A 41,668-nucleotide genomic window follows, 5' to 3' on the forward strand; every position below is an offset into this window, starting at 1 on the left:
GAGATCGTGGCGGGGACGATCATGAAGCGGTTCATTGAAGGTGAGGTCCGGACGCAAGTCACGCTGCTGCCGGAGTGCCTGGATGATTACATCACCGAAGAAAACCCAGTTCGGGTGGTCGACGTTTTCGTCGATGAACTCGACCTGGGAGCACTCGGCTTCGAGGGTGTCGATCCGGCTGCAACGGGGCGTCCGGCCTACCATCCAGCAGTCCTGCTGAAAATCTACATCTATGGCTACCTCAACCGGATTCAGTCCAGCCGCCGGCTTGAGCGCGAGACAGAGCGCAATGTCGAGCTGATGTGGCTAACGGGCCGGTTGGCTCCTGACTTCAAAACGATTGCCGACTTTCGCCGAGACAACGGTAAAGCCATTCGCAGCGTGTGCCGGCAATTCGTAGTGCTGTGCCGCAACCTCAATCTTTTCTCTCAGTCGATCATTGCCATCGACGGCAGCAAATTCAAAGCCGTAAATAACCGCGACCGCAACTTCACCCAGGGCAAGATCAAGGCGCGCATACAGCAGATCGAGCAGAGCATTGACCGCTATCTTGCGGCGATGGATTCGGCGGATCGGGCAGCGCCCGAGGTCGCCGAGGCCAAGGTTGAACGGCTGAGCGAAAAAATAGAGAAGCTGAAACAGCAAATGACGAAGCTCAAGGACATTGAAGCGCAGCTTCACGCCAGCCCAGATCAGCAAATCTCTCTTACCGATCCTGATGCACGCTCAATGGCCACGAGTGGCCGAGGTAGTGGCACGGTTGGCTATAACGTACAAACAGCAGTCGATGACAAACACCATCTGATCATTGCCCATGAAGTCACCAATGTTGGCAATGACCGAACGCAACTGAGCAATATGGCGAATCAGGCGCGCGAAGAGATCGGCGCTGAGTCGCTGACAGTCGTCGCCGACCGAGGCTATTACAAAGGTCCGGAGATCCTTGCTTGCGAGCAGGCCGGGATCACCACTTTTGTACCGAAGCCGCTGACATCAAGCAGCAAAGCGGAAGGCCGATTCGGCAAGCAGGACTTCATCTACATTGCTGCATCGGATGAATACCGATGCCCTGCGGATCAGCTACTGACTCGCCGGCATTCTTCGGTGGAAGACGGCATGTTGCTGCACTGCTACTGGTTCTCGGGCTGCCAAAGTTGCGCCATGCAGAAGCAGTGTACGACGGGTAAGGAACGCCGGTTAAAGCGCTGGGAGCATGAAACGGTAGTCGAAGCGGTGCAGATCCGATTGGAGCATGATCCAGGAAAGATGAAAGTTCGCCGGCAAACGGTGGAGCATCCCTTCGGAACGCTCAAATACTGGATGGGAAGCACTCACTTCCTGACCAAAACCCTACCGAGGGTAAGCACCGAAATGAGCCTTCACGTGCTGGCTTACAACCTCAAACGAATGATGAGCATCTTTGGCATCGCTGGGCTGATTGAAGCGATCAGGACATGAGGCCAAGCATTTTTTGCGTCCGTATACGGCTATTCGGGCCGCTGCGGCGGCCCAAATAGCACAGGCCGCGTCTGGTGCCCGACTTAGGTAGATCAGCACTTAGATCTGCTGAATTAACAGGCTGCCCCAGCTTCTTTCGCTACTCGACGTACTTACTTGCGTTTTCACACAGCCTGGGTCGAAAGCGGACAGGGCATCGCAAAGTCATCCAACTGCCTGAGTTATCCGAACGCCAACAAGGATTCCACCGAGCTTGTCGACAAGAAAACCCGCGACAACTCAGAGTGTTATCCGAGCAAACAGACTTTGGATACCCTATTCCCGCTAGAAACACTGCCGCTGAAACCCTCCTGGCATGTAGCTCCTTCGTCCTACGCTTCAGCCTCTATGACCCCCACCCAACCTTTCGCGCAGGTGCGGAACGAACCTAGGCGTAACGCGGGTATAAGCTTCGTAGGCAGCGCCAAACTGCTTGTGCATTTCCCGCTCTTCGGAAACCGCCAAACGCCCGTACATCACCAGCAACACCGGGAACATTGCCAGCGTCAGCAGCGTCGGCCACTGAAGGAGAAAGCCCAGAAGAATCAGCACAAATGCCACGTACTGCGGATGTCTGATCCAGCCATAGGGCCCGACCGTTGCAAGTGAACGGCGGCGTTGCGCGTGATATAGCACGTTCCAGGCGGCAGAAAGCAAATAGAAGCCGAAACCCAGGAATAGGTAACTGGCAATGTGCAAAACACTGAAGTGTGGGTTGCCCTGGTCACCGAGCAACGTCGACCACAGATGGCCGGATTCGTGGGAAAGCAGATCGAGGTTGGGGAACCTGGCCTGCAACCAGCCTGACAACAGATAGATCGTCAGGGGGAAGCCATACATTTCCACAAACAGGGCAACGATGAAGGCCGAGAATGCACCGAAGCTCCTCCAGTCTCTCGCCGTTGCCGGCTTGAAGAAACTGAAGGCAAACATGATGAAGATCGCGGAGTTGATGAAAACCAGCGACCAGAGGCCATACGCGCTTTCACCATGATTCATGATGGATCTCCCGGCTTATGGATATCAGCCTTATCGGAGGGGGCCGGTTTGCTCTGGCCCTGGTGATGGTGTCCCCCATGTCCTCGATGCATGAAGACATGCATCAGCGGACAGGCGAGCAACAACAGATAAGGCAGGGCTCCAACGACATGGGCAAGGTGCTCGGTGAGCAGGAAGTAGACGGCGATCCCACCGATTACCACCAGGCCGATTGCATAGCGTGAACGCCAGAAACTGTGTGGTGAGCCGTTTTCATCGAAGTGAGGGTTCATAGCGACTCCTGGGAAAGGAGATGGGTTACTTCGATGCAGCAGATGGCATGCGGTCCATCATCATCTGCATCATCGACTCCATCATGTCCATGCGCTTTTCCATCATCTGGTGGCGGGCGGCCATATCCCCGCCCATGCCGCCATGCATGCCCCCCATTTCAGGCATGCCACCCTCCATGGACTTCATCATGGCCATGCCATTTTTCATCAGCGCCATATGCTCGGCCATCAACGCCTGACGGGCTTCCGGCGTTTTGGCTGCAGCCATCTTTTCGTGCATGGCTTGCATGGCCTTCATTTGCTGGTCCATCGCCGCCATTTGCCCTTTGTCCATTGGCTGAGAAGGCGTCTTCTCGGTAGCCGCCGCGCTTGGCGCATCGGCCGGGTGATGTGTCGAGTGTTCATCGGTGTTTTGCGCCATGGCGCCCACGGACGCTGCGGCCAAACAAAGTCCGATCAGTAAATTTCGAACGTTGTTCATCATCATCTCCTTAGCACTGTTTTAAAGCCGGATGCCTTGGTCTGGGCGCTAGGCCTCACCTGGCACGACAAGCAAATTACTGCGCCGGCGTGAATGCTCATTTTTCGCGTCGTGCTCGGGTTGTACACCGACGGGCTATTATTGGGCACTCGGCGGCTCGAAGCTGATCCCGTTTGGCCCGGCGCCAACCTTATGGGTAGCAACGACCTTTCGGCTGCTCGTATCGATGACAGATACGGTGCCCGCTTCAATATTGCTGACAAACACATAAGCGCCGTCGCTGCTGATGGCCACACCATGGGCACCCTTGCCGGTGGTCACGGTGCCCAGGCTGCTACGCGTCTGGAGATCTACGATGGAGACTCGGTCGTCCGGATTCTGGCCACTGCCCTGATTCGCGACATAGACCTGGCGACCGTCAACGGTGGCCATCATCTGGATTGGCGTGCGGCCGACATCAACCTTGCTGATCACCTTGCGTCTGGCCGTGTCGATGATGCCAAGCTGATTTGTCGCACTGAGCGAGACGAATGCCAGGCGACCGTCAGGGGCAAAGCCGACCTGGACAGGGCCTTTGCCCACGGGAATCTGCGCGGTTTCTTTGAGTGTGACGACATCGATAAGCGATACGCTGTCGCTCTTCATGTTCGCGATATAGAGTGTCCGGCCATCAGGGCTCAAGCGCAGCCCATGGGGATAACGCCCAGTTGGAATACCGGGCAACTCGATTCGCTGCTCAAGGTCAAATACTCGCACCTGGTTGGCAGCGGAATCGGTCACAAAAGCTCGCAGCCCGGTGACGTCGGTGACCACATGAGCCGGGTGATCGCCTGCCGGGAAGCTGAACGGTGGCCTGTCCAGCGCGCTGGTACTGAACACCAGCAACTGCCCACCGGGCTTTTCACCGCTCGAATGCCCCGCATGTCCAGCCACTCCAACAACCAGAAGCAAGCTGCCGTCGGGCGAAACCTGTAGGTTGTGGGGTGCGATCGGCAAGGCGACCGTGCTCACATCACCTGTCGCAAGATTTACCTGGCTAATGGAAGCGGACCGTTCATTGGCCGTGTAGACGTTACCCGTAGGGTTTGCCATGACCAGCCCCAGAGGGATGAGCAGGAATATCCCCAAGGCCATAGAACTAAACCGCTTGGCAGTCATCATTGTGAATGAGCTCCAACGAGGGGCCGGGGTATGTGAGCCAGGCTGGCCTATACATTTACTCAAGATAAACACCAATCGCGAAGCATTTTCTTGATCAGCGTCAACGTCCACAGCTTGACTCGGCACTGGGTGATCGAAGGCCGTCCATTTCTTGGGGAGTATTGCTGGCTATCCCGACCCGGAGTCAGTCGACATCAGGCTGTATATGAAGAAACCGCGCCATGAAACATGGCACGGCGGCTTGCCATCTGAGCGGTAACGAGACTTAGCGACTGACTTTGGTTGGGTAACCAAGCGCCTGGACCAGTGCACCGACGCGTTCCGCCTCGATGTTGCTTTGGACACTCACTGTACCGGCAGCACGATCAACGATCACCTTCGCGTCGCCATCGGCAGCCTGGATGGCCTTGGTGATCTTGTTGACACAACTGCCACATCCCATACCGGAAACTTCCAAAACGAACATAGCGGGCCTCTCATGCTGGTACGGCTTTTCTCGCCGCATTTACAGCTTCAACCTTGACACGATGACAAGGTCAAGGCCCGGTCAAAGGATTTATCTTCGCCCTGAAATCTTGTCCAACTCCTCTGGCGGCGGCCCCTGCTGCATCACAATTGTCCCTTACGATCTTGGCAGAAGATGGCGGACGTCGCAGTTGCCCGATGTCCTCCATCAGGACCAGATTGGCGCCGAACTCGCGGACATACCCGCTAAGGCCAAAGCCCTAGACAGTCAGTCATATGGATCAGGCGTTGAAACGCTGATGGCGGAACTTCCTCTCATAGGTTGCGGTGTGCCCATTTCAGTCTGTGACTACGCGCTTCAGCCGCAGTGCGTTGAATACCACGGAAGCCGAACTTACGCTCATGGCCAATGCCGCAATCATCGGTGACAATAGATGGCCGGTAAGCGGGTAGAACAAACCTGCCGCCAGCGGTATGCCCATAGCGTTGTAGAAGAATGCGAAGCCCAAGTTTTGACGCATGTTCTTCACCGTGGCCACGGATAGTGTTCTGGCCCGCAGGATGCCCATCAGGTCGCCCTTGACCAGCGTCAACTGGGAGCTGTTCATGGCAACATCGGTGCCAGTTCCCATGGCGATCCCGACATCAGCCCGGGCCAGCGCAGGGGCATCGTTGATCCCATCTCCTGCCATGGCAACCCGGCGCTTATCGCCCTGCAGGAGCGCCACCAGTTGCTCCTTGTCCTCGGGTTTCACTTCTCCGTGGACTTCCTCGATGCCGAGTTGTTTCGCGACCGCACGTGCCGTAGTCAGGCCGTCGCCGGTGGCCATGATGACCTTCACATCTTCTGCCTGTAGCCGGGTTACCGCCTCCTTGGAGGTGGGTTTGACCGGATCGGACACCGCTAGCAGGCCAGCGAGCACGCCATCGACGGCCAAGTACATGATACTCATGCCTTCCAGACGCAGCTGCTCGGCGCGGTCTCGCAACGGACTGGTGTCGAGGCCAGCCTCTTCCATCAAGGTCGTGTTGCCAAGCTGCAGCCGTTTGCCGTTCACCTGGCCACGTACACCGATCCCAGAGCCCGACTCAAACGCCTCTGGCTTGGACAAGCTGTGTCCATGCGCTCGCGCATGATCGACAATCGCATGTGCCAGCGGATGCTCGCTGCCTTGGTCCAGGCTGGCGGCAAGGCGCAAGACTTCGGGTGGCATGAACTGCCCGGTACCGACCACGCTATGAAACACTGGCCGGCCCTCGGTGAGGGTCCCGGTCTTGTCGACGATCAGCGTGTCGATCTTGCAGAGGTTCTCGATAGCACTGGCGTCTCGGAAGAGCACGCCACTGCTGGCAGCCTTCCCGGTAGCGACCATGATCGACATGGGAGTGGCTAGGCCGAGCGCGCAGGGGCAGGCAATGATCAGGACCGCGACCGCATTGATCAGGCCGAAGACCCAGCCAGGCTCCGGTCCGAAAAGCCCCCAGCCGAAGAGCGTGACCAGCGCGACCAGAATCACCCCCATGACGAAATAGCCGGCCACGGTGTCCGCCATCCGCTGCATCGGGGCTTTCGAGCGCTGAGCCCGCGCGACCATCTGCACGATTTGCGAGAGCACTGTCTCGGCGCCGACCTTCTGCGCCGCCATCACAAGGCTGCCGTGGGTATTCAGCGTGGCACCGATGAGTGCATCCCCAGCTTTCTTCATCACTGGCACGGGCTCGCCTGTCAGCATGGATTCATCGATAGCACTTTCGCCTTCCAGGACCACCCCGTCGACCGGCACCTTCTCGCCAGGGCGAACGCGCAGGTGGTCGCCCGTATGCACGTGGGTGAGCGGAATATCTTCCTCCTGACCATCGGCCCCGATGCGACGGGCCGTCTTGGGGGCAAGACCCAGGAGCGACTTGATGGCGGCGGAGGTTTGTGAGCGCGCCTTGAGCTCGAGCATTTGGCCGAGCAACGTTAATGAGATGATGACTGCAGCCGCTTCGAAGTAGACACCGATGCGGCCATCCTGCATGAAAGTCGTCGGGAAAACCTGCGGGAACACTGTGGCCGCAACGCTGTATAGGTACGCCGCAGCCGTTCCCAAACCTATCAGGGTCCACATATTCGGGCTGCGATTACGAATCGATGCGACCCCACGCACGAAAAACGGCCAGCCAGCCCATAGTGTCACGGGAGTGGCCAGAATCAACTCCACCCAATTCTGTGTGGCACCATGCAGCAATTGGAGTTGGTGGGCAGTCATGGCCAACACGGTCACGATGACCGTCAGGGGCAAGGTCCACCAGAAGCGGCGGGAGAAGTCCTTGAGTTCCGGGTTCTCGTCTTCCTCAAGCTCCGGTATTACCGGCTCTAGGGCCATGCCACAGATTGGGCAACTGCCCGGCCCACGCTGGCGGATTTGGGGATGCATCGGGCAAGTGTATTCGGCGTCCGCCGCGTTGCTTGGCTGCGGGGCAGCCGAGTGGAGATGGCCCGCGTGTTCTTGGTCCTGGGGAGGGCTAAGATAATGCACAGGCGCTGCGCGGAATTTCGTCAGGCACTTTTCACTGCAGAAGCGGTATGTCCTTCCCTCGTATAGCTCGAAGTAGCGACTATCCGGTGGCACCGTCATACCGCATACCAAATCGCGCTGACTACCATCCGGTTGCTCATACGGGTGCGAGTGGTCATGGTCATGGTCATGGTCATGCTGGCACGATTCGGTGTGCATGAAGTAGTTCCCTTTGTTGTCCGGTTTGGACGAGTTTTCACCCTTCTGGTGAGAATACCCGCCATGGTTGTGCCCGAAGAGTTGCGTCAGCGGACAGAGCAACAAAATTAAATAACTGTAGTGCCTGTGACAGGTGGCCATAGTGCACGAGCCACATAAAACAGGCCAAATATGGCCAGCATGATCAGTGCAATACCGCCTTTAGTCCGCCAAAAAGGTATTGCCAGATCTGTACCACGGCGATGGGCTCCATCATGATCAACTCCCAAGCTGGGTGGGAAATATCGGCCGCTGCCGTATTGTCCAGCCTAGACAACATCTCCTTGAACAGCTGTGACGCCAATCAATGCTCCTGTAAGCGTGTCGATTATTGTTGTGGTGTAGCGTCATGGCATAGATCATTTCTGGAGGTTGCTGATCCTGCTGCTGCACCAGTGGTTGCCCTTCGACAATGCGCTGGCTGCCTTGTACCCCGGCGAGGGAGTGCCCAAGCCGCTGGAGGAGTACGACGCCGGCTCCCGGTGGGGAACGCCGTCCATGCTTTCCTGCCTGGACGGCCTATACTTGCTCGACCCCTTCTACCAGGCCTGTCAGGAAGGCCTGCCCAGTGGGCTGTAACGCCTGGAGGAGATCGCTTCTGACCAGTTCCGTCAAAGCGAGTACTTCCTCAGTTACTTCCACGCCAACGCATTGGAAGACGAGGTGCAGTTCGTTCTCCAGTTGCCGGCCAAGGTAGCCTTATGCGATCTAACAGCTCAAGCCCCAGACCTGATACATGCGGTGCGGTACAGCGCTGATCGGGTCACTCTTCGCTGTTCCCCTTCCAGCTTTGCCTTTGCCCACAGCAGACGTCGGAGATGAAACTGCTCGGCGGACTCACAAACCTGCTCCAGTGCTCTCGCACAAGGCTTTGATCTGGCCATCTTTGCTTGAATGGCTGACCCGTGGCAGGGCGTTGGCCGTGTTTTCTTCGTGCGTGTTGAGCCCAAGGCGAGCGCGATCCACCATCCACAGGCCGCTACTGCCGCGCGCCAATTCTATGCCGGCACTACTCGTCAAAAAATAGGTGAGTGCTTACCCGGCAGGCAATGGGCTACTATCGAGCCCTATATCTATCCGAAAGGGTTAGCTCCGTTGCCAGGGAATTGCATGCAGGCCATCGATATTGAAAACGCGATCGTTCTTCCTTGGGGGCTTGGCTCAAGATCGCCCCATGACCTGTTTTCTGTGTGCGCAGAAATCATTAACTGCCCTGGTGACATCGTTTTAGACGCTAGCAACCTCTCGTATATCGATCCGTTAGGGATGGCCACGCTGCGAGCGTTGTTTGAAAACCAGTTGGTCCAGAAGCGAGTTTCGATGCAGTTTTTGAGCAGAGACCTGACCTCCTACCTGGCCAGGATGGATTTTTTCAAGGACATTGATGTAGAGGGTGTAGATCTATCGGGGGTAGGACGTCGAAACGACCGAAGCACCTCGTTGGTGGAAATCACCAAAATCAGCGAACACCATCAAGCAGAGGCTGCAGCCTCTCGCCTCGCTAGAGCTATTACGGGAAGGTTGACTCAATCGGACCCGGATGCCCCAGTCGACGAGCACACGGGACGGAATGAGTTTGACTCCTACCGGGGCCCTCTGGAGTATTCGCTCAAGGAGCTATTGGAAAACTCGCTTACTCACGCCCGCAGAGAGGGACGTGGTGACGCCGCCGTTTGGCTGACCTGTCAGTTTTATCCAAAATTGAACCTTGTACGCATGGCCATCGTCGATAATGGGTGTGGGTTTCTCGCGACACTGAGGAATCACCCTGAGCTTCATGACCGCACGCATTTGCACGCGATCGAGGCGGCACTCAAACCGCGAGTGAGCTGCAACCGGGGTGCGATGGCCCAGATCCTGGGTAGCGAGAACCAAGGTATCGGGTTAACAACTACCGCAAAAATTGCAGACGCGGCGGGCGGTGGTTTGATCATCGTGAGCGGCAATGGCATACATGACACAAAGCGTCGGCAGTCTCAGGAGCTGCATGATGCGCTGTGGAATGGTGTATCGATCGCGTTTAGCTGTACCCGTGAGCTGCTGCCCACCATTTCGATCAGTGACTTGCTGCCGAAGGACGATGCAGGACAGGTTGACGACGATCTCGACCTAGATCTGAATTTCCGCTAGCTCTGGCTTTTTGATAGCTCGAGGGCTAGAGTCGATCATGCAAGGAGCGGTAAATGGGAGATTCAGCGTCAACTGAAACTCTCGGGCTGCAAAAAAGGATTATGCAATACAAGGGGTTACGACATGCAAACTCAAATTCGATTAAGTAGGGATAGTTCTATCCGAACGTACGGAATGCGAGCTTCAGCGATCCCCTACCGTACCGAAATCGAACGCTCGCTCAGCAGTGGTGAGAGCGTTGTCATAGATTTCGCTGGGAACGATGTCACTCAGTCCTTCGTCGACGAGTTGATCGGGGCGCTGATTCTGAAGGAGGGTCGCCAGGTGGTATCGCGCCTTGCCTTTGAAAACTGCACCAACGATGTCAAAGGAATCATTAAATTTGTGGTCCATGATCGAGTTCGACAGCTGCAAAAAATGCCCGCGTGACGGATCCGCATTGAATTTAAGGCCCTCAATATTGAGGGCCTTTTCATTGGTGCCAGGCAAAAGATAGCCGTCTTGAGTGGCCCCCATAGCTCGCCCTGAAAAGCGAATGTCAGGGGACACACCGCAGAAAAGCGTTCTGTAGCGGAGGAATACGTGGAAAACGGAGCTTAGGTTTCCTCATTGAGATGTGTAGAAATCCATCGCGACTCACCTATGCAAAGGCTGCGAAAAGCCTGAATCTACTGGGGTATCGTGGCGTGAGATATGTGCAAAAAAATGTGCACAGCATCTGCGGATTGGAGAGCTGGCTTGGCTCCTTAAGTAAAACCATCAAGCTGCAACGGACCTGCAACTCCTGCGGCTTGAAGCAAAGCGGGTAATACCACCCCTGAGCCCTACGAGGTGGTGTTCCGGTTTTTGACCAAACGAGAGCACGCCAGGCGCGCAAATGAGCTGCACGACCAGCTGAATGAAGTGCTCGGGGTGGCCAGAAATCTCAACGATGGGCTGTACTTCGGTGGAGCAGACGTCACGGTGCTACAAGACTTTACCATGCTCGATGCGGAAGACTTCGTGCGGTACAACCTTCACGACTGGCTCAGTGTTGGGGATACCGATGAAGATGAAGAAGGTGCCGATGATGCTGACTGAGCTGCTATCGGCCTCCCCTTTAGGATCTGGGTTTGACCTTAGCTGACCGGCTGCTCTACAAACCAATTGATTTTCTCCGGAGCCGGTGTCACTGTCGCTCCAAGAATAGCCCCCACGCCTCGGGCAGGTCCCAGACCTGTACTGCGCATCAGGGGGTTAGTTGTTTCTAGGGCCCGCCCAGGTCGATCAGGCATGCTTTGGGCTGGCCTCAAACCAGTGGGTGACCACCAAAAGGGTCAGTTAGGCCTACTGCTGCCTATCCTCGCTCGTTACCATCCAGAAACCCTCTATTGATACGGTTTCAGCAAAGATGGATGTCTATAAGCTCCGCATCGAAGACACAGAAAGCAAGATCATCGACAAGGAAGGTTTCGAGGCCGAGACCTTCCGCAGAGATCCGTGGTACCAGCCTGGAAGTGCGGGCAAGCTAGCTCAGTTTGCTGTATGCCCGGCATGCGACAACCCTGTCCAGCTGGTTGGGCTGTATGAGCTACCGCCTAACGTGAAGAACCCATTCGGGAAACATGCTACTAAGAGCATTCGCGGCATCGCTCCATTTGATAGTGAGGCCCGTAACGATTGCCCGTACTTCAAGCCTCGCCAGCATAAGAAAACAGAACGAAAAACCAGGTTTGACGGCGTCCCGCGGAAGATTCTCAAGCTATTGATCGAACAGTTCGATCGCGTGGTTTACATCCTGGAGAAAGAGACCCAACTGGTCCTTTCCGAGAACGCGTTGAGAGGCATGCTGCAGCGTTACAAGGGAGAGCGTGGCTACCTCTATACCGGCGCGACGCTTCGCAATGTGCCATGGATCTTTGCTTACATGTCGGACGCCACCCGCCTGTTTGGCCAGAAGGTCAGTGGAAATGCTGAGCTGGTGAAAGCTATTGCCGCTGAGGTGCCGGGGGCGGAAATCAGCAGCACTGGTCGGCTGGAATCGAAGAAGGTGCCTGGTTCGAAGGCGGCATATTTTGATCTCAAAATGAGTTTCATCCGCCATCGAATCGTCAAAGACAGTGAAGCGTCTGGCTTGGTTGAAAGCATGGAGTTTGTAGTGTCACAGCCTCGCGGAGGTGAGCTTGAGCACATTCACAAGGAAGTCATCAAATTCGATTCGGCTTGGTTCGAATCTCTTATCCGGATGCCGGTTGATCATCCTTATCGCAGAATGGATAGAGTGAAGATGGCCCGGGAGGAACTGGGCGATCTGCTGGAGCTGACTCAGGCCTGAGGAGGCCTGCTGTAAACCACTTTTTTTCACTGTAAACCACAGTGGTTTACAGTGAAAAAAGTGGTTTACAACGTAGCTATGACACGCGCCCTGGCCACTCCCCAGGCCAGCGCGCTCCTCATTGGTTCGTTCAGCCGGACGTCGAACACCTGTGCTGCTCGGGGCCTTGCCACGCCGCGGTGTCCTATAATTCATCTTCAGCTGAGTGGAGCAAAATGTTGTGAAGCGCACATTCATTGGAATGGTCGAGGCTGGTGAGCCACTGATGAGGCAAGCGCTTGAAGCTATCCGACAGGCCCACGAAGCGGAGGCTGCTGGATTGCCAGACCTTGAGGTACAGCGTCTTCACCTATTGGCAGATTCGCTCTATCAGGCGGTCATTGATTTTCAGCTCCTCAAAGCAGGTAAACCACCGTCGACTATCCAGTGAGGACCTGCCGCTACATGACGAAAAAGATACCAGCTCTTCTCCCCGACCACCCCATGTATACCGACGCAGTGGATGCGATGAAGCAATACCACGAGGCGCAGGCTTCTGGCTCATCTGCCGAAGAGGTTGAGCGCCTGCGTCAAATCGCAGAATCACAATTTCGGGCTGTCAGCGAGTATCAGCTCAACGCTCTGGGATATCAGTCTCGTCGTCCGCACTGAAGGGATAACCGATCCGGAGGTAGCTTCAGAATCCATCAAGCCAAGCGGAAGACTCACGACGCGGTCCGATTGATCAGCGAGACGGTCGGGAGGGTTTGCACACAGCCCCAAAAAAAAAGCAGCTCCCGAGAGCTGCTTTTTTCTTACTCCCCCTTTTTGTGCTTGTGGGGTTTCAGGTCCGGATGGTCCTTCTGCTTTTCAGGGGTGACTCGCTGCCTTTTGTCCGGAGTGCCATCTTCATTGGTGCGCTTTGGGCCTGGCTTGATGCTCATGCAAAACTTCCTTTTCCGCTTGGGTTGTTGAATGCAGCTATGTAATTAGTCCAGCTTCTCTCAGCTGTCAAAGCAGGCTGGTGCAGAACCGCCTGGCCGATGATCCGGTCCACATCGAACATTCAGAGGCCAGAATAAGAGCCTCCGACAAAGGGCTTACAAGGGGCAGTGAAATCCAGCGCTGAGCGATACGAAGACGTCTGGACGTTCATCATGCCGAGCACGGTGTGGAACAGGTTGTCGTGGCTCAGCGGTGACGTGGTTTGAGCTTTCAAACAACCCACGTTGACCTTTTCGCTCTTCGCGAGCGAGTCAGACATCCAAAGTACCAACGGCACCTTTGTTTGCTCGTCAGGAGCCATCGCGTAAGGCAGCCCGTGTAGATAGAGCCCACCCTCCCCCAGCGATTCGCCGTGGTCCGAAACGTACATCAGCGCAGTGTCGAACTTGGTGTTGGCCGCCAGGATATCGATGAGATTTGCAGTCACATAATCGGTGTAGAGGATTGAGTTGTCGTAGGCATTGACCACCTCCTCCTGCTTACATTTGTCGAGCTCGTTGGTCTCGCACACCGGTGCGAATTTCTTGAATTGCGAGGGGTAGCGCTTGTAGTAGGCCGGGCCGTGACTGCCTTTGTAGTGGAGCACCAGGACAGCATCGCCTTCCTGGCGCTTGATGAAGTCTTGCATCTCCGTGAGCAGCACCCCGTCCTTACACTCCTCGCTGGTGCACAGTTGGGAATCCGCGTGAGAGGCAGCCTTGTGGTTGGGAACCCTGTCGCAGACCCCTTTGCACCCCGAGTTGTTGTCAGTCCACATGACACTGATGCCAGCGCGTTGAAGCACGTCGAGCAGCCCTTCTCGGCTCTTGGCCAAGCCATCTTTGTACTGGGCCTTACCCACGTCCAGGAACATGCATGGCAGCGAGACCGCGGTAGCGGTACCGCAGGAGCTCACGTTCGTGAAGCTAATGACATTTCGCTTTTCTAGTTCCGGATTCGTTTCACGGGAGTAGCCGTTGAGGGAGAAGTTGGCGGAGCGAGCGGTCTCTCCTACTGCCAGTACCAGCAGCCTGGGTTTACGAGCCGCACCCTGTCGATTAACTACCGCATCAGTACCAATGGCCGTCAGCGTTTTAGGTGAGGCCAGCTGACGCTTCAGGTACCCATGGCCAGCCGCAAACAAGTTGGTAGGTACCAGAATCAGCCGGATCTCCCGATTGTTGCGCAGCAAGGAGGCATACGACTGGTACTGACTCAACGCGATGCCAGATAAGGTCAACAGAGCGAGCGACAGAGCAATGAACCTGCTGACCAAAGCTTTGGCCCAAGGCTTGCGCCGGAGGGGAACCCGGGCAATCAGGTAGACGGGCAACACCCCAACCATTGCGACCCAAAGACCGAGCTTCCAATTCAGCAGCTCGGTTGCCTCAGCGACGTCGGTCTCCACAACGTTGGTGAACATTGTGTAATCGATCACGATGCCGTAGGCATTCATGAAGTAACTCGCAAAAGACGCGCTGATCAGTACCAGGCACAGTATGGGTTTGGCCAGCCGCCCCCATGACAGCAAGCTCAGAACGGTAAACACCCATGCGAATACTATGACTGGGAGGCTAGCCGCTAGCTGCCAGTTCACTTCATCGGTTTTGAATACCAGCTTCCAGAGCACGTTCCAGAGCTCAGCGTTCGCGAATAGCAGTAACCAAAAAGTCACCAGGCCGATTAGCAAATTAGTACTGATGCCTTTCTGCCGCGCATTGCGAATAGCAAAGATCCATTTGCTTAACAGGGTGTGAACAATGGATTTGGAAGGTGTCATTATCAAACTCTGGAAGCTGCTTATCCATGGCGGTAGCTATGGAGTTAGCGGGAGCTACAAGGCAAACCGTCGACAGATGCTGAGCGATTGCGCAATGTGCGGAGCGTCAGAGGCCTTAGGCCCCTAGGCGTTGGGGACGCTTAGTATGTGTGAGGCATAGGGATAAAAAGAGAAATGAATCTCGCTGAGCGCATTATTTCCGGGACCTGATAACGACACGATGACCTCGGGATTACAATGCTGACAGAAATCCAATTACTGCTGTTTTGATTGTCATTGATCACGCTATGATCAAAATTAGGGGAATACTACCCACCAAAAGCAATGCTCCGCTCAGCTAGATAAATTTAATTTCACAAACAAAACGGTTTCGTTTTGTCGTAGGCTAATTTTGAACTTTCAATTCAACTTACAAGTCTTTCTCGCGAGCAGAACATAATTTTCAACTTTTGCTCGTTAATATGTCACCCATCAATGAGGGGCGAATACCATGAGCTTTTTCAAAAACATCCTGGGCGGGCACCATGGCCGTGGAAACCACGGTGGAGGCAAGCACCACAGCGGGGGACATGGGGCCGAGCAATATGATCGCCATGGCCGGCAGCAGGGCTGCGACGGCGGTAATCAGGTGTATGACGGCGGGCGCCCTCCCACTCCTGCCCCCATCAAAGATCTGCAGGGCTGCAGGCAGTGCCGGACGGCCAACGATCCGTCAGCACGCTTTTGTCTAAACTGCGGAACACCGCTATCGAGTGGTTGCACCGCCTGCGGCTCGCTGCTGAGTGCAGGAGCAAGATTTTGCAGTCAGTGTGGCCAAGCGACGCTCTAAGGCTAGGTAGACAGGAAGGCCAACGAGACCACAACCCTGCGCAAGGAGAAATACGTGGGTTCAAATCATGACCATGGCAGCGCTGCAGTACGCGAGGGGCATCAGAAGAAGCTAATCATGGCGCTCGGCTTGACTGGCAGCTTCATGATTGCAGAAGTGATCGGTGCGTGGATTACCGGCAGCCTGGCGCTGCTGTCGGACGCATCTCACATGTTCACAGATACTGCCGCCTTGGCGATCTCACTGATTGCACTTCAGATAGCCAAGCGGCCGGCGGATCAGAAAAGAACCTTCGGCTATGCGCGCCTGGAAATTCTGGCTTCGACGTTCAACGCCGTGCTGCTCTTCCTGGTGGCGATGTACATCTTGTATGAGGCCTACCAGCGCTTCTTCATGCCGGCGGAGATCGCTACCGGAGCGATGATGTGGATCGCAATCGCCGGCCTGATCATCAACCTAATTTCGATGCGCCTTCTGGCATCTGCGAGCAACGAAAGCCTCAACGTCAAAGGAGCCTACCTCGAAGTTTGGAGCGACATGCTCGGCTCGCTTGGCGTAATCATCGCGGCACTTATCATCCGCTTCACCGGCTGGACCTGGGTCGACACGATTGTCGCTGTGGCGATCGGCCTTTGGGTTCTGCCGCGGACGTGGCAGTTGCTTCGCGAAAGCCTGGGGATCCTCATGGAGGGTGTCCCGAGGGGGCTCGACGTTACGGCAATCGAGGCCACCATCCTCGGAGTAGATGGCGTGACGGACGTTCATGACTTGCACGTGTGGGCTGTCAGCAGTGGCAGTAACGTGATGACGTCGCACGTAGTGGTTCGGGATTCTGCAGATGGGGATGCTGTGTTGGCGGCCGTCGTGGATGCTGTCAGCGATGCATTCGAAATCCATCACTGCACCATCCAGATCGAGCGGGCAGCTTTCCACGAGAGCGTTCCCTCACCCTCGCACTGACCGATCGGTAAACACCATGCAAACACATCACCCTCCTGGCTGAGGGTGATGTTGCAAAAAAAATGCGGTGAGGGATGCCGTAAACGGCAGGAGCGCTTCAAGGGGGTTGGTGAATGGCTTCGCCTGCCCTCGTCAACAACCTCCAGAAGGCTCAGCGATGGCCTGGATCATCACGAAGTACCTACTCACTGCCGGTATAGTGATTCTCGTGTCAGAGCTGGCGAAACGCAGCGACAAGCTGGGCGGCTTGGTCGCCGCCCTACCCTTGGTCACGGTCGTGACGTTGGTCTGGCTCTATTTAGAGAACCAGAGCATGGAGAAGATCTCCAACCATGCTTGGTACACGTTCTGGTACGTGCTTCCGACCCTGCCGATGTTTATTGCTTTTCCATTGCTGCTACCTAAGCTCGGCTTTTGGCCGACACTGATCAGCAGCATCCTCATCACAATGGCCAGCTTCGGAGGCTTCGCCATACTGCTGCGCCGGTTCGGCATTGAGCTTCTATGATCCGGTGGCCGCAGGGATCATCTTGATGAGTCTTAACGGCTATTAACACACTCGCCCTTCACCAGGTAGCGAACCATGTGCAGTTCGCCTTTCGAGTCTTCGTAGGTCATCATGCTTCTTACATTACCGCAGTACCGCACATTGGGTGATACATACACCAACTTACCAACGTCCAGGTCCATGCCATAGGCGTAGTCTTCTAGTTGAGGCATGGGCTTTTTTACGCGTTGAGCATAATCCGCTGTAGCCTCTCTAGCAGTACGCTCGATGTGTTTATTGATCTCCATACCGCTTTGGGCATTGGCTGTTAGTGATGTAAAGAGCATAAACACGGCGATCGCTGATACAGTAGTGTTCATAAGAAGTCCCTTAATAAAAAAGCGCCCGTAGGGGGGCGCTAAAATTCACCTACCAAAGGAGCGTATGGTTTACAGGTGAATGCACTGGCGCGAACAACTGCTCGGTGCTCTTGCCAAGCTGCTTTGAAATGAGACAATTTCCAAAGCAGCGATGCCTCTTCCGCTGCCCTTAAACTAGCAAAGGAGGCTAACACCAAGATGATCGTGCAATTACAATTTGGACATGTAATAGATTGTAAGATAATTATTCGAGAGAATATCGAGCCGCCACGTGAACTAATTTGCAGAAAGGCGCTGCGGTTTGCGGCCGTGCATGGGGTCTGCCTGCGTGGCGCCCTCGATCCAAGGCCAGTACCAGTCCTTGCAAGCTAACGACCGAAATGCTGCCTGTCCTGGCCGATTCCACCTGCCAGGCGAATCTGTCATACACCGCCGCAGGCCCCAGAATCCGCTATGCTTAGGGGTGGAGCCTGCATGACTGTCAGAAATCTTGCGGCTACATTACAAATTTGTAGGATTTCGCCGCGGCCAGCTTCTTCGCGTTAAGATTCAAGCGTCCTCAGGTGACCCGGCGTATGGACAGAGGTAGCGACTACCACATGCCATACCCTCAGCCAAACTTTCGAACAGCCTGCAACCATAATCTTGGCGGATTAGGCCAACTCCTTCCTCACACCTTGAGATAAGTTATGCGCGTTCTAGTTGTGGAAGACGAAATTAAAACTGCCGAATATCTTCAGCAGGGCCTATCCGAAAGCGGGTATGTCGTAGATATCGTGCACAACGGTGTAGATGCTCTGCACTTGTTCAACACTAATGTCTATTCGTTGGTCCTCCTGGACGTGAACCTCCCGGGTATCGACGGCTGGGACCTGCTGGAAACCATCCGTAAGACCAGCCGGGTCCGCATCATCATGCTGACCGCCCGCGGACGCATCAATGACAAGCTCAAGGGCTTGGACGGCGGCGCGGATGACTACCTTGTGAAGCCATTCGAATTCCCTGAGCTGCTTGCTCGCATCCGTTCGCTGCAACGCCGTGGTGATGAGTTAGTCGAGAAGAGCTCGCTGAAAATTGCCGATCTGGAACTCGACTCCGTCCGCCATCGCGTCTTCCGCGGTGGCACACGCATCGATCTCACCACCAAGGAATTTGCGCTTCTGCACCTGCTCATGAGCCGAACGGGCGAAGCGCTGACTCGCTCTCAGATCATCTCGTTGGTCTGGGATATGAATTTCGATTGCGACACCAATGTCATCGATGTAGCCATCCGGCGCTTGCGCTCGAAGATCGATGACCCGTTTGAAACCAAGCTCATTCACACGCTTCGTGGCGTTGGGTACGTTTTTGAGGAACGCGCATGAGGCCATTCAGCCTGGCTGCAAAGCTGGGGTTAAAAGTTGGGTTGATGAGCGCAGCGTTGCTGCTTCTGTTCGCCACCTTTGGCTATCTGATGGTAGGCAAGGCTCTGGAAAGAAATGCCAGAGCAGACCTGGAAGTAAAGATGGCGGGGATGGCTCACAACCTGTCCACCATCCCGGACATCTCCGGCGTCAACGCGGATGCGCATCAGCTTGTCGATTTGGTCATGGGCCACAACAACCTGTATGTGAGCATATTCGATACCTCACAGAATCAGACTCCCCTGCTCTCGATTGGCTCGAAACAGGTCAATCTGGAGGTGCACAAGTTTCAGCCGGCGGCCCAGCCCAAAGAGCACGAATGGCGTGATACGCAGGACCGTCCTCTGCTGAGTGCTTCTCGAATCATGCGTTTGGGCGATGGAACAGAGGTCAGCGTCTATATGACCATGGACCAGTCATCCAGTGAGGCGCTGCTCGATGCGTTGCTGACCTGGGCCTTGATGATGTCCCCCGTCATCCTCGCACTGATCTTGGCCATTGGCTGGTGGACTGTGCGCAGAGGCCTGCTACCACTGACCAAGTTCCTCAAGATCGCCTCGAAAATCTCAACCGAGAGCCTCGACCATCGCCTTCCAACTGATGGGATGCCGGCAGAACTCAAAATGCTCGCCGACGGCATCAACATCATGCTGGCTCGCCTGGATGATGGGGTTCAGCAGCTCTCGCAGTTTTCTGACGACCTTGCTCACGAACTTCGAGCACCGCTTTCCAACCTGATGGGCAAGGCCCAGGTTGCCTTGACCAGAGAACGATCGCTTTCCGAGTACCGGGAGGTTCTGGAGTCGTGCACAGAAGAGCTGGACCGCATGAGCCGCATGGTTTCCGACATGCTGTTCTTGGCCCAGGTCAGTCATCCAGCATCAATGGTGGAGTTCGAATCCGTCTCCTTGGTCGACGAGGTTCAGCGAGTGTGCGATCTCTTCAGCATTTCAGCAGAAGAAGGCGAGATTCAGCTGCAGATCTCCGGCAGTGATGACGTGGTGCGCGGGAATCGCCTGATGGTTCAACGTGCCGTCTCGAATCTGGTCTCGAACGCGATCCGTTACTGCCCTCGCGGCCGCACGGTCTACGTTAAGGTGCAGCATAGTGCGAGCGGTACGACGTTGAGTGTCGGCAACCCCGGCCGTGGTATTGCCAAGGAACACCACGCGCACTTGTTTGAGCGGTTCTACCGTGTGGACAAGAGCCGAGCACGGAGCGAAGGCGGTACCGGTCTTGGCTTGGCCATTGTGCAGTCGATCATGAGTCTGCACCAGGGATCGGCGAGCGTGGAGGTGACCGAAGAAAACTTCACCTGGTTCCACCTTCACTTTCCGGAAGCCCAGCAAATGCAGCCGGCAATGACCGCCGCTTAAATTGCGCAGACACGATTAGGCCCGTCAATCGACGGGCCTTTTGTTTGCCTCAATGCATCAGTGCCGAAGGACCACAGGGTCCATGGGCGACCGCAGAATCACCGACTTAATAATCTTCTGTTCGTCAGGATTGGCGTTTTTCCACAGGTGTGAGAAGTACTGAGCATTCACTTTCTCTTGAGCACTTACGCTGCCGGCGGCATCGATCAGGCGCATGGTCGAGTAGACACAGATCAGCGCCAGAATGAAGAACGCCGTGGCGACCACCATCACATAACGCTTGGCCAGCACCGGTGCCCGCTTGAGCTCCTGGATAGAGGCGTCCGCCGCCTTTGTCGCTGCTGTAAGCTCCGAGATCAGTGGCTGGATGGCGGTGTCGACTCCGCGGCATGCAGCTGAATACGCTGATGCAGCGGCGCGCAAGGCAACCTCCTCCGCGTTCGACCAAGCCTTCTCCGCCTTTCGCACCTCCTCCTGAATCTGCCGGCCGACAGCGTCCACCTGCTCCACCAGTTCGTTCGACCTCTCCAAAACAGCGCTGGAGGTGCGCGTCTGCGAGGTCAGCTCATCGAGCTGGACAGTGAGTTTTTCAGTGCAGCGGCGAAAGTCACCGATAGCAACTGCCCAGGGCTCTATGTCATTCATGGCTATCTCCTAGGGCGGCCAACAACGCCGCGCTGAATTAACGCGCTAGATATCAAAATTGTAATTTAAGAGAAAATTCGAAGTCGCCCTCGACAGTGCCGAGATAGACATGATCCTTCCAGATTTGAAGATTTAACGCATCCTATCTGCAGCCAAAATTACGGAATTGTAATTATTGACTCACCTTGTCGTTAGCTTCGCGTTCCTAAACTACAAACCAACAAAGGCCGCTAATCAGGTTGGCCTAGTATGAGCCGAGGTTCACAATGAAATTTGTCAAATCTATCGCTATTGGCAGCCTGCTGCTGGGTCTCATGGGTACCGCTTACGCTGAAGGCGGCTTCGAGCGAACGAAACAGTTCAACGAGAACTTCCGAACCGAACAGGCTCGCCTATGGAGCGATGACTCTTCGGACCAGAACAAACAACAAGTCGCTCAAGAGCAAAAGAAAGAAAGCAAGGATGGTAAGGAACAAGCCGACAATTAATCGGCGGTTAAATAGGACTTCAAATGACGAAAGAAATCGACAAAAAAGCCAGGGTAAAACCTGGCTTTTTTGTGCTTGGAATTTAGCCTTCGTTCTTGCGAGGCGTTTCCGCATTGCTTTCTCCGGCCAGACCCTCGGCACCTTGTGCGGGGCGTTTCCAATGGCACAGCAGGAGCTGGCTGGCGTTCGCTTCGGTGATCGATGTGCAAGCTAGATCAGCGGGCAGACCATCCTTGCTGTCTCGCAAGCGCCTGGACAGATAGAACGAGCCATCCCGCGGCCACTTGGCAGGATCCTTGATGTTCTCGGACTTCCCGCTGCTGTAAAACTCCGACGAGTATGAGCGGCGGCCAGGATAGATCAGGGGAGCGGAATGAGCAGACTGCACATTGAGCCAGGCTTGAACCACATCCCGCTGATTCTGAGGGCGCTCCTCTAGTACCCCGGCGTAGATGATGCCCGCACCGATGATTGGCAACACCAATGCGCTCGCAGCGGCAGCCCAGGTGGTCTTCGGGCCAACTTCGCTGACCCGTGCAGACAGCAGCAATGCCCACGCTGGCAGCGCGGGTAGCAGGTAGGTCCACAGAATGTTGCCTGCAAATGTGAAGAAGACCGGTGTCGCCAAGGCCCACAGCCAGAGGTAGGCTTTGAAGCGCTGCATCGATCCACGCTTGCGGATCAACAGTGGTAGAAACAAGGCCCATGGCAGTAGCGACAATCCGAGCTGGATCCAGATGCTGCCGTACGGCTTGGCATGAGCACTACCATAGAGGTCCCCTGCCCAGTTACTGACGACGTAGCGGCTCCAGTGCTCACCAACGAAGAAGTACTCCATGAAGCCGGGCGTTTTCATCTCGGCCGCGACATACCATGGCACGGATATACCGAACATAAGTACAAGGCCGCTAATCCAGGGAAGCCTCAGTACCCGTCCCCATTCCTTGTAGATAACGAACCAGGCGAATGCCGGCGCCCCCATAAGCACCAGGGTCAGCGGCCCTTTGGCAAGCAAGCCCAGCCCGAGACCTGCGAACATCAGGTAGGCATCCGCCTTGCTGGCGCACTTCATCCAACGCCAGAAACCGTAGCTGGCCAGCAGAATCGAGAACGACAAAACAGGGTCAGTCAGCACAACACCGCTGGAGACCAGGCCAAGTGTGGTGCTGGAAAAAATAATGGCAGCCCAGATGCCGGCGTTACGAGAAATCTGCTGCGTGCCGAGTTTGATGATGATGAAACAGCTTGCCAGGTGGAGTAGCCACGCTGGGAAGCGCGCAGCGAACTCGTTAACGCCGAAGACCGTCATGCTCGCGGCCTGGGTCCAGAAGGACAACGGAGGCTTGCCCCAGAACGGTACCCCGTAGTCGAACATGGGCGTGATCCAGTCATTCAACTCGACCATCTTGCGAGCCATTTCAGCGTAACGGGCCTCAGATGTGTCCATCAGCGGGTAGATGCCCAGCCCCACCAAACGCAATAGCAAAATCGAACCCAGGACCCACCACAGCGTCCTCTCGTTCTTCAGGTTCAGCATTTCTTACCCTCGATCGAAGCCATCGAAGGGTGGAGTGACACGGGATCTGCCTTGTTGCTGTGCTTCAGGAAATAGAGAGGCCGGCGCTTCACTTCCGCGAGTGTCACGCCCAGGTACTCCCCCACCATGGCGACACCGACGCACATGAATGAAGCCATTCCGACGATCAGGTGATGGATGTCGAAACTGCCTGCCACAAGCGACGCAAGCATGTAGCAGATGCTGGAGACGAAAAGACCGAAACTGATGAGGCTGAAAATGCGCAGTGGTTTGCGAGAGAAGCTGACGATGCTCTCGATGGCCAGATTGAACAGGCCAGCTGCATTCCATTTGGTGCTCCCGGCATGGCGAACAGTGCGATTGTAGGGCAGTTCGATGGTACGAAAGCCTACCCAGCCGATCATGCCTTTGAGAATCCTGGAGCGTTCATCCAGGGCCCGCAGGGCTGCCAGCGGCGCAGGCCCAATCAATCGGAAATCGCTGACATCGGCCGGCATGTCCACCTTCTCCACCAGGCGCTGCATGACCCAGTAGTAAGCCCGGGCACTCATGCGCTTGAACCACGAATCACCGATTCTCAGGTTGCGCTGCATGTTCACCACGTCGTAGCCGCGTTGCCAGTAGTCCACCATGGCCGCGATGAGCTCTGGTGGATCCTGCAGGTCGACATCAATGAAGATCAGCGCACTGCCACGGGCATGGTCTATCCCGGCGCTCAGTGCAGCCTCTTTGCCGAAGTTGCGACTCAGGGACAGGCAACGTACAGATGACCCATCCTGATAGTGGCGAAGAATGTCGGCCGTCCGGTCATTACTGCCGTCGTCGACATAGAGGATTTCGCAGGAGACGGGTAAGCGCTTCACCACGCGGGTGATTCGCTGGTGGAACTCGGGGATGGTTTCCTCTTCCTGGAAGCAAGGGACCACGATGGTTAACAAGGGATCAGGGCGCTCGGGAAAGCGATGTAATGTCTGCATGATTGAATGTCCAAAAACGATGTGCAATGAATCCAAGTGCAGTGAGGCTTAAGGTCACTACGACTTGGGAGATGAGCGGTGACAGATTCGACTTGATGAGGAACCACATACCCACGCCATTGCCGAAGTTTGTGGTTAACGCGACCAGTGCAAACCTGACAGGCTGAAACTTACGAGAGCCATCTGCCACAAAACAGAGCGCCCTATTTCCAATGAAGCTCGCGATTGCGCCAACCATGCCGCCACAGATACTGGCCAGTAACGGAGTAACGAATTCTGTCGTAACCAGCAATAGGAACACCGCATAATGGACTCCCGTTGCTATGAAGCCGATCCCCAGATAACGAATCAGTAAGGTAGTAAGAGGTGGGGTTTGATTTTCCATGCCCAAAGCCTATGGAGGCAAAGGTGAAAAAATAGTGAACTAAATGTAAATGCGTAATTAGCCGAATCTATATATGGTAAGTAACAAGTCGGCGCACTAGGCTAGCACGCTACAATATCAGAGGGATTGCCTGAAAATTACGCTTTCGAAATAAAAGCCTTCCGATAACGCATGCATGACCCGTGGATTACAATGTTGACAAGATAAGGAAACACCGGGTGGCATTGAGATAGATTCCCCGAATTAAGGGGGACCTAATGGTTACACAAAATGAAACATATACAAGCACCGTTGTTCCTTACAGCCCTGACATATTGGATGATTTGCCAATTGATGATCAGCTGGCCGTAGAGTTTTTCGCAACAGCACGTTGTGCCAGTTTCAAACAGGCTGCCCGAGGGCTCAATGTGCCAGTGGTAGGCCTGCGGAAACGCTTGGAGAAACTGGAAGAGCACATTGGTGCTCCCGTGTTTGTCTACAAACACAACAAGCTTGCCCTGACCCGCACAGGCGAGAGGGTCAGCCATTACCTGTGCCAGCTCTTCGGCCCAGACGGCCTTGGCAAGTCCGGTGAAAAGGAAGTCCCCAGGCTTACCATCGCGATCACAGAGCCAGTGCTGAACGACATCGTAAACCGCGATCTAGTCGCCTACGTGCGTGATCATGCCGAAATGCAGCTGGAAATCCATTCAGAATGCACAACGCAGATGCTTTCTGAGTGTGAAGTCGATGTGGGTATCGCTTTGGTGAGCCCAGATGATAAAGGCGCGCTTGATCGCCATCCTACGTATAGGTTTGAACGGCTTGGCCGGATTGGGCACGCCCTGTTCATTTCCAGCCGCTATTCAAGAAGCGTCACCCTTCCAGTGGAGAGCTTGGATTTGCACAACTTCATGCTCGTTGTCCCTTGGGATGAAGAGATCTTGGCGGGCTCACGAAAGTGGGCATCGATAATGGCTGAGCATCAGGGCGGTACCACTCGGGTCAAGAGCTACAACCTATCACGAGGCCTTGTCGTTGGCGGTGCGTGTATTGGAGTGCTGCCCGACTACAGCCGAAAACTGGAGAGAAATATCCTACCCGTGCCGGGTTTCCTGGACGACCTGGAGGAGAAAGATGTCTATCTTGTTATCAAAACGAAGCTTGTCCGCAATCCGCAGGTTTTGGAAATTCGAAGATTGATCAAGAAGAGCTTCTTTGATAAGAAGGACTGGCTTGTTCGGTAACAGTTTTGTTAGGTTTGAAACTCCTCCGTTAACACTACAGAAACACAACTGTCATATTCGCTTGCAACCTAGTCAGAGTGCTTAGAACAAAGGCATCTTGTTACAGCAGGTGACAACCGTGGCCTGCTCCCATCTGCAAGATAAATTTAGGCCGGCGCAGGGCGAAATATAACGTCGGTAGCTAAGCACTTAACATACGAGAGGCAAGCAATGATCCGTTCTTCGAACATGCGGGAAAAGCTGTTGGCTGCCGCAATAATAGGCACATTTTCCTCGCAAGCATTCTCCGGAACAGTAACCACTGACGGAGCTGACATCGTTCTGAAGACCAAGGGCGGTCTTGAAGTATCGACTTCTGACAAGGAATTCAGTTTCAAACTGGGCGGCCGAGTTCAGGCCGACTACGGCCGTTTCGATGGTGTCTTCACCAAGAATGGCGATACCGCTGACGCAGGCTACTTCCGTCGCGCCTACCTTGAGCTCGGTGGCGTGCTGTACCGCGACTGGAAGTATCAGCTCAACTACGACCTTTCCCGCAACACGGGCAACGACTCCGACGGCTACTTCGACGAAGCCAGCCTGACCTACACGGGTTTCAAGCCGGTGCAACTGCGCTTTGGCCGTTTCTACACCGACTTCGGTCTTGAGAAAGCCACCAGTTCGAAGTGGACCACCGCCATGGAGCGGAACCTCTCGTACGACCTGGCGGACTGGATCAACGACAACGCCGGCATGGGTGTTCAAGCCACCAGCACCATCGCTGACATGGCTTATGTTTCCGGTAGCGTTTTCAGCGAAACCAATAACAACTCGGATGGCGACAGCACCAAGCGCTACAACGTACGTGGCGTGTTCGCACCGCTGCACAGTGATGGCAACGTCCTGCACGTCGGTGCTCAGTACGCTTACCGCGACCTCAAAAACAGTGCGGTCGATACCCGGATTCGTTCGCGTCTGGGCGTCCGCGGTGTAGATACCAATGGCGGCGGCGATGCCGGCACCAACGGCAACCGCATGCTGTTTGGCGGTGCTGCTGCACAAGATGGCCTGTGGAAGGACGACTCGGTCTGGGGTCTCGAAGGTGCCTGGGCCACCGGCCCGTTCTCGGTTCAAGCGGAATACCTTCGCCGCAAGCTGAAAGCTGACCAGGCCAACAACGACATGAAGGCCTCCGGTTACTACGCCCAGATGGCTTACACCCTGACCGGCGAGCCGCGTATCTACAAGCTCGATGGTGCCAAGTTCGACACTATCAAACCAGAGAACAAGGAACTGGGGGCCTGGGAAGTCTTCTACCGCTTTGACGATATCAAGGTCGAAGACGGCAACCTGGTCACCGCGGCGGACCAATCGAACGAGCGCAAGGCCAAGAGCCACACGGTGGGTGTGAACTGGTACGTCAACGAGGCGGTGAAAGTCAGTGCCAACTACATCAACGTGCGCACCGACAACAACGAGAACACCGTGGGCGACGACAGCGGCAATGCCATCGTGACCCGCCTGCAATACGTCTTCTGATCCCTCTCATCAGTCTGACGTGAGAAAGCCGGAAGCGCTCAACGTGCTTCCGGCTTTCCTGTTTCTGGAGGTGATCAAGCATGGAGCGCCCTCCTCCTACCTGCTTTCGCTTACCGATGACCGCTCTTGCCAAAGCTCGGCGAATCTGATGTGATTGCCGCGTCGGGCTTTGCATGGTGGCCGTGCAAGCAAATCAAACCTGACTCCTATTCATGATTGAACCTGATTCGACGTCCAGCTTCGCGTCTAACGGCCCTACAAGCGCAGCTACCCCAACGTCGCTCATTAGGGGATAGTCATGTCTGCAAAAAAGCTGCTTCAACCTCTCGCTGCTCAGCTGCACGCCTCGTTCTCGGCTTCTGGCCGCCCGTACTCTCATCTGCACCTCCACCAGCTGTTCCACGCGGCCATCGGCTCCGTTGCACCGCAAGTTGCCATCCAAGACAAGCTGCCAATTCAGGTCTGTCGTGACAACGAGACACGGCAGTACAACCTCTACGCGGCGGTCGAGCGGGCGAAAACGTGCTTAGGATTGACCGATCTTCAAGCAGTCGGTGTGGCTGAAGAAGTCATTGAGGTGCTACGAACTGCGGGAATCGGCGTGAACCAGGTTCGCCTGCTCCTTGACCCCTCCTTCAGCTCGAAGACTCGCAAAAAGGCCTTCAAGGCTCTCTGCAAGAACCTGGATCTGAACGAGCTAGGCGATCGCTTCGTCCCCAAGACTGCCACGTTGGCCATCGCTGCTGGTATTGCGCCGCCTCCCAAAATGTCGTGGAAGGATCGCTTCGCCCTGGCTGCAAATTCCCCCATGCGGGGGCCAAGCGAGCTCATCAGCATGGTCAACCGGGATGAGTGTTATCTGTGGGTATTCCCACCGACTGACCATCATGCGACGGCTCCAGCGACGCATGACCGTTTCTTTGGTGAAAAGACCCACCCGAGCGCAGAAATGGGCATGGGGTTCAGCATCATCGATTCCGGCTGGACCCGCCCCAAGTACCCGCTATCCAGGCAGTCACAAGAGACCTTCATCCAGTATTCGCTTTCTGCGCCGATGTGGTCCTGGCGCGCACAAAGTGACACCTGGCGCCTGGGAAACATCCTGCGTTCAAGAATCCTTGACGGGGCTCCTTGGCATAACGAGCCTCTGAGTGACGTGCTTCCGAGCGGCCTTAAATCCCTGCCCCGGATCTATGGGTGCGAAACCTGCCGAACGCTGTTCATTGAGAATCACAGCGACTACCCGGATGTACCCACTCAGTGCCAATGCGGTGAGGCGAGCAGCACGGGTGACCAAAACGAGTCATCTGCTCTCAATAGCTGATTTTCCTTACGGTGGCGGGCTGAGCCCCCCGTTAGGGATTGGCTATGGGAGCGGGATTCGCTCACCCCAAACCTGAAGGCGCCGCCACCTAACCGAGCGATATGAGCTGAATGCTCGCGGAGTAGATATGCAAAAGAGTAAAAACAAACAGGACACCCTGGCGGCGATCAATGCGCTTGTCGAGATTGCGTATGATCAGGGATTTGCGGACGGACACGGAGTCGGCAATCAAGTCGGTTTCGTAGCCGGTGTCATGAGCCTCAAAGCTGCATTGGCCTGCGGCTTACGGCATGGCTCACCTGAGTGCGGAAAGGCCCTTGAAAGCCTCAAGCGCATCGGGATCGACGAGTGAGAGAAAAGTACGGGTCGTGCGCTGATCGCGCACGACCCGTACTTCTACTTCAGGTCATTTCCCTGCTTAGCTTCATGATTGAAGCTCAGGGATCAGGTGCTTCTGCGGTAGGCCAACAGGCGCAAGGCGTTGAAGACGACCAACAGTGTGGAGCCCTCATGGATCGCAACAGCGGCACCAATGCTCAAGCCCATGATGGTGGACGGAACCAGGATGGCCACAATCCCCAAGCTGACGAACAGATTCTGGTGGATGATCGATCGCGTGTGACGGCTCAGCCCCACCGCAAATGGGAGTTGCCTGATGTCGTCAGCCATAAGCGCGATATCAGCCGTTTCCAGGGCAACATCAGATCCAGCAGCCCCCATTGCGATACCAACGCTCGAACTGGCCATGGCAGGGGCATCATTGACGCCGTCACCCACCATGGCCACCTTGGCGCTAAGGCGCAGGTTTTTGATGGCCTTGACCTTGTCTTCCGGCATCAGGTCTCCCCACGCTTCATCTAAGCCAACTTGTTTGGCTACAGCCTCTGCAACGCGGTTGTGGTCTCCAGAAATCATGACCATGCGTTCGATGCCCATCTCTCTAAGCTTCTGGAGTGCCTCTTTGGCCCCCTCCCGGGGTGTGTCCAATAGCCCGATAGCGCCCAGATCCTTGTCAGCACGCCGTACCACCATGGTGGTACGGCCTGACTGACGTAGACGCTCCGCAGCCTCCAGGGCTGCCTTGCTGAGTGCGGGAATACCATTGGTACCGAACATCTCGACCTTGCCAATCCAGACGAACTGCCCATCAAGCTCAGCACGCACGCCGCGGCCAATCATGTTGCTCATGTTCTTGGCTTGGAATCGGCGCCGTGTGCCAATCATCTCTTCACCGTCACGCACAATTGCCGCAGCCAGCGGATGGTCGCTCATCGACTCCACAGCGATGGCGACGTTTAGCAGATCCTCGATCTGCGTGCCGCCTATGGGTATTACATCGGTGATACGTGGGCGCCCTTCGGTCAGGGTACCGGTCTTGTCGAATGCCATGGCATTCAATGATCCAAGCTCTTCAAGTGGCGCACCGCCCTTGATCAGCACGCCACCTCGGGCTGCCCTGGCGATGCCAGAGAGAATGGCGCTTGGTGTAGCGATCGCGAGCGCGCAGGGGCTGGCTGCAACCAGTACGGCCATCGCCCGGTAGAACGAGTCACGGAACGGCTCGTCAAGGAAAATGCCGGCAAATAGCAGCCCGACTACCAGCAGTAAAACCAACGGGACGAATATGCGTTGGAAGCGGTCCGTGAATCGCTGGGTCGGTGACTTCCTGACTTCGGCTTCACTGACCATCTTGATGACCCGCGCCAAGGTACTCTCCGTAGAGCGCCGTGTTACCTCAACCTCGATGAGCGTTTCGCCATTGATGGTACCGGCGAAGACTTTCGAGGCTGCATCCACTGCATCTGGCTTGCTGCGTGCGAGTTCGGCATCAGGAACAGGTTGCTTGTCCACTGGGACGCTCTCACCGGTTACTGGCGCCTGGTTGATACTTGAGGAGCCTACGACTACAAAACCATCGGCCGGCAGGCGGTCATTGGGGCGCACGATGACAACGTCACCGGGAACCAGCAGCTCCACGGGCATCTCCACCGTGCCATTTGCTCTGCGTACGATCGCGGTGGCTGGTGCGAGCTTGGACAGTGCCTCAATCGCTTTCTTGGCCCGCCCCATCGCGTAGCTTTCAAGGGAATGCCCCAGACTGAACAGGAACAGCAGCAGAGCCCCCTCCGCCCAGGCGCCGATGCTCGCGGCACCGACTGCGGCGAGAAGCATCAGCGAGTCGATCTCGAAGCGTTTCTGACGGATGTTGGTAACCGCTTCCTTAGTGGTGAACCATCCACCGAACACGTAGGCCGACACGTACAGAATCAGAGGCAGACGATCAATCAGGCCAAGTTTTCCTGCGAGAGCTCCGGCACCCAGGAGAGCACCACAGATCAGCGCGAAAATCAGCTCTGTGTTCATTCCAAAAATGCCGCCATGCTCATGGCTATGACCTTCATGCCCGGCTTGGTCATCAGGGCGTTCAAGCAAACTCTTCATAACTCGTCCCTTCTGGGGTCAAGGCTTCCAATTGCCCTCTGCAGTTGGGGAGCCGTCTCTGTTGGTTGGCTAAGATCTATTGCACGGTTTGCCCGAGCCCAGGCGTTAACATTTCGAAGCTATGGGGTATCGGGCGTAATAAAAAATGCCAGGCACTGCCTGGCATTTATGAATTCTCTAATTGTTCTGTTCAAATCGTTTACTACTTGTTGTTGATGCATTGCGAATACATCGAGTAACGAACAGTCTTGAGCGTGCCCTGGGAGTCCTCGAAGGTCATCAACCGTGGATAGACCTGGCAGGTACGGGGGTCCTGCGACTGACGTACGAATTTCGCAACGTCTATCTTCATGCCATATTTGTAATCCTGAATCTCTGGCATTGGCTTGCCATTTTTCTCCGCGTACTTGGCCACTGCGGTCTGGTGTTCCTTGGTGTATTGAAGCTGCTTGCTCTCGGAGAAAGTGTTGGCCTGCGAAGCCACCGAGAAAACAACAAGTGCAGCAGCGATAATTAGCTTTTTCATAAAACCCTCTCAATTTCAAAACTTCTCGGGCGTAACCTTAGCAATGCATAGGCATCACCGGCATGACGAGAAACTTACAATTTTGAAAGGTAAGTGCATCTACTTCACTTTAAACAAAAAAGCCCACAACACGTGTTGTGGGCTTCTCTTTAGCGGAGGCTGTTAGCTAACCACTTCGGCCTCGTCGCCGTCTTCATCCTTGCGGTGTGCCCAGTGATACAGGGCAGGCAGTACCAGCAAGGTCAGTGCGGTGGAGGACAGGATCCCGCCAATCACCACCGTCGCCAATGGCCGCTGAACTTCGGCACCGGTGCCGGTGGCCAAAGCCATCGGGATGAAGCCCAGGGACGCTACCAAGGCTGTCATCAGAACAGGTCGCAGACGGGTCAATGCACCTTCATCGACTGCCTGTCTGAGCGTTCGTCCCTCCTCCCTTAGCCCGCGGATGAAGGCAATCATCACCAGGCCGTTCAGTACTGCAACGCCGGACAGTGCAATGAAGCCGACACCTGCCGAGATCGACAGTGGGATGTCCCGCAGCCACAACGCCACAACACCACCGGTGAGTGCGAATGGAATACCGGTGAAGACCAGCATGCCGTCCTTCAGGTTGTTGAACATCAGGAACAACAAGGTCATGACCAGCAGCAAGGCGACTGGAACAACGATCTGCAGGCGTTTGGCAGCCGACTGCAGCTGCTCGAACTGGCCCCCCCAAGTCGTCCAGTAGCCCGCAGGGATTTGCACCTTCTTGTCCAGCGATGCGGTCGCCTCCTCAACGAAGGACCCCAGATCGCGGCCTCGAACGTTGGCGCTGACGATAACCAGACGTTTGCCGTTCTCGCGGCTGATTTGGTTCGGGCCCAGTTGCAGGTCCAGATTGGCGACCTGGGACAGCGGGATGAAGCCGATCTGATTGGCACCCTGTGCCGCATTGGCAGGTACCGGGATCAGCAAGCTGGACATACCCGCTACGTCGGTGCGAACGGTCTCTGGTAGGCGTACTACCATGTCGAACCGACGGTCGCCCTCATACAGCGTGCCGGCCTGACGGCCACCCACGGCGATAGCGATCGAGTTCTGAACATCCGCGATGTTCAGGCCGTAGCGTGCTGCTTTTTCGCGGTCAATGTTGATGGTCAGCACCGGCAGGCCGGATGTCTGCTCAACTTTCACTTCCGATGAGCCCGGGACCGCTTTGAGCGCTGCCGCGATCTTGTTGGCGGTGTTGTTGAGCACGTCCATGTCATCGCCGAAGACTTTCACAGCGACGTCACTACGCACGCCCGAAATCAGCTCGTTGAAACGCAGTTGGATTGGCTGCGACAACTCGTAGTTGCTTCCTGGAACACCCGCTGCGGCCTTCTGCACTTCAGCAATCAGCTCATCACGAGGCTTCTTCGGGTTAGGCCACTGATCCTGAGGCTTGAGCATGATGTAGGCGTCAGAGGCGTTCGGCGGCATCGGGTCAGATGCAATTTCTGCGGTACCCGAGCGTGCGAACATCCGCTCAACTTCAGGCACCTGCGCAATCACCGCTTTCTCCAGACGCTGCTGCATCTCGACAGATTGAGTGAGGCTCGTTCCAGGCACACGCATGGCCTGCATCGCAAAGTCACCCTCACTGAGGCTTGGGATGAACTCGCTACCCATACGACTTGCCAGCAAACCACTGAGCACGACCAAGGCTACTGCGGCCGAGAAAGCGATGTTCCGATGTCCCAGCACCCATTGCAGAACCGGTTCATAGCGCAGTCGAGCTGTGCGCATGACCACGCCTTCCTCTTCCTTCACCTTGCCAGTGACGAACATGGCAATAGCTGCAGGAACAAAGGTAACGGACAGGACCATTGCACCCAGCAGCGCCATCACAACGGTGAAGGCCATCGGGTGGAACATTTTGCCTTCGACGCCGGTGAGGGCGAAGATCGGCAGGTACACCACCATGATGATCAGCTGACCGAAGATCAGCGGCCGGCGAGCTTCTCGCGCCGCGGCAAAGACCTCGTGGAAGCGTTCGGTTTTGGTGAGCATGCGGCCATGCTTATGTTGCGCATGAGCCAGTCGACGGATCGCGTTTTCTACAATAACCACGGCACCGTCGACGATGATGCCGAAGTCGAGTGCCCCCAAACTCATTAAGTTGGCACTGACCTTGTTGTTGAACATGCCTGTGAAGGTGAACAGCATGGACAGCGGAATCACCATCGCGGTGATCAGAGCCGCACGGATGTTGCCGAGGAACAGGAACAGAATGGCGATAACCAGGATCGCGCCTTCCACCAGGTTCTTCTTCACCGTCGCGATGGCTTTTTCAACCAGGTTGGTACGGTCGTAAACAGTCACAGCCACCACGCCCTTTGGCAGGGTGCGGTTGATGTCCGCCAATTTGGCGGCGACAGCTTGAGATACGGTGCGGCTGTTTTCACCAATCAGCATGAACACGGTACCGAGCACGACTTCGCGGCCGTTCTCAGTAGCAGCACCTGTACGGAGCTCTTTACCGATGCTGACGTCAGCAACGCTGCTGATGCGAATCGGTGCACCATCCACACTGGTGATCACGATGTTGGCGATGTCTTCGATATTGCCTACCTGACCCGGTGCACGGATGAGCAACTGTTCACCATTACGCTCGATGTAGCCGGCACCGACGTTGGCGTTGTTACTTTCCAACGCTGCGACCAGGTCATTGAGTGTCAGCTTGTAGGTAGCCAGGCGCTTTGGATCCGGCGCAACCAGGAACTGCTTGGCATAACCGCCGATGGTATTGATCTCGGCCACACCCGGGACGTTACGCAGCTGAGGCTTGATGATCCAGTCCTGGATCACGCGCAGGTCGGTCGGGGTGTACGGCGTACCGTCCTCTTTGACCGCGCCATCTTCGGCTTCAACAGTCCACAGGAAGATCTCGCCGAGGCCGGTAGATACCGGACCCATGACGGCCTCTACACCTTCTGGCAGCTGTTCCTTCGCAACCTGCAGCCGCTCGTTGATCAACTGGCGGGCAAAGAAGATGTCAGTGCCATCCTTGAAGATCACGGTGACCTGAGACAGGCCAGAGCGAGACAGGGAACGGGTCTGCTGAAGGCCCGGGAGACCGGCCATGGCCGTTTCAACTGGAAACGTGATCCGTTGTTCGGTTTCCAAGGGCGAGTAACCAGGCGCTGCAGTGTTGATCTGCACCTGGACGTTGGTGATATCGGGTACCGCATCGATGGGCAGCTTTTGATAGCTGTAGATACCGATACCCGCCATGATCAGAACGGCGATCATTACTACGATGCGCTGCTCGATGGCGAATCTGATGATACGTTCAAACATGAGAAATCATCCTGTCAGTTCGCATCAGTGACCGTGTTCGGCAGAAGCTTTGCCGAGCTCGGACTTGAGTGTGAAGCTGCCACTGGTTGCTACCTGGGCGCCGGCTTCAATACCGTCGATGATTTCCACGTACCCATTGTCGCGGCGACCCAGTTTTACCGGGCGGGTGTCAAAGCCATCTGGGGTGCGTACGAATACCGAAGGTTTGTCTTCAACGGTCTGCACAGCGTGCTCAGGGACCGCTACGGCAACTCGATCGGTCTGGGAGGTGACCGCAATGTTTACGAACAGGCCTGGACGCCAGGCGCCGTTGGGGTTGGTCAAGGTGACGCGGACAGTAGCTGCACGGTTTTGCTCGCCCAGCAGGCTGCCGACATAACCCACCTTCCCTTCGACCTCGACGTTCATGTCAGGCGAAGAGACTTTCACTGCACGGCCAGTCGTGACCTTGCCCAGATCTGTCGGCGGAACTGCGAAGGTCGCCCAGACCTGATTCAGGTCGGAAAGGATGAAGGCGTTGGTCGCCTCGCTGACGACTTCGCCGACGGTCAGGTGTTTCTCCACTACCACGGCGTCGAAGGGAGCGCGGAGCTCGTAACGATTACCGCCAACGGAGTTAACCGAGGCACCGATTGCGCCGACCTTCTGCTTGGCGTTGGCCAAGGAGATCTCCGCTTCTTGCAGCGCTTGGCGTGCTTGGAGGTAGTCTTGCTCTGCAGAGATCTTGTCCTGCCACAGTTGCTTCTCACGTTCGAAGGTCACACGCGCCAGTTCGACGCGACGCTGTGCGGCCTGTTGTTCGCTGCGCAGGTCAGAGATCTGCTGGCTGGCGATTACCGCGAGGACTTGCCCTTTCTTGACCGTCTCGCCCAGGTTGGCCTGGACAGCCTCAACAACGCCAGGAACACGAGGAACCACGTGGGCAGTACGATCTTCGTCGAAGCGAATTTCGCCAGGGAAGCTCACGACGGTACCGAGGTCACGAGGCGCTGCAGCTTCCAGGGCAACACCAGCGGCCTTGATCTGTTCAGCGCTGAGCGTCAGCTTGCCCTCTTCTTCACCGCCCTCTTCGCTGTGGCCTTCTTCACCATGGCCCTCATCACCTTCCTCTTTGGCGGCAGATGCGGCTTTCTTTTCGTCGCCATGGCCATCGTTAGCGCCATGCTCGGCAGTACTGGCGGCCTGCTGTCCGGAACTGTTGTTCCAGGCAAGGCTGCCAAATCCGAGGGCTGCCACAGCGGCTACCGCGAGGGCGATCTTGCGTTTGTTATCCATTGCTACTCCTGCTGATCGTAGGCACCGGCTTGTTCAAGGCTGTGTGCCGAAGAAAATGTTTGGCCCGTTCAGCGAGTGCCGGCGGTTGAGCCGACTTCGCCATAAACCCTTTCCACCTGCGCACGCGCATTGGTCGCCGCTGCCAACGATTCGAGGTATTGGCCACGAGCGACGATCAAGGTGCGCTGGGCATCCAGCACTTCGATGAAACCGAATTTGCCCATCTCGAAGCCGCGGGTTGCGGTCTCTACGGCTTGTTGGGCTGAAGGCAGAATGGTCTTGTCGTAGGACTCGACCTCCTGCATGGCGGTGGACCATTGGTTCAACGCGGTTTGGGTTTCGGTGCGCAGGCGCAGCTCAACAGCATTGCGCTGGTCCCGGGCCTGATCTGCACGACGAGAAGCGGAAAGAATGTTGCCCTGGTTACGATCGAACAGCGGCAAAGGCATAGACAGGCCCACAGTGTTGACCCGCTCGCGCACAGAGCGGTCGTACTGGCTACCTACACTGACAGTAAGGTTCGGGATACGCTGAGCTTTCTCTGAGCCGAGCGAGGCATCGCTCTTGTCTATCTGCACCACGGCCTGACGCATTTCTGCTGTTTGGTCGAGCTTAGCCAGCAGATCTTCAGTGCGAGGTGGCAAGCCCGGGGAGAGGGTTGGCGATTCGAGTCGATCAAACACGGTGACTGAGCTCCCGGTAATTTGAGCGAGCTGTTGGTAAGCGGTCGCTTTTTCCGTTTCTGCACGTCGAACTTGCAGCTGGGCTTCGGCCAGTTGCACTTGAGCGCGGGTCGCCTCCACTGGGGACGACTTACCTGCGCGAACACGGCCATCGACGATGCGAAGACCGCGCTCAGTCAGTTCGAGAGATTGCTTGGCCAGGTCGAGACCTGTCTGGGCCCGCAACGCGGCGTAAAAGGCTTGGACGACATCTGCACGCAGGCCGTTAACGCGACGGTCTAACTCAAGCTGTGCGGCGGTCTGCCCGTATGTGGCGACGTCAACACGAGCCCCCCGCTTACCGCCCAGCTCAAGGGTCTGGCTGAGAGAGACAGTCGTCTGGCTGGTGTTACGACGGGTGTCTTCCACGTCATACGAGATTGTGGGGTTGGGGATAAGCCCGGCCTGCTTGCGAGCACCATCAGCGATCCCAATTTCTTGCCTGGCCGCGGCCAGGTCTGGGTTGGCATCCATGGCCGTCGAAAGCGCCTGGGGCAAGCTGATGCTTTGGGCAAGGGCTGCAGGCGCCATCAACCCAGAGATGACTGCACAGAGTGCAGCGATCTTCCAGGGCGAGACGGGGGTCTTGGGTAAGACATTGCGGTTATACCGGGGCACTTTGATGGTCCTCGTGCACAAACTTCGATAAAGCTTGGCGAGAACGCCGAAACAGCTGCCAAGCCCCACTTGATTAGGTGATGGCACTCTAATGAGCGGTAGCTATCAGAGGGGTGGCTAGAAAATTACAATTCCGTAAGAATGTCCTGTAATGCCCGAAAATACTGGGAAACCAAACCCGACACGATGATTTCGTTACAAGCAACGGAGATGGCAAACACGCGGTGCGAAGGCCCGAACAACAGGTAGATGACGAAATTGTAATTTTCCTATCACCCCCCCCGTTATCTTCGGCCTGCAAATATGAGCTCGCGCTACGCTAGGCGCGCCGCCTGGTCAGAACAATTAACGACACCCGCGCCGGTAAACATAATAAAAACTGCCGTGAATCAAAGGAGCATCGGATGAAAATCAAAGTACCACTGTATTTGGCGGCAGTTTCTGCGCTGTCTGGAAGCTATGCTATTTCGGCACAGGCAGAAGACAAGCCAGAAGGCTTCATTGAAGGCAGCAGCCTTACAGTGCTGAACCGTAACTTCTACTTCAACCGTGATAACCGCGACAGCACTGCCCCCACTTATAACAGTGGCAAGGGCAACACCAACGGCTACTCCGAAGCCTGGGCGCACGCGATCATCAGCAAATTCAACTCTGGGTTTACCCAGGGAACCGTTGGCTTTGGCGTTGATGCCTTCGCCATGATCGGCCTCAAGCTCGACACCGGTGATGGGCGCAACGGCGGCCGTAGCTCCTTCGACGTGCTACCCGTTGATAACAAGGGCGAAGCTCGCGACGAATACACCAAGGTCGGCGGCGCAGCCAAAGTCCGCTTGTTCGATACCATCGTGAAAGTAGGTGATGTTTTCCCATCGACTCCGGTCGTTGCATCCGGCGACTCTCGCCTGCTGCCAGAAAGCTTCCGCGGCGTGACCGTTGAGAACACCAGCATCCAAGGCCTCACCCTGCAGGGTGGTCGTCTGCATGCGATGAGCCAGCCGGTCTCAAGCAACCTGAACGACAACTTCGTGACGTTCTACGGCGGCCCGGTCAACTCGCCATGGATCGGTTACGGTGGCGGTGACTACTCGATCAACGACAACTGGACTGTGAGCGTCTACGCCAGCCAGCTGAAAGACGTCTGGAATCAGTACTACGCCGGCACCAGCGTGGTTTACCCGCTGAGCGACGATCTGGCGCTGATCGGTGGCTTCAACTACTACAAAGCCGTAGATGAAGGTAAGAAGCGCCTGGGTGAATTCGACAACAACATCTGGAGTGCCAAGGTCGGCGTGCGTTACGGTGCCCATACCCTAGCCCTGTCGCACCAGCGCAACAACGGCGACGACGATTTTGACTACCTGCGTCAGTCGGACTCGATTTTCGTCGACAACTCCATCCAGTACAGCGACTTCAACTCGCCGAAAGAGCGTTCCTGGATGCTGCGCTATGACCTGAACTTCACCAGCTACGGCATTCCAGGCCTGACGTTCATGACCCGCTACGCCAGAGGCTCGGGCGCGGATTACTCGAACGCTAACCAGTTCTACATGCGCACTGATGACAACGGCAACCCGCTCGACAATCAGAAGCGTTGGGAGCGTGACGTCGAAGTCAAATACGTTGTCCAAACCGGTCCAGCAAAAGATCTGTCCTTCCGGTTGCGCCAGGCAACCACACGTGCCACTGCATTCGAATCGGATCTGGATGAAACCCGTGTGATCATTGAGTACCCGCTTTCGATTCTGTAATTCGCTAACTGGACCAGTTATTCATTAACTGGTCCTATTAGTAAAACGAGCATTACGAATTCACCTTGAGTGGCTTAAGTGCTCCTTTGGTAAAAGGTGGATATTTGGCGCCCATTGGGCGCCTTTTTTTGCCTAAAATTCAAGTAGGCGTTCGATTGTACGCATCGCATGCCGGTGAAGTTCATGACTACACCAATGACCAGTCTCTTCAATGTGAGCGACCTCGCCGTCATCTGAGCGGAACGAAGCCAGCACAAAGAAGAAAATAACCCAATACTTCATAAGGTCAAATCACCTGCTGGAGAGAGGGCCCGCAACTGTCAAACCCAAACCGCGACAAGATATACCGCCAGACTATCAACTGTATTACCTAGAAATTACAAATCCGTCATTTGAGCCCCGGCACGCTCATTTTGATTTACCATCCCTTTCAATAATGCCGGCGCGCGTGCGCGGTTAATTGCTCAGTGATATCGAGACAAAATCCCATGCGAATTCTGGTAATTGAGGATGAAGTAAAAACTGCGGAGTATGTGCGTCAAGGTCTGACGGAATGTGGCTATGTCGTAGATTGCGTCCACACCGGGTCAGATGGATTATTCTTGGCTAAGCAGCACGAATATGAGCTGATTATCCTGGATATAAATCTGCCAGAGATGGACGGTTGGCAGGTCCTTGAGTTGTTGCGTCGTAAAAACTGCCCTTCCCGTATCATGATGCTGACGGCGAGAAGCCGGCTGGCGGATAAGGTCCGGGGGCTGGAGAACGGAGCAGATGACTACCTGATCAAGCCATTTGAGTTCCCTGAGCTGCTGGCCCGGGTTCGCGCCTTGATGCGCAGGTCAGATCACCCTGCATCCGTAGAGGTCATTCGCGTCGCTGACCTGGAGCTTGATCAGAGCCGGCACAGGGCATTCAGGGACGGTCAGCGCATTGACCTGACCACGAAAGAATTCGCGTTACTGCATTACCTGATGCGTAATACCGGTGTGGTGCTGAGCCGCACCCAAATTATTTCGCAGGTTTGGGATATGAATTTTGACTGCGACACAAACGTTGTAGAGGTGTCGATTCGAAGACTCAGAGCCAAGATAGATGACCCTTTCGAGACCAAACTGATACATACGCTTCGGGGCGTAGGGTATGTGCTTGAAAAACGATAGTTGCCAAGCTCTCTAGTACCGAAAATCCGCTACATGCTCCCGTCGCTTGCGAACTTGAGGTTTCTGTTTACGATCCGCGGCGCTGATTCCTCACTCAACAAATGAGGTAGGCTGTACATGAGGTATAGCATTGATTATCAGCAGGTTTCGCAAGGACAATCCGATGCCAGCATTGATGCCTGTCCAGCTGACATTGTCTTCAACAGCGACCATGGCCTAGCTCTTATCCCGTGCGTTGGCGATGTTATCAACCTCCCCTCTACGGCGGTCAAAGAAGGGGTTTGCGGCATCGTTAGATCAAGGATTTTCAATTATCTCAGAGGTCCTGAAGAGCTGTACTGTCACGTCAATATTCTCGTTGAGGAGGCGGACATCAATTTCGAAAGTCTCATCTCGGAATACATGCGCAATCAGTCACGTGCTCGCTCGCCTTCTTCATAAAGTCGAAGGCGGGCCAGTCCATTAATGGTTGTGTATGGGTGAGGGTTCAGCAGAGCGAGCGCCTACTGAGCACCAGAGATGAATAGTCACAGCCTAGTGGTTTAACGCGGTACTGCTGGTGTACGCAGGGCCGGACTCATTGTTTTTTGAATGGCGCATTGCAGCACATAGAAATATAAAACCCCGGAAGCAAATACGATTGCGGACAGATAAGCAAACTCAGAGTCTAAAACCCCGGAAACCATATACAATTTAATCGTGATAGAACCCATAATAATTCCGGTACAGTACATGACGCCTGTGAACTGATTGCCCAAAAAACTCAGTATGCCGCTGAAGGCATTGTTCGCACTCAACAGCATTGCTTTCAGTATCGTCCAGCCGAGAACTGGCAGAAAAGCCTTGATCATGAAGGCGAATAACATCGACGATGCAAACAGTTTTATCGGGGTTTCTGCCCACGGCTTGATGGTGCCGTCTACTTCAACGCCGGTATACAAGATGATATTCAGAATAATCGCCATAAGGGTGCATATGCCGAGGCGTATCATTTCCCGCTTAAGCGGGGCCATCATTATCACTGCGTGAATCTTGTTTCCAAAGTATCGTTTTAGTCCTTGGATCGACATTTTTCTTCCTATGCTCTCGGGTATGACGCTGTTGTAGCGTTGTATGACGGTCATGCTTTTACCCGAAGAGAGGTGACGCTTCAACGGTCCTGAATTGCGCAGGGGATCTCATGTCCTTCCCCTGGCTGGGTAGCTTGCTGAGAAATTCTCATCTACCTGCGTGGCAACGATGCGGCCACCCCGCCGCCGTCAGAGCTCTGGAGGACTGGCTGCTGTCAGCAACTCATCGAGTGACGGAACCTTAGCGTTTGCACTGAGGACGAGTGTTCTGGATCGGAGTATGGATACATCAAAGAAAGATTCGCACTCGACTCTTCCGTTTACTTCTCTCCAGTGGGTGACTTCTGGTATCAACTCATTAGGCACCGGGTATAGTGCCATAGGGTTATGGAATACCTCCACTTCAGCAGACCACGGCTCGTAG

Annotated in this window: 40 protein-coding genes and 2 pseudogenes; 21 read left to right on the plus strand and 21 right to left on the minus strand. The window is 55.5% G+C overall.

What is annotated here, in order from left to right; all coding sequences use genetic code 11:
• Positions 1–21 precede the first annotated feature (21 nt).
• Entirely contained in the window at positions 22–1,458 is a 1,437-nt protein-coding gene (locus tag APH36_RS26535; protein WP_028697700.1) for an IS1182 family transposase, read from the plus strand.
• Between the two features lie 378 nt (positions 1,459–1,836).
• Here the strand turns inward: APH36_RS26535 and APH36_RS26540 are convergent, their stop codons facing one another.
• The 7 genes from APH36_RS26540 to APH36_RS32200 all read right to left on the minus strand — a co-directional run bounded on the left by APH36_RS26540 (position 1,837) and on the right by APH36_RS32200 (position 7,938).
• Positions 1,837–2,496: an isoprenylcysteine carboxylmethyltransferase family protein gene (locus APH36_RS26540; RefSeq protein WP_011953093.1), complete on the minus strand. Its 660-nt coding sequence runs from the start codon at positions 2,494–2,496 to the stop codon at positions 1,837–1,839.
• A complete protein-coding gene (locus tag APH36_RS31285; protein WP_011953094.1) occupies positions 2,493–2,768 on the minus strand; it encodes a DUF2933 domain-containing protein in 276 nt (91 codons plus the stop codon). Before APH36_RS31285 ends, APH36_RS26540 begins: the two co-directional genes overlap by 4 nt.
• A gap of 25 nt (positions 2,769–2,793) precedes the next feature.
• Positions 2,794–3,249: a hypothetical protein gene (locus APH36_RS26550; protein ID WP_011953095.1), complete on the minus strand. Its 456-nt coding sequence runs from the start codon at positions 3,247–3,249 to the stop codon at positions 2,794–2,796.
• Between the two features lie 138 nt (positions 3,250–3,387).
• Positions 3,388–4,410: a cytochrome D1 domain-containing protein gene (locus APH36_RS26555; protein ID WP_047932759.1), complete on the minus strand. Its 1,023-nt coding sequence runs from the start codon at positions 4,408–4,410 to the stop codon at positions 3,388–3,390.
• A gap of 265 nt (positions 4,411–4,675) precedes the next feature.
• Positions 4,676–4,876, minus strand: a complete 201-nt coding sequence (locus APH36_RS26560; RefSeq protein ID WP_004575963.1) for a heavy-metal-associated domain-containing protein — start codon at positions 4,874–4,876, stop codon at positions 4,676–4,678.
• Positions 4,877–5,213: 337 nt separating this feature from the next.
• On the minus strand, positions 5,214–7,736 hold the full coding sequence (locus tag APH36_RS26565; protein WP_137108948.1) for a heavy metal translocating P-type ATPase: 2,523 nt from the start codon (positions 7,734–7,736) through the stop codon (positions 5,214–5,216).
• Between the two features lie 43 nt (positions 7,737–7,779).
• On the minus strand, positions 7,780–7,938 hold the full coding sequence (locus APH36_RS32200) for a hypothetical protein (protein ID WP_011953098.1): 159 nt from the start codon (positions 7,936–7,938) through the stop codon (positions 7,780–7,782).
• 47 nt (positions 7,939–7,985) lie between these two features.
• Here APH36_RS32200 and APH36_RS32205 point away from each other — a divergent pair.
• The 7 genes and pseudogenes from APH36_RS32205 to APH36_RS26600 form a co-directional block, all read left to right on the plus strand.
• A pseudogene (locus APH36_RS32205) lies at positions 7,986–8,321 on the plus strand (helix-turn-helix transcriptional regulator); the annotation flags it as partial.
• Between the two features lie 423 nt (positions 8,322–8,744).
• A complete protein-coding gene (locus tag APH36_RS32395) occupies positions 8,745–9,764 on the plus strand; it encodes an ATP-binding protein (protein ID WP_015268415.1) in 1,020 nt (339 codons plus the stop codon).
• Positions 9,765–9,938: 174 nt separating this feature from the next.
• On the plus strand, positions 9,939–10,193 hold the full coding sequence (locus tag APH36_RS33320) for an STAS-like domain-containing protein (RefSeq protein ID WP_128337688.1): 255 nt from the start codon (positions 9,939–9,941) through the stop codon (positions 10,191–10,193).
• A gap of 417 nt (positions 10,194–10,610) precedes the next feature.
• Positions 10,611–10,844: a hypothetical protein gene (locus APH36_RS26585; RefSeq protein WP_156867445.1), complete on the plus strand. Its 234-nt coding sequence runs from the start codon at positions 10,611–10,613 to the stop codon at positions 10,842–10,844.
• Positions 10,845–11,154: 310 nt separating this feature from the next.
• The gene (locus tag APH36_RS26590) at positions 11,155–12,078 is read left to right on the plus strand and encodes a hypothetical protein (protein ID WP_011953102.1); all 924 of its coding nucleotides are present in this window, start codon (positions 11,155–11,157) and stop codon (positions 12,076–12,078) included.
• 220 nt (positions 12,079–12,298) lie between these two features.
• A complete protein-coding gene (locus tag APH36_RS26595; protein ID WP_015268418.1) occupies positions 12,299–12,508 on the plus strand; it encodes a hypothetical protein in 210 nt (69 codons plus the stop codon).
• A gap of 14 nt (positions 12,509–12,522) precedes the next feature.
• Positions 12,523–12,729, plus strand: coding sequence for a hypothetical protein (locus tag APH36_RS26600; protein WP_011953104.1), 207 nt, complete (start codon positions 12,523–12,525; stop codon positions 12,727–12,729).
• 143 nt (positions 12,730–12,872) lie between these two features.
• Here APH36_RS26600 and APH36_RS32870 read toward each other — a convergent pair whose 3' ends face one another.
• On the minus strand, positions 12,873–13,001 hold the full coding sequence (locus APH36_RS32870) for a hypothetical protein (protein ID WP_003253468.1): 129 nt from the start codon (positions 12,999–13,001) through the stop codon (positions 12,873–12,875).
• 122 nt (positions 13,002–13,123) lie between these two features.
• The gene (locus tag APH36_RS26605; RefSeq protein WP_003298414.1) at positions 13,124–14,821 is read right to left on the minus strand and encodes a phosphoethanolamine transferase; all 1,698 of its coding nucleotides are present in this window, start codon (positions 14,819–14,821) and stop codon (positions 13,124–13,126) included.
• Positions 14,822–15,311: 490 nt separating this feature from the next.
• Here APH36_RS26605 and APH36_RS31295 point away from each other — a divergent pair, with 490 nt between their 5' ends.
• The 3 genes from APH36_RS31295 to APH36_RS26620 all read left to right on the plus strand — a co-directional run bounded on the left by APH36_RS31295 (position 15,312) and on the right by APH36_RS26620 (position 17,118).
• A complete protein-coding gene (locus tag APH36_RS31295; RefSeq protein WP_079732563.1) occupies positions 15,312–15,650 on the plus strand; it encodes a zinc ribbon domain-containing protein in 339 nt (112 codons plus the stop codon).
• Between the two features lie 54 nt (positions 15,651–15,704).
• Positions 15,705–16,610 (plus strand): cation diffusion facilitator family transporter, encoded by a 906-nt coding sequence (locus tag APH36_RS26615; RefSeq protein ID WP_010951438.1) that lies wholly within the window; start codon positions 15,705–15,707, stop codon positions 16,608–16,610.
• A gap of 157 nt (positions 16,611–16,767) precedes the next feature.
• Entirely contained in the window at positions 16,768–17,118 is a 351-nt protein-coding gene (locus APH36_RS26620) for a DUF3147 family protein (RefSeq protein ID WP_011953105.1), read from the plus strand.
• A 32-nt stretch (positions 17,119–17,150) separates the two neighbouring features.
• Here APH36_RS26620 and APH36_RS26625 read toward each other — a convergent pair whose 3' ends face one another.
• A complete protein-coding gene (locus APH36_RS26625) occupies positions 17,151–17,477 on the minus strand; it encodes a DUF2790 domain-containing protein (protein ID WP_010951440.1) in 327 nt (108 codons plus the stop codon).
• Positions 17,478–18,166: 689 nt separating this feature from the next.
• On the opposite strand from APH36_RS26625, the gene APH36_RS26630 reads away from it, so the two are divergent.
• Both APH36_RS26630 and APH36_RS26635 read left to right on the plus strand, forming a co-directional pair.
• Positions 18,167–18,841 carry a heavy metal response regulator transcription factor gene (locus APH36_RS26630; protein ID WP_003253457.1) on the plus strand — a complete coding sequence of 225 codons (675 nt, stop codon included), beginning with the start codon at positions 18,167–18,169 and terminating at the stop codon, positions 18,839–18,841.
• Complete coding sequence (locus tag APH36_RS26635) at positions 18,838–20,256, plus strand: heavy metal sensor histidine kinase (protein WP_010951441.1); 1,419 nt, start codon at positions 18,838–18,840, stop codon at positions 20,254–20,256. Before APH36_RS26630 ends, APH36_RS26635 begins: the two co-directional genes overlap by 4 nt.
• Positions 20,257–20,313: 57 nt before the next feature.
• Here APH36_RS26635 and APH36_RS26640 read toward each other — a convergent pair whose 3' ends face one another.
• On the minus strand, positions 20,314–20,901 hold the full coding sequence (locus APH36_RS26640; protein ID WP_010951442.1) for a hypothetical protein: 588 nt from the start codon (positions 20,899–20,901) through the stop codon (positions 20,314–20,316).
• A gap of 266 nt (positions 20,902–21,167) precedes the next feature.
• On the opposite strand from APH36_RS26640, the gene APH36_RS26645 reads away from it, so the two are divergent.
• Positions 21,168–21,389, plus strand: a complete 222-nt coding sequence (locus APH36_RS26645) for a hypothetical protein (RefSeq protein ID WP_010951443.1) — start codon at positions 21,168–21,170, stop codon at positions 21,387–21,389.
• A gap of 82 nt (positions 21,390–21,471) precedes the next feature.
• On the opposite strand, the gene APH36_RS26650 is transcribed toward APH36_RS26645, so the two are convergent.
• Genes APH36_RS26650 through APH36_RS26660 form a run of 3 tightly spaced genes read right to left on the minus strand, consistent with a single transcriptional unit; the run spans position 21,472 to position 24,288 of the window.
• Complete coding sequence (locus tag APH36_RS26650; protein WP_010951444.1) at positions 21,472–22,926, minus strand: phospholipid carrier-dependent glycosyltransferase; 1,455 nt, start codon at positions 22,924–22,926, stop codon at positions 21,472–21,474.
• Positions 22,920–23,903: a glycosyltransferase family 2 protein gene (locus tag APH36_RS26655; RefSeq protein ID WP_010951445.1), complete on the minus strand. Its 984-nt coding sequence runs from the start codon at positions 23,901–23,903 to the stop codon at positions 22,920–22,922. Before APH36_RS26655 ends, APH36_RS26650 begins: the two co-directional genes overlap by 7 nt.
• Positions 23,869–24,288, minus strand: coding sequence for a GtrA family protein (locus APH36_RS26660; RefSeq protein ID WP_010951446.1), 420 nt, complete (start codon positions 24,286–24,288; stop codon positions 23,869–23,871). Before APH36_RS26660 ends, APH36_RS26655 begins: the two co-directional genes overlap by 35 nt.
• A gap of 257 nt (positions 24,289–24,545) precedes the next feature.
• On the opposite strand from APH36_RS26660, the gene APH36_RS26665 reads away from it, so the two are divergent.
• The 4 genes from APH36_RS26665 (at position 24,546) to APH36_RS26680 (ending at position 28,708) form a co-directional block, all read left to right on the plus strand.
• On the plus strand, positions 24,546–25,514 hold the full coding sequence (locus APH36_RS26665; RefSeq protein ID WP_010951447.1) for a LysR family transcriptional regulator: 969 nt from the start codon (positions 24,546–24,548) through the stop codon (positions 25,512–25,514).
• A gap of 210 nt (positions 25,515–25,724) precedes the next feature.
• Positions 25,725–27,032: an OprO/OprP family phosphate-selective porin gene (locus APH36_RS26670; RefSeq protein WP_009395904.1), complete on the plus strand. Its 1,308-nt coding sequence runs from the start codon at positions 25,725–25,727 to the stop codon at positions 27,030–27,032.
• 298 nt (positions 27,033–27,330) lie between these two features.
• On the plus strand, positions 27,331–28,356 hold the full coding sequence (locus APH36_RS26675; protein ID WP_011953109.1) for a hypothetical protein: 1,026 nt from the start codon (positions 27,331–27,333) through the stop codon (positions 28,354–28,356).
• A 127-nt stretch (positions 28,357–28,483) separates the two neighbouring features.
• Positions 28,484–28,708 (plus strand): hypothetical protein, encoded by a 225-nt coding sequence (locus APH36_RS26680; protein WP_010951451.1) that lies wholly within the window; start codon positions 28,484–28,486, stop codon positions 28,706–28,708.
• Positions 28,709–28,800: 92 nt separating this feature from the next.
• On the opposite strand, the gene APH36_RS26685 is transcribed toward APH36_RS26680, so the two are convergent.
• From APH36_RS26685 to APH36_RS26705, 5 genes are all read right to left on the minus strand, one after another.
• Positions 28,801–30,798 carry a heavy metal translocating P-type ATPase gene (locus tag APH36_RS26685; RefSeq protein WP_010951452.1) on the minus strand — a complete coding sequence of 666 codons (1,998 nt, stop codon included), beginning with the start codon at positions 30,796–30,798 and terminating at the stop codon, positions 28,801–28,803.
• A 202-nt stretch (positions 30,799–31,000) separates the two neighbouring features.
• Entirely contained in the window at positions 31,001–31,324 is a 324-nt protein-coding gene (locus tag APH36_RS26690) for a DUF2790 domain-containing protein (protein WP_003253432.1), read from the minus strand.
• A gap of 162 nt (positions 31,325–31,486) precedes the next feature.
• Positions 31,487–34,648: a CusA/CzcA family heavy metal efflux RND transporter gene (locus tag APH36_RS26695; RefSeq protein WP_010951454.1), complete on the minus strand. Its 3,162-nt coding sequence runs from the start codon at positions 34,646–34,648 to the stop codon at positions 31,487–31,489.
• A gap of 24 nt (positions 34,649–34,672) precedes the next feature.
• Positions 34,673–35,923: an efflux RND transporter periplasmic adaptor subunit gene (locus APH36_RS26700; RefSeq protein WP_010951455.1), complete on the minus strand. Its 1,251-nt coding sequence runs from the start codon at positions 35,921–35,923 to the stop codon at positions 34,673–34,675.
• A 68-nt stretch (positions 35,924–35,991) separates the two neighbouring features.
• The gene (locus tag APH36_RS26705) at positions 35,992–37,263 is read right to left on the minus strand and encodes a TolC family protein (RefSeq protein ID WP_010951456.1); all 1,272 of its coding nucleotides are present in this window, start codon (positions 37,261–37,263) and stop codon (positions 35,992–35,994) included.
• A 404-nt stretch (positions 37,264–37,667) separates the two neighbouring features.
• Between APH36_RS26705 and APH36_RS26710 the strand changes: the two genes are divergently transcribed.
• The 3 genes from APH36_RS26710 to APH36_RS26720 all read left to right on the plus strand — a co-directional run bounded on the left by APH36_RS26710 (position 37,668) and on the right by APH36_RS26720 (position 40,615).
• A complete protein-coding gene (locus APH36_RS26710) occupies positions 37,668–39,011 on the plus strand; it encodes an OprD family porin (RefSeq protein ID WP_003253422.1) in 1,344 nt (447 codons plus the stop codon).
• Between the two features lie 488 nt (positions 39,012–39,499).
• Positions 39,500–40,174, plus strand: coding sequence for a heavy metal response regulator transcription factor (locus APH36_RS26715; RefSeq protein ID WP_003253420.1), 675 nt, complete (start codon positions 39,500–39,502; stop codon positions 40,172–40,174).
• A 117-nt stretch (positions 40,175–40,291) separates the two neighbouring features.
• A complete protein-coding gene (locus APH36_RS26720) occupies positions 40,292–40,615 on the plus strand; it encodes a hypothetical protein (protein WP_010951457.1) in 324 nt (107 codons plus the stop codon).
• Between the two features lie 101 nt (positions 40,616–40,716).
• On the opposite strand, the gene APH36_RS26725 is transcribed toward APH36_RS26720, so the two are convergent.
• Positions 40,717–41,244, minus strand: a complete 528-nt coding sequence (locus APH36_RS26725) for a hypothetical protein (RefSeq protein ID WP_012269855.1) — start codon at positions 41,242–41,244, stop codon at positions 40,717–40,719.
• Positions 41,245–41,433: 189 nt separating this feature from the next.
• Positions 41,434–41,668 (minus strand): annotated as a pseudogene (locus tag APH36_RS32400) (hypothetical protein); the annotation flags it as partial.

Source organism: Pseudomonas sp. NBRC 111133 (assembly GCF_001320605.1).
GTDB lineage: Bacteria > Pseudomonadota > Gammaproteobacteria > Pseudomonadales > Pseudomonadaceae > Aquipseudomonas > Aquipseudomonas monteilii.

Coding starts and splice junctions, on each gene's coding strand:
- APH36_RS26720 (WP_010951457.1), top strand. CDS start 40,292: ATGAGGTATAGCATTGATTATCAGCAGGTTTCGCAAGGACAATCCGAT.
- APH36_RS31285 (WP_011953094.1), bottom strand. CDS start 2,768: ATGAACCCTCACTTCGATGAAAACGGCTCACCACACAGTTTCTGGCGT.
- APH36_RS26670 (WP_009395904.1), top strand. CDS start 25,725: ATGATCCGTTCTTCGAACATGCGGGAAAAGCTGTTGGCTGCCGCAATA.
- APH36_RS26625 (WP_010951440.1), bottom strand. CDS start 17,477: ATGAACACTACTGTATCAGCGATCGCCGTGTTTATGCTCTTTACATCA.
- APH36_RS26640 (WP_010951442.1), bottom strand. CDS start 20,901: ATGAATGACATAGAGCCCTGGGCAGTTGCTATCGGTGACTTTCGCCGC.
- APH36_RS26620 (WP_011953105.1), top strand. CDS start 16,768: ATGGCCTGGATCATCACGAAGTACCTACTCACTGCCGGTATAGTGATT.
- APH36_RS26600 (WP_011953104.1), top strand. CDS start 12,523: ATGACGAAAAAGATACCAGCTCTTCTCCCCGACCACCCCATGTATACC.
- APH36_RS32870 (WP_003253468.1), bottom strand. CDS start 13,001: ATGAGCATCAAGCCAGGCCCAAAGCGCACCAATGAAGATGGCACTCCG.
- APH36_RS26700 (WP_010951455.1), bottom strand. CDS start 35,923: ATGGATAACAAACGCAAGATCGCCCTCGCGGTAGCCGCTGTGGCAGCC.
- APH36_RS26630 (WP_003253457.1), top strand. CDS start 18,167: ATGCGCGTTCTAGTTGTGGAAGACGAAATTAAAACTGCCGAATATCTT.
- APH36_RS26560 (WP_004575963.1), bottom strand. CDS start 4,876: ATGTTCGTTTTGGAAGTTTCCGGTATGGGATGTGGCAGTTGTGTCAAC.
- APH36_RS26695 (WP_010951454.1), bottom strand. CDS start 34,648: ATGTTTGAACGTATCATCAGATTCGCCATCGAGCAGCGCATCGTAGTA.
- APH36_RS26590 (WP_011953102.1), top strand. CDS start 11,155: ATGGATGTCTATAAGCTCCGCATCGAAGACACAGAAAGCAAGATCATC.
- APH36_RS32395 (WP_015268415.1), top strand. CDS start 8,745: ATGCAGGCCATCGATATTGAAAACGCGATCGTTCTTCCTTGGGGGCTT.
- APH36_RS26605 (WP_003298414.1), bottom strand. CDS start 14,821: ATGACACCTTCCAAATCCATTGTTCACACCCTGTTAAGCAAATGGATC.
- APH36_RS26715 (WP_003253420.1), top strand. CDS start 39,500: ATGCGAATTCTGGTAATTGAGGATGAAGTAAAAACTGCGGAGTATGTG.
- APH36_RS33320 (WP_128337688.1), top strand. CDS start 9,939: ATGCGAGCTTCAGCGATCCCCTACCGTACCGAAATCGAACGCTCGCTC.
- APH36_RS26635 (WP_010951441.1), top strand. CDS start 18,838: ATGAGGCCATTCAGCCTGGCTGCAAAGCTGGGGTTAAAAGTTGGGTTG.
- APH36_RS26690 (WP_003253432.1), bottom strand. CDS start 31,324: ATGAAAAAGCTAATTATCGCTGCTGCACTTGTTGTTTTCTCGGTGGCT.
- APH36_RS26535 (WP_028697700.1), top strand. CDS start 22: ATGAAGCGGTTCATTGAAGGTGAGGTCCGGACGCAAGTCACGCTGCTG.
- APH36_RS26550 (WP_011953095.1), bottom strand. CDS start 3,249: ATGAACAACGTTCGAAATTTACTGATCGGACTTTGTTTGGCCGCAGCG.
- APH36_RS26565 (WP_137108948.1), bottom strand. CDS start 7,736: ATGGCCACCTGTCACAGGCACTACAGTTATTTAATTTTGTTGCTCTGT.
- APH36_RS26675 (WP_011953109.1), top strand. CDS start 27,331: ATGTCTGCAAAAAAGCTGCTTCAACCTCTCGCTGCTCAGCTGCACGCC.
- APH36_RS26555 (WP_047932759.1), bottom strand. CDS start 4,410: ATGATGACTGCCAAGCGGTTTAGTTCTATGGCCTTGGGGATATTCCTG.
- APH36_RS26540 (WP_011953093.1), bottom strand. CDS start 2,496: ATGAATCATGGTGAAAGCGCGTATGGCCTCTGGTCGCTGGTTTTCATC.
- APH36_RS31295 (WP_079732563.1), top strand. CDS start 15,312: ATGAGCTTTTTCAAAAACATCCTGGGCGGGCACCATGGCCGTGGAAAC.
- APH36_RS26650 (WP_010951444.1), bottom strand. CDS start 22,926: ATGCTGAACCTGAAGAACGAGAGGACGCTGTGGTGGGTCCTGGGTTCG.
- APH36_RS26645 (WP_010951443.1), top strand. CDS start 21,168: ATGAAATTTGTCAAATCTATCGCTATTGGCAGCCTGCTGCTGGGTCTC.
- APH36_RS26680 (WP_010951451.1), top strand. CDS start 28,484: ATGCAAAAGAGTAAAAACAAACAGGACACCCTGGCGGCGATCAATGCG.
- APH36_RS26665 (WP_010951447.1), top strand. CDS start 24,546: ATGGTTACACAAAATGAAACATATACAAGCACCGTTGTTCCTTACAGC.
- APH36_RS26725 (WP_012269855.1), bottom strand. CDS start 41,244: ATGTCGATCCAAGGACTAAAACGATACTTTGGAAACAAGATTCACGCA.
- APH36_RS26685 (WP_010951452.1), bottom strand. CDS start 30,798: ATGAAGAGTTTGCTTGAACGCCCTGATGACCAAGCCGGGCATGAAGGT.
- APH36_RS26660 (WP_010951446.1), bottom strand. CDS start 24,288: ATGGAAAATCAAACCCCACCTCTTACTACCTTACTGATTCGTTATCTG.
- APH36_RS26710 (WP_003253422.1), top strand. CDS start 37,668: ATGAAAATCAAAGTACCACTGTATTTGGCGGCAGTTTCTGCGCTGTCT.
- APH36_RS26655 (WP_010951445.1), bottom strand. CDS start 23,903: ATGCAGACATTACATCGCTTTCCCGAGCGCCCTGATCCCTTGTTAACC.